This is a genomic window from Brevibacillus laterosporus DSM 25 (assembly GCF_002706795.1).
Lineage (GTDB): Bacteria > Bacillota > Bacilli > Brevibacillales > Brevibacillaceae > Brevibacillus_B > Brevibacillus_B laterosporus.
This window is the reverse complement of the sequence record NZ_CP017705.1, coordinates 815,343-873,013: the sequence shown is the minus strand read 5'-3', so window position 1 is coordinate 873,013 and position 57,671 is coordinate 815,343. Positions and strand designations below refer to the sequence as shown.

40 protein-coding genes and 4 pseudogenes (1 of these 44 only partly in view) are annotated in these 57,671 nt (G+C 39.6%); 35 read left to right on the top strand and 9 right to left on the bottom strand.

Features of this window, described 5'->3' with window-relative positions; translation table 11 throughout:
• The first annotated feature begins 117 nt into the window (after positions 1-117).
• Positions 118-939 (top strand): alpha/beta hydrolase, encoded by an 822-nt coding sequence (locus BrL25_RS04195; RefSeq protein ID WP_026315178.1) that lies wholly within the window; start codon positions 118-120, stop codon positions 937-939.
• A 79-nt stretch (positions 940-1,018) separates the two neighbouring features.
• Here the strand turns inward: BrL25_RS04195 and BrL25_RS24635 are convergent, their stop codons facing one another.
• The 3 genes and pseudogenes from BrL25_RS24635 to BrL25_RS04180 form a co-directional block, all read right to left on the bottom strand.
• On the bottom strand, positions 1,019-1,177 hold the full coding sequence (locus BrL25_RS24635) for a hypothetical protein (RefSeq protein ID WP_155803036.1): 159 nt from the start codon (positions 1,175-1,177) through the stop codon (positions 1,019-1,021).
• Between the two features lie 10 nt (positions 1,178-1,187).
• Positions 1,188-2,035: pseudogene (locus BrL25_RS26370) on the bottom strand (HesA/MoeB/ThiF family protein).
• A 108-nt stretch (positions 2,036-2,143) separates the two neighbouring features.
• Entirely contained in the window at positions 2,144-2,854 is a 711-nt protein-coding gene (locus BrL25_RS04180) for a DJ-1/PfpI family protein (protein ID WP_018671884.1), read from the bottom strand.
• A 342-nt stretch (positions 2,855-3,196) separates the two neighbouring features.
• Here BrL25_RS04180 and BrL25_RS04175 point away from each other — a divergent pair, with 342 nt between their 5' ends.
• The 26 genes and pseudogenes from BrL25_RS04175 to BrL25_RS04045 all read left to right on the top strand — a co-directional run bounded on the left by BrL25_RS04175 (position 3,197) and on the right by BrL25_RS04045 (position 39,633).
• Positions 3,197-3,787 (top strand): TetR/AcrR family transcriptional regulator, encoded by a 591-nt coding sequence (locus BrL25_RS04175; RefSeq protein ID WP_018671883.1) that lies wholly within the window; start codon positions 3,197-3,199, stop codon positions 3,785-3,787.
• A gap of 21 nt (positions 3,788-3,808) precedes the next feature.
• The gene (locus BrL25_RS04170; RefSeq protein ID WP_018671882.1) at positions 3,809-4,429 is read left to right on the top strand and encodes an HXXEE domain-containing protein; all 621 of its coding nucleotides are present in this window, start codon (positions 3,809-3,811) and stop codon (positions 4,427-4,429) included.
• Between the two features lie 217 nt (positions 4,430-4,646).
• The gene (locus BrL25_RS04165; RefSeq protein ID WP_018671881.1) at positions 4,647-7,907 is read left to right on the top strand and encodes a DUF3427 domain-containing protein; all 3,261 of its coding nucleotides are present in this window, start codon (positions 4,647-4,649) and stop codon (positions 7,905-7,907) included.
• Positions 7,908-7,922: 15 nt separating this feature from the next.
• A complete protein-coding gene (locus BrL25_RS04160; RefSeq protein WP_018671880.1) occupies positions 7,923-8,330 on the top strand; it encodes a (deoxy)nucleoside triphosphate pyrophosphohydrolase in 408 nt (135 codons plus the stop codon).
• 275 nt (positions 8,331-8,605) lie between these two features.
• Positions 8,606-16,465: an amino acid adenylation domain-containing protein gene (locus tag BrL25_RS04155; RefSeq protein ID WP_018671879.1), complete on the top strand. Its 7,860-nt coding sequence runs from the start codon at positions 8,606-8,608 to the stop codon at positions 16,463-16,465.
• A 75-nt stretch (positions 16,466-16,540) separates the two neighbouring features.
• The gene (locus BrL25_RS04150; protein ID WP_018671878.1) at positions 16,541-19,813 is read left to right on the top strand and encodes a non-ribosomal peptide synthetase; all 3,273 of its coding nucleotides are present in this window, start codon (positions 16,541-16,543) and stop codon (positions 19,811-19,813) included.
• 6 nt (positions 19,814-19,819) lie between these two features.
• Positions 19,820-20,380 (top strand): GNAT family N-acetyltransferase, encoded by a 561-nt coding sequence (locus tag BrL25_RS04145; RefSeq protein ID WP_018671877.1) that lies wholly within the window; start codon positions 19,820-19,822, stop codon positions 20,378-20,380.
• Between the two features lie 99 nt (positions 20,381-20,479).
• Entirely contained in the window at positions 20,480-21,040 is a 561-nt protein-coding gene (locus BrL25_RS04140) for a glycerol-3-phosphate responsive antiterminator (RefSeq protein WP_018671876.1), read from the top strand.
• Between the two features lie 182 nt (positions 21,041-21,222).
• On the top strand, positions 21,223-21,933 hold the full coding sequence (locus tag BrL25_RS04135) for an MIP/aquaporin family protein (protein ID WP_018671875.1): 711 nt from the start codon (positions 21,223-21,225) through the stop codon (positions 21,931-21,933).
• Positions 21,934-21,979: 46 nt separating this feature from the next.
• A complete protein-coding gene (gene glpK, locus BrL25_RS04130) occupies positions 21,980-23,488 on the top strand; it encodes a glycerol kinase GlpK (RefSeq protein ID WP_018671874.1) in 1,509 nt (502 codons plus the stop codon).
• A 175-nt stretch (positions 23,489-23,663) separates the two neighbouring features.
• Positions 23,664-25,328, top strand: a complete 1,665-nt coding sequence (locus BrL25_RS04125; RefSeq protein ID WP_018671873.1) for a glycerol-3-phosphate dehydrogenase/oxidase — start codon at positions 23,664-23,666, stop codon at positions 25,326-25,328.
• A gap of 168 nt (positions 25,329-25,496) precedes the next feature.
• Positions 25,497-26,565: pseudogene (locus tag BrL25_RS04120) on the top strand (IS3 family transposase).
• Positions 26,566-26,606: 41 nt separating this feature from the next.
• Positions 26,607-26,972 (top strand): annotated as a pseudogene (locus BrL25_RS25475) (transposase); the annotation flags it as partial.
• Positions 26,973-27,085: 113 nt separating this feature from the next.
• Entirely contained in the window at positions 27,086-28,039 is a 954-nt protein-coding gene (locus tag BrL25_RS04110) for an ETX/MTX2 family pore-forming toxin (RefSeq protein WP_099327226.1), read from the top strand.
• Positions 28,040-28,355: 316 nt separating this feature from the next.
• On the top strand, positions 28,356-28,586 hold the full coding sequence (locus tag BrL25_RS04105; RefSeq protein WP_018674049.1) for an RsiV family protein: 231 nt from the start codon (positions 28,356-28,358) through the stop codon (positions 28,584-28,586).
• 360 nt (positions 28,587-28,946) lie between these two features.
• The gene (locus BrL25_RS04100; RefSeq protein ID WP_099327225.1) at positions 28,947-29,825 is read left to right on the top strand and encodes a hypothetical protein; all 879 of its coding nucleotides are present in this window, start codon (positions 28,947-28,949) and stop codon (positions 29,823-29,825) included.
• Positions 29,826-30,491: 666 nt separating this feature from the next.
• On the top strand, positions 30,492-30,872 hold the full coding sequence (locus BrL25_RS04095; protein WP_018674047.1) for a GntR family transcriptional regulator: 381 nt from the start codon (positions 30,492-30,494) through the stop codon (positions 30,870-30,872).
• Complete coding sequence (locus BrL25_RS04090) at positions 30,869-31,567, top strand: ABC transporter ATP-binding protein (protein ID WP_018674046.1); 699 nt, start codon at positions 30,869-30,871, stop codon at positions 31,565-31,567. The genes BrL25_RS04095 and BrL25_RS04090 overlap by 4 nt, the downstream gene beginning before the upstream one ends.
• Positions 31,564-32,232 (top strand): hypothetical protein, encoded by a 669-nt coding sequence (locus BrL25_RS04085; protein WP_018674045.1) that lies wholly within the window; start codon positions 31,564-31,566, stop codon positions 32,230-32,232. Before BrL25_RS04090 ends, BrL25_RS04085 begins: the two co-directional genes overlap by 4 nt.
• 290 nt (positions 32,233-32,522) lie before the next feature.
• Positions 32,523-33,266 (top strand): CPBP family intramembrane glutamic endopeptidase, encoded by a 744-nt coding sequence (locus tag BrL25_RS04080; RefSeq protein ID WP_018674044.1) that lies wholly within the window; start codon positions 32,523-32,525, stop codon positions 33,264-33,266.
• 551 nt (positions 33,267-33,817) lie between these two features.
• Positions 33,818-34,507: a class I SAM-dependent methyltransferase gene (locus tag BrL25_RS04075; protein ID WP_018674043.1), complete on the top strand. Its 690-nt coding sequence runs from the start codon at positions 33,818-33,820 to the stop codon at positions 34,505-34,507.
• Positions 34,508-34,996: 489 nt separating this feature from the next.
• Positions 34,997-36,562, top strand: a complete 1,566-nt coding sequence (locus BrL25_RS04065) for an ABC transporter substrate-binding protein (RefSeq protein ID WP_018674042.1) — start codon at positions 34,997-34,999, stop codon at positions 36,560-36,562.
• A 1-nt stretch (position 36,563) separates the two neighbouring features.
• Positions 36,564-37,499 carry an ABC transporter permease gene (locus BrL25_RS04060; protein WP_018674041.1) on the top strand — a complete coding sequence of 312 codons (936 nt, stop codon included), beginning with the start codon at positions 36,564-36,566 and terminating at the stop codon, positions 37,497-37,499.
• Positions 37,499-38,284 (top strand): ABC transporter permease, encoded by a 786-nt coding sequence (locus BrL25_RS04055; RefSeq protein WP_018674040.1) that lies wholly within the window; start codon positions 37,499-37,501, stop codon positions 38,282-38,284. Before BrL25_RS04060 ends, BrL25_RS04055 begins: the two co-directional genes overlap by 1 nt.
• Positions 38,277-38,993, top strand: a complete 717-nt coding sequence (locus BrL25_RS04050; RefSeq protein ID WP_018674039.1) for an ATP-binding cassette domain-containing protein — start codon at positions 38,277-38,279, stop codon at positions 38,991-38,993. Before BrL25_RS04055 ends, BrL25_RS04050 begins: the two co-directional genes overlap by 8 nt.
• Positions 38,977-39,633, top strand: coding sequence for an ABC transporter ATP-binding protein (locus BrL25_RS04045; RefSeq protein ID WP_018674038.1), 657 nt, complete (start codon positions 38,977-38,979; stop codon positions 39,631-39,633). Before BrL25_RS04050 ends, BrL25_RS04045 begins: the two co-directional genes overlap by 17 nt.
• A 434-nt stretch (positions 39,634-40,067) precedes the next feature.
• Here the strand turns inward: BrL25_RS04045 and BrL25_RS04040 are convergent, their stop codons facing one another.
• Genes BrL25_RS04040 through BrL25_RS04030 form a run of 3 tightly spaced genes read right to left on the bottom strand, consistent with a single transcriptional unit; the run spans position 40,068 to position 43,989 of the window.
• A complete protein-coding gene (locus tag BrL25_RS04040; protein ID WP_018674037.1) occupies positions 40,068-42,281 on the bottom strand; it encodes an AAA family ATPase in 2,214 nt (737 codons plus the stop codon).
• Between the two features lie 39 nt (positions 42,282-42,320).
• Positions 42,321-43,508 carry an MFS transporter gene (locus BrL25_RS04035; protein WP_018674036.1) on the bottom strand — a complete coding sequence of 396 codons (1,188 nt, stop codon included), beginning with the start codon at positions 43,506-43,508 and terminating at the stop codon, positions 42,321-42,323.
• Between the two features lies 1 nt (position 43,509).
• The gene (locus BrL25_RS04030; RefSeq protein WP_018674035.1) at positions 43,510-43,989 is read right to left on the bottom strand and encodes a DUF6530 family protein; all 480 of its coding nucleotides are present in this window, start codon (positions 43,987-43,989) and stop codon (positions 43,510-43,512) included.
• Positions 43,990-44,135: 146 nt separating this feature from the next.
• Here BrL25_RS04030 and BrL25_RS04025 point away from each other — a divergent pair.
• Positions 44,136-44,637 (top strand): annotated as a pseudogene (locus tag BrL25_RS04025) (helix-turn-helix transcriptional regulator); the annotation flags it as partial.
• 41 nt (positions 44,638-44,678) lie between these two features.
• Complete coding sequence (locus BrL25_RS04020) at positions 44,679-45,032, top strand: GIY-YIG nuclease family protein (protein WP_018674033.1); 354 nt, start codon at positions 44,679-44,681, stop codon at positions 45,030-45,032.
• Positions 45,033-45,371: 339 nt separating this feature from the next.
• On the opposite strand, the gene BrL25_RS04015 is transcribed toward BrL25_RS04020, so the two are convergent.
• Together BrL25_RS04015 and BrL25_RS04010 are read right to left on the bottom strand one after the other, a co-directional pair.
• Complete coding sequence (locus tag BrL25_RS04015; RefSeq protein ID WP_018674032.1) at positions 45,372-47,978, bottom strand: binary toxin-like calcium binding domain-containing protein; 2,607 nt, start codon at positions 47,976-47,978, stop codon at positions 45,372-45,374.
• Positions 47,979-47,991: 13 nt separating this feature from the next.
• On the bottom strand, positions 47,992-49,323 hold the full coding sequence (locus tag BrL25_RS04010) for an ADP-ribosyltransferase (RefSeq protein WP_018674031.1): 1,332 nt from the start codon (positions 49,321-49,323) through the stop codon (positions 47,992-47,994).
• Positions 49,324-49,812: 489 nt separating this feature from the next.
• On the opposite strand from BrL25_RS04010, the gene BrL25_RS04005 reads away from it, so the two are divergent.
• Positions 49,813-50,757, top strand: coding sequence for a metallophosphoesterase (locus tag BrL25_RS04005; protein ID WP_018674030.1), 945 nt, complete (start codon positions 49,813-49,815; stop codon positions 50,755-50,757).
• Positions 50,758-50,812: 55 nt separating this feature from the next.
• Positions 50,813-51,706 (top strand): PhzF family phenazine biosynthesis isomerase, encoded by an 894-nt coding sequence (locus tag BrL25_RS04000; protein ID WP_018674029.1) that lies wholly within the window; start codon positions 50,813-50,815, stop codon positions 51,704-51,706.
• Positions 51,707-51,836: 130 nt separating this feature from the next.
• Here BrL25_RS04000 and pdxR read toward each other — a convergent pair whose 3' ends face one another.
• Positions 51,837-53,279, bottom strand: a complete 1,443-nt coding sequence (pdxR, locus tag BrL25_RS03995; RefSeq protein WP_018674028.1) for a MocR-like pyridoxine biosynthesis transcription factor PdxR — start codon at positions 53,277-53,279, stop codon at positions 51,837-51,839.
• 174 nt (positions 53,280-53,453) lie between these two features.
• Between pdxR and BrL25_RS03990 the strand changes: the two genes are divergently transcribed.
• From BrL25_RS03990 to qoxC, 4 genes are all read left to right on the top strand, one after another.
• Positions 53,454-54,485, top strand: coding sequence for an aldo/keto reductase (locus tag BrL25_RS03990; protein ID WP_018674027.1), 1,032 nt, complete (start codon positions 53,454-53,456; stop codon positions 54,483-54,485).
• Between the two features lie 303 nt (positions 54,486-54,788).
• A complete protein-coding gene (gene qoxA / locus BrL25_RS03985; RefSeq protein WP_018674026.1) occupies positions 54,789-55,655 on the top strand; it encodes a cytochrome aa3 quinol oxidase subunit II in 867 nt (288 codons plus the stop codon).
• Positions 55,656-55,708: 53 nt separating this feature from the next.
• Positions 55,709-57,658 carry a cytochrome aa3 quinol oxidase subunit I gene (gene qoxB / locus BrL25_RS03980; protein ID WP_018674025.1) on the top strand — a complete coding sequence of 650 codons (1,950 nt, stop codon included), beginning with the start codon at positions 55,709-55,711 and terminating at the stop codon, positions 57,656-57,658.
• Positions 57,655-57,671, top strand: partial view of a cytochrome aa3 quinol oxidase subunit III gene (qoxC, locus tag BrL25_RS03975; RefSeq protein WP_018674024.1) — the beginning only. The gene runs 586 nt beyond the window's last position; the window shows 17 of its 603 coding nt (coding positions 1-17); it begins with the start codon at positions 57,655-57,657; the stop codon falls past the right edge of the window. The genes qoxB and qoxC overlap by 4 nt, the downstream gene beginning before the upstream one ends.

Sequence of the window (57,671 nt, the reverse complement as noted above, 5' to 3'; positions counted from 1 at the left end):
TCATTTGAGTAGATACAACAGATAGCTCAAGACGAAATGTTTCACCAAGATGCTTTTTCTCCTGCGTGAAGTATATGATCGGCTTGTAGGTAGCTGTGAGGAGAGGTGAATTTGGCGATGAAACATGAAGAAGAACGTTCAGCCTTCGCCATTCCGGGGGCAGAGCAGTGGACGGTAACAAGTAATCGTGGTGCTATATACCGAATTATGGTGTACAAGCCAGATGTACCTGCACCCGAAACGGGTTTTCCGGTTATTTATATGTTGGATGCCAATTCAGCGTTTGGCTCGATGGCGGAGACAGTTCGCTTGCGGACGCGTGGGCCACATATGCTGGAACCAGCTGTGGTAGTTGGTATTGGTTATGATACAAACCAGCCTTTTGAAACGAATCGACGGTTCTATGATTATACCGTGTTTGCAGATAAAACTGAGCTCCCTGATCGCAAAGATGGCTCTGAATGGCCAACAACTGGTGGGGCAGACTTATTTTTGACATTTATTGAAGAAGAATTGAAGCCGTTGATTGAACAGGAGATTTCAATTGACCGTAATCGCCAAACGTTATTTGGCCATTCATTGGGCGGGCTGTTTACATTATATACGATGTTTACAAAACGTCAGGCTTTTCAGGTTTATGCAGCAGGAAGTCCATCGATTTGGTGGAAAAATCAATTTCTGTTTCCATTAGCAGAACGTTTTGCTAAGGAGGCGCAGGATTCAACATCAGAACCTTTACAAACTAGTCTTCTGATAGGGATAGGTAGTGAGGAAAAGGCAGAAATGATCGTGGATGCTAAAGAAATGCATGATCGTTTATCTTCTAGTAATATTCCTGGCTTACAAGTACAATATCGTTGCTTTGATGAAGAGAATCATCTATCAGTTATTCTACCTTTTATAGGACTTGTCATTCAATCTGCTTTGGCATGGAAATAATATCATAGTGTAAAAGGTACATACGACAAAACGCATCCCCTGTTCCAAAAGACAGTTGCATGCGTTTTCGTTATCGTTTTTACGAAGAAACGAAGGTTGGTGTTAAGGATTTTGTTATTTCTAAACTAGCATTGTACTCTGGAGCCAATACAAGGATGGAGGCAGCAGAGGCTAAGACAAAATCCTTTACAAGTAGGGAGAGAGAGATAATAAGTACGAATACGATTAAACCGGTCATCGAAATAATCCTACAGCTCTGAGTAATTCCATGACCCATTCTGTGGATTCATGACGGTTACCATTTCATTGTGTGCCAAATCTATAGGGATAAGCTGAGGGCTTAAAATAGGTAGTAGAGATGAACGTCTGACAATTAGTTTAAAAGCCTCAAAGCTTGCTAGGATTCCTACAATATTTGCTACTGGTGATAGCACTGCCCATGGACTTTCCTTTTTTACGTAGTTTTGCGCCCACTGTTCATCTGCACCTTATGAAATGGAATATAGGGCTCGTCCATCTTTCATTGAATGGATCTTCTGTTTTACATTATCTGTTAATTGTTGTTGGTAGGATGGATAGCCTAGAGCAATTTCGTATGGTACAGAATCAGGAGTAAGAGACATTACGCCCCCTCGGAAGGGAGGAGTCACTGCAATCCAGATAGAAGGGATGCCTAATGTAGCCGCGCCCGATGAATAATGACACGCGCTACCAAATCATCAGTAGCATCTACTATCACATCTGTGTTGCTTAGAAGATCAATAGCATTTTGTTCTGTTACAAAATCTTGGGTGACACGAATATTTATGGAAGGATTAATGTCTTGTAACAGTTCAGCCGCTGTTTCAGCTTTGTTTGACCCAATTCGGCTAACAAAGCTGAGCATTTGGCGGTTAATATTAGAGACCTCGAATTCGTCAGGATCTACTCCTGTAATGTGTCCGAGTCCCATACGAGCGCATAAAATGACCTCATAACCGCCGCCGCCTAGACCAAAGATGATGACTTTAGCATTCCGAAGTCGTTCCTGTTCCTCTCGGGAGTATACGCCGATGTTTTTTTTGACCATTTCCCAGTAATACTGATTTTCGTCCATTGTTTGACCACCTTTTGAATGAGTAAACGTTGCTTCATCAGTTTCAATCATTCTTACGATGACGCAAAGAACAATTGAGATGATCTTTTACATGGAATGACTAGCCTTTTACTCTACGACAATGTCATACTCCATCAGTTTTGCTGTATGCTCGGCTGTTTCTTTTCCTAGCAATCGTTTGACTAGATGGAATGACATGTTAATACCAGCGGAAATACCACCTGATGTTACGATTTTTCCTTCATCGACAAATTTTACGTCCCTCTTAACCTTTAGTTTGGGATAATCTTTTTCAAGTCGGTCGTAGGAATTCCAATGTGTGGTCACTGTTTTACCATTTAGCAATTCTGCTTCCGCGAGAATTAATGCGCCTGTGCATACAGAAGCCATAATATCAACAGTTTTCATTCGTTCTTGTACCCATTTGATCATCTTTTTGTTGTACATTTCCGTACGACTACCAGGTCCTCCTGGAACGATGAGAATGTCAAAGGCAGGAGCATTTTCAAAACTGTAATCAGGTTGAACCTTCAATCCGTTTCGTGCCGTTATCATTTTTCCGTCCTCCGAAACGGTTCTTACATGAAAAGGGCTAATTGGCGTATCCTGTCCTGTAACAGCAAAGACCTCGAAGGGACCTGCAAAATCCAATACTTCCACATCGTTAAAAAGCAAAATCCCTACAGTCCACTCTTTTTTTACTTCTTTTGTCTGTAAAGACTTGTTGGAATCGGCTACTGCTGTTTGGCCCCATGCACTTGTACCAAAAGTGCAAAGGACCATTGCAAGCATAAGGATGTAACTACATAATTGTTTCAATTTATACAGCTCCTTTTTATTGGGAATTATTTCTTTTCGTCAAAAATAATATCCAAATCTATAAATTTAAACATGACTAATAAGGGCTAGAAAATTGTGGAAATTACAATTTGCCTATTTATACAAAAAACACATGCCTTGTCATCATTGACAGGTGCATGTGTTTTGAGAAAGAAAATTACTTGTTACCATTTGGTGATGTTACACGTAGTTCAAACATTTTTTTATTCAAGCTGATATTAAACAATGGAAAAAACGCATTGATTTGCTGAAAGAACGGTGCTATTATCGAATTAAACAATGATTAAAACGTTGTTTAAAAGTGTAAGCGGGAGGTAGGCTATGACACATTCTGAAAAAAATCAGGCAACCAAAGAAAAAATTCTTGAGACAACCTTGGAGTTGATTAAGAAAGAAGGCTTTGAGCGTGTGACCATCAGGAAAATCGCAACGAAGTCAGAAACGAATATCGCGCTTATTAATTACTATTTTGGATCGAAAGAAAGGCTGATAAGTGAGGCCGTTAAAGTTTTACTAAACAGCTTTCAGGATACCTTTACTATTTTGGACGATCTTAGCTTATCACCAAGGGACCGTTTACAATCCTTCCTCATTCATTATGTTCAGGTTATATTGCAGTACCCAGAGCTTGTATCAAGAATTATCGCGATGGGGACTGCACCGTTTGCATCACAGCAAGAATATGGTGAATTTCTACAAACGATGGGCTTCCAAAAGGTCCGGGCTGCAATACAGGAAATCACGCAAGAAAGCGACCCGGATAAATTAATGATGATGATTACGCAGCTATTTGGTGCCATCTTTTTGCCTGCGTTAATGAAGCCAATACTTGAATCAGGGGCAGGGGTAAGAGTTGCACCAATCGAAGAGCAAGTGAATTTCCTATTTGGTCACTATTTTTCTTCCAAATAAGAGGATAGGGGAGAAGTGGACATGGACTTTTTACGGAAATATTGGCAGGATTTAGGTGTAGTTGTTGCTTTTATAGTCGGGATCTATTTGTTTGTGGGTTGGCAGGATATCACTGAAATACGTGCTATTTTATGGCTTAGTTTTGTTGCTATTCTTTTCCATCAATTTGAAGAATATCATTGGCCTGGATACTTCGGGGGATTGTTTAATGTGCTTATTTTTAAAAGTGAGTATCCGCAAAGGTATCCATTAAATCCTCAATCCGCTATGATTATAAATCTTGTCATCGCCTATGTTTTTTATCTGCTCCCTGTCCTATTTCCAGATGTGATCTGGCTTGGTCTTGCCCCTATTCTCATGGGCTTCTTTCAATTTATCTGGCACGGAATTTTTGCCAATATAAAAGGAAAAACACTGTATAATCCTGGCTTGTTCGCCGTTATATTTTTTCATATTCCTGTTGGCGGATGGTATATCTCTCACATTGTTACTCATGGCTTAGCGACTACGACGGATTGGGTAGTTGGAACGATCTATTTTATCGTGGCTGTGTATGTTCTTATCATTAAGGGCAATATGTGGTTGAAGGATAAAAAGTCACGGTATAGCTTTTCTAAGCAGCAGATGGGGCCTTATTTATGAGGGGATGTAGGTAGGTGTAGCTTGGGTTTTACAGGATTTGAATGGACTTGAAGAATTCATGGACATAGATTCTTGGAATATAAGTAAAAATGATGATCAGCACTGGCATGTAAGGTCGGTGCTTTTTGTTTTTCATGGAATATCTTATCTATCACGTTTAATTATTGTAAACTGATTAGGAGGGAAAGCAAATCACAAAAAAAGAGGTTCATAGAAAATGACGGAGAAAAATGGTTTTTACGAAGAACTATATTTACAGAAAACGACCTATCCTAATAATCATAGAATTTATCCGATTGCACCGAACGAGTATGTAAACGCACTTACTAACCACCTATCCAAAAAAGTAGGGGATACCCTTACCAAGTTAGCAGAAAAAGAGCAATATGAAGAGATGATTCAGTTAGTTATGAATTTAGAAAAAAAGTTACATGAGGAAAATCTAAGTGACAGCGCATGTCATGCAAAAGATTTACAGGTTAATGCCATACATAACAGATTTCCATACGATCTAGCTAGACCTCTATCTAGTATTCATTATCATTACGGAGATGATGAGAAGCATATTCCTCTCATTTACCCAGAGCTATTCTTTAGTATTCCTCATCTTGTAACCAACCAAAATAACAGAGGGCAGAATTTCTTTAATATACTACGAACTGAGCTTATAACTGCTGATAGTGTATCCTTTATGGTTAGCTTTATTCGGTGGTCAGGGCTACAGTTATTGCTAAGCTCTCTTGATGAATTGAGGAGACAAGGTAAGAAGATTAACATTTTAACCTCTACGTATATGAATGTTACTGAACCAAAAGCGTTACGCAGATTGCTAGAGCTTAAAAATGTGCAGGTGAAAATTTTTGATTCAGGCAATACATCATTTCACACAAAAGCGTATTTGTTTACCCGTAATTCACAGTTAAATAGTGTCATTATTGGATCATCTAACTTATCTCATTCAGCCATCCAAAAAGGGTATGAATGGAATGTTAAACTTCCGGACGCTCCACATATTCCAATTTATAAAAATGCATCCCAGTTATTCTTAGAACTGTGGAATGACCAACGAGCTATTGATATCACTTCAGAGATTATTGACGAGTACGAACTAAAACGAAATCAAAGAAAAATAGAAAGAATAGATTCATTTAAACCCTTAGAGATAAGGCAAAAGGTTGTTGCTGAAACTCAACCTACTTATTTGGAAAAAAACAATGAAAATGCGCTTACCCCTAACTCCATGCAAACATCAGCTCTGGATGCATTAAAAGAAACAAGAGAGAGAGGAAATAAAAAAGGCATCATCATTGCGGCTACCGGTACGGGAAAAACCTATTTGTCTGCCTTCGATGCTGTGCAGATGGGTGTTAAGACGGTATTATTTCTTGCACATCGTGATGAATTACTTGAAAATGCCAAGAAAACATTCGCGGCTGTCTTAGGCTCAGAGGAGCAGATTGGTAAGGTTACAGGTGACGTAAAAGAGTGGGATAAACCATATCTATTTTCAACTGTTCAGATTCTACACCGAGAGGATTCCCTTAAAAGGTTTGATCCAGCTTATTTTGACTATATTGTCGTAGATGAGTTTCACCATGCCGAGGCGGAGACATACCGTAAAATTCTTGACTACTTCACACCAACTTTCTTACTAGGTGTCACAGCCACTCCTGAACGTATGGATGGGAGAGATGTACTAGCTTTATGCGATAATAATGTGGTGTATGAAATTAGATTACACCAAGCATTGGAGGCTGGATTATTAGCTCCTTTTCATTATTTTGGGTTGGGCGATACGGTAGATTATGATAAAGTTGTTCATCAAAATGGTGTATTTGATGAAGGGGCTTTAATAAAGGCTTTAAAAACCAATGAACGTGTTGATTACATCCTTGAGATGATTGAGAAGTTTGGCTATGATGGACGGAAGAGAAGAGCTCTTGGATTCTGTGCCACGGTTGAACATGCTAGGTATATGGCTGATGAATTTATGAATCGAGGATATTCTGCTAAATGTTTAACGGGAAAGGACGATCCGGTTGTACGAAGAAAAATGATCGAAAGCCTAGAAAACCCTGACGATCCGTTAGAATTCATTTTCACTGTAAATATATTTAACGAAGGAATTGATATACCTTCTTTGAATTTGGTGTTATTTTTAAGACCAACAGAGTCTGCTACGGTTTTTATTCAGCAGTTAGGTCGCGGGTTACGTAAATCAGAGGAAAAAGAGTTTGTAACCATCTTAGATTTCATTGGTAATAATCAACGTTCTTTTATCGTTCCATTAGCTTTGTCTGGACAAACGAATCACAAAGCATTTGATCGAGATGCCTTACGAGTAATTGTAGAAACAGATTTTGCTCAGCTACCAGATGGGTGTTTTGCTGAGTTGGAAGAGATATCAAGGCAAAAGATTTTAGATAAAATTAATCTTATTCGGATGGACGACCATCAAATGCTAACTGGATTATATAAAGAGTTTCAACAAGAACTGGGGTATTCTCCAGAAATTGAAGATTTCTTATATTCGGCTGTTGCTCCAAGTTTGCATTATTTTATCAAGAAATATGGTTCTTGGGTGGAAACGAAGAAAAAGATGAAGGATATGAATTCCTTTGATCAAGAGATTCTATCTCACCCCATGGTGATAGAAATGGTACAACGATTAGAACAGGCACTTCCTATCAAATGGCCATATGAGTTTGCTGTGCTATCATTAATAACTACCCTACATAAAGTAACTTCAACAGATGTGATTGCGTTTCTTACAGACAAATTTGGTATTAATATGAAAGAAGAGTACCATGAGACCTATATTCTACGAGCTATGGAGCGTCTAGCAAGATCTTATAAAAAACAAAATTGGGCTTTTGGTAACTTTATAAACAATGAATTTATTTTTGCAGAAGATGTGAAGACTATTTGGATGGATGAAAAATGGAAGACCTATCTGAAAGCAAGAGTAGAATATGGGATAACGGAATTTAGAAGAACCTATAATGCTAGTACTTTTCTGAATGGAGAACAAAAGGTTCAACTGTATCAAAATTACACAAGAAACGACCTGATTTATCTCTTTCAGGCTAAAGCAAAAGAGGGCTCATGGCGTGAAGGGATTAGTCGTGTAGACAATCACTATTTATTCTTTGTTACTTTAAAAAAGGACGCCAAAAATACAGCAGAGCACCTGCAATACCATGATTATTTTATTGACAAAAATCATTTCCACTGGCAAAGTGCTAACCAAACTTCTCACAATTCTGATAGAGGGCAGGATTATATCAATCATGGTGAAAGAGACATTCACATTCATTTGTTTGTGCGTAAGTTTACGGAAATGCATGGGAAAACTCTTCCATTTACTTATCTAGGAGAATTAGATTATGTAAGCAGTGTCGGCGATAAGCCTATGAATATCACATGGAAATTACACAACGCTTTACCAGATGATTTGTATCTTGATCTGGTTCGTTAAGCTAAGGAGGATTTTATGAAACAGGTAGATGTAGTGGGAGCAGTGATTATAAATGATCATCAAAAAATCTTGAGTGCTCTACGTTCCCAGCAGATGTCATTGCCGGGGATGTGGGAATTCCCTGGAGGTAAGATTGAAAAAGGTGAGAAGCCTCAAGAATCACTGATCCGTGAGATCGAAGAAGAATTGGGATGCCAGATAGAAGTGGGGGAGCTAATAAGTGATTCTGTGTACGAATATCCCACTGTAAAGGTAAGACTGATTACATACTTTGCCAAGGTAGTGAGTGGTGGACCGGTGGCTAGTGAGCATGAAGAGTTAAGGTGGATAAGTGCCGATGAGCTACATTCACTAGAATGGGCACCAGCAGATTTGCCAACACTAGATAAACTTTCGAAGGAGCAAGTTCTACAGTTTCGCTAACCTATTTTATGGATGCGAATCGTTCTTTTTACCAGATCAACAAAACCTTACAAATTTAAACAAGACCCGAGTAACGGATATGCTATGTGTCCGTAGCTCGGGTTTTTACGTTCAATTATATCTTGTAACGATATAATCCAATATTTAGAAAATATCTAATCCCCCACCCTCCACTGTAAAAAATATTTTCATGGAACATTTTTTACTAATTTTGTTATAATTCTACTGGGAATAAATGTTTATTGATGAATAAACCAAAAAGAGGGAGAAACCTGATGCAAAAAACCTATGCGCTATCGAATCCCCAAAAGAGAATTTGGTATACAGAGATGATGCATCCTGACACGGCGGTAAATATCATGGCTGGTTTTATAAAAATAACAGGGCAGTCTGATTATCCAAAGCTATGTCAGGCGATAAACGCAGCCATTTATGCCCATGATGCCCTTCGAATCCGTTTAACAGATGAAGGGCAAGTAGAACCAAGGCAATATCTACTAGATTATCAGGAGCGACAGTTTCCTGTCATAGATTACAGCAAAAAGGTAGCGCATCCTAAGCTTGAGGACGTATCAATAGCACAGGAGTATGAACAAAAATCAATTATAAATAAAGCAGTAGAATGGGCCGAGAGCCAGACGAAGATACCTATGGAGTTGTTTCATTCTGACTTGTACGATATTTCCATCCATTTGATTGATGACGAGCAAATGTGGGTGTATTGCCGATTTCATCATTTGATTGCCGATGGTGTGTCAATTGATATGTTCTGCAATCAGTTTATGGATAACTATGTTCGCTTACTTGCAGGAGAGTCGATCGAGTTGGAAGTACAGCCCTCCTATCTCTCTTATTTGGATAGTGAAATGGAATACGAGGCTTCCGTCCGTTTCCAGAAGGATAAAAGCTATTGGCAGGAGGTTTTTTCCAGTCTTCCTGAGGTAAATGGAATCAAACAAGTGCCTACTTACCAGTCGAGTACCTTGGCAGCGAGAGAATCTGTTCCTATCTCAGAGAGACTTCAAGCATTGGTTCACACCTTTTGTAAAGAGTATCAGGTTAGCGTGAATGCCCTGTTCCTAGCTACTCTTTCGATTTATTTGCAGAAGCTTACCTTTTCTGAAGATATTACGATTGGTACGCTTTATGGCAATCGGACTAATCGCACGGATGCGAGCATGTTTGGTATGTTTGTAAGCACGCAGCCGTTTCGTACACAGGTGAATACACAGCTAGATTTTGTCTCCTATGTCCGCCAAATCACTCAGAAACAGGTCTCCATCCTACGACATCAGAAATATCCCTATAATTTACTGATGCAAGAATTACGCACGAAGCATCGGGGGATGGATGAGCTTTTTACGATTGTACTAGAGTATCAGCCTATGCAGTGGGGAGAAAAGGGACAGCTTACATATAGCATGGAATGGCTCTTTAGTGGTCATGTCGGCTACCCGTTGTATGTACATGTAAAAGAGAATATAGACAACGGACAAATGATGCTTACGTTGGATTATCAGATTGAAATGTTTGATAAGTCAGAAATAACAAGGGTGGCAGAGCAGCTTCTGCTCCTGCTACAGGATGGTGTGGAGAAATCTAGCAAAAAGGTTGATGAACTACAACTACTATCTGGGCAGGAAAGACAGCTACTCTTGTCCTTTAATGAAACCCAAAACGATTTCCCATTGGACAAGACCGTGCACCAAATGTTTGAAGAACAGGTTGAAAAGACGCCTGAGCATATAGCGGTCATTTTTGAGAACAAACATCTCACCTATCGCGAGCTAAATGAACAGGCCAACCGTCTGGCAAGAAGGCTTAGACAAAAAGGAGTGCAACCCGATCAGCCTGTTGCCATAATTACGGAACGATCCTTAGAAATGCTCATAGGCATTTTTGCCATTATGAAAGCAGGTGGGGCATACCTACCCATTGATCCTGAATTTCCTAACGAACGAATGGAGTATATGGTACAGGATAGTGGTGCGTTTTTATTGCTTGTGCATCCTTCTTTTGCTGGACATTTCTCATTTGAGGGGGAGGAGATCATCATCCAATCCGATCTCTATGCCGATGAGGATGGGACGAATCTGAAGCCACTGGCACAAGCTCATCATCTTGCATATGTCATCTATACATCCGGCTCGACGGGAAATCCAAAAGGGGTCATGATCGAACACCGATCTGTTATCAGTCGCAATTATTGGTCTCAGAGAAAGTACCCACTTACGGAGCAGGATACGATCTTGCAAAAAACGCCATACACATTTGATGTATCTGTTTATGAATTATTTGGGTGGTCATTTGTAGGGGCCAAGGTATGTTTTTTACAGCCCGGAGCAGAAAAAGACCCAGGTATGATTGTTCAGACAATCCAACAGCATCACATATCCATCATCCATTTTGTCCCATCTATGCTTCATATTTTTCTTACCTATCTTGCGGAAACAGGGATAGCAGAGCAGGTAAAAAATCTCCGGCTTATATTTGCTAGTGGGGAAGCGCTTAAAGTCCAGCATGTTGCCAAGTTCCATGACATTCTACAACCGTATGGCATTTCCCTCCATAATTTATATGGACCCACAGAAACAACCATTCAAGTGACCTATTATGACTGCGATACAGCTACCGTACCATTTGTCCCGATAGGTCGACCAGTCGACAATGTTCAAATTTATATCGTTGGTCCGCATGGTGAACAACAGCCTGTGGGAGTGACAGGTGAACTATGTGTGTCTGGTGTTGGTTTAGCAAGAGGATATCTTAATCTACCAGAGATGACAGCAGGTCGTTTTGTCCCGAATCCCTTTACAGATAAAGGGGAGCTGATGTACAAGACGGGGGATTATGCGAGATGGTTACCAAATGGACAATTGGAGTATCTAGGACGCATGGATCATCAAGTGAAAATTCGGGGATATCGCATCGAGTCGGAAGAAATAGAAACACAACTGGTCAAAATAGCTGGTGTGAAAGATGCAGTAGTAGTGGCTGTCGAGAATGAGCAGGGGGATCAAGAGCTGTGTGCGTATATTGTTACGGAGCGAGAGAATAGCATTGGGGCGTTGAGAGAGAAATTAGCTAACGCATTACCGACGTATATGATTCCCACCTATTTTATTCCCGTCCAAAGCATGCCGCTGACACAAAATGGTAAGGTTGATCGTAAAAGTTTGCCATTACCTACACGAGATGCCGACACACTCGGCACAGACGAGGTTTATATTGAGCCAAAAAATGAAAGGGAATGGCTATTGGCAAAGATATGGGAAGCTGTGCTACGAGTGGAGAGAGTAGGAGCTCGGGATAATTTCTTTTACCTAGGCGGTGACTCTATTAAGGCCATACAAGTGATGTCTCGTCTCCGGGCCAAGGGCATGTCCTTAGAAATGAAGCGCCTGTTCCAGTTCCCCATTCTATCGGATGCGGCAAGAGGAATTACTTTGCTGGAACAAAAAATAGAATCTCGACTGCATAAAGCTACGGCTCCACTACTCACGATTCCGATGGAGGAGCTTCCTTTCTTACAAAGCCAAGTAGAAGAAGATATTCCGATGGGGGACATTGAACAGGTCTACCCCCTAACGCCATCTCAAGAATGGATGTATGTTCACAGCTCCTTGAATCAGCCCGCTTCCTTTTTTATTCAACTGGAGTTGACAGTAAAAGGGCAGGTAGACGTTGATTTGCTAGCAGCTAGCCTACAGCGTGTAGTGGAGCGTCACGATGCTCTTCGCACAGTTTATCGCTATACTCAAAGGGAAGAGATTGTTCAATGTGTTCTGAAAAATCGGTATATTCCGGTGCTACGAGCTGATATATCTCACTTAGATGAGCAGGATCAACGCCGCTATTTACAAAACCAACGACTGACTGATCGTGAACGCGGTTTTGATCTTACGCAAGATGTGATGCGTTTAGCTGTGGTTACATTAGCTACCAGCTGCTATCACATCATGGTAAGTACCCATCATATTCAAATTGATGGATGGAGCTTGCAGATTATGCTGCAAGAATGGATGGAGCAGTACCGTGCTATGATTCACAAAACCTCGGTGGAAGTAGAGGATGCTGTACCGTTTTTTACCTATATGAAGTGGATTGAGCAGCAGGATCAGGAAGAATCGCTTCGTTTCTGGAGGCAGTATCTCCAAGGATACGAAGAGTCTACCGCTCTGCCGAAAATGCTTGGTGTTGGATTGCAGAAGGAAGAGATGGGGATACAGCCAGAGATTGACTATAGACAGGAGAGTATGGGGGACGAGCAAGCAGAGACGATCTTGTATATCGAGAAACATCTCACATCACAGCTACAACGAATCGCTAAGGAATATCACTCAACTACAGGAGCTATGCTTCAAACGGCATGGGGTATCCTTTTAGGCAAATATAATGGCAAACGAGACGCTGTATTTGGAAGAACGGTTTCTGGAAGACCGTCTGAGGTTGAAGGTGTAGAAAGGATCATGGGCTTGTTCATCAATACCAATCCATTACGGGTAAGCTGGGATGATCAGAGTACGTTTTTGGAGCTGTTGAAAAGAGTCAGTAAGCAGGCTGTAGAAGCCAAGCCCTATGAATATTGTTCCTTCTCAGAAATCCAAGCGCTAAGTCCAGTCAAGCAGGGGCTAATTGACCATCTGTTTATTTATCAAAACTATCCATTGGATGTGGAGGGGCTTGCTCAAACTACCCAGTCCTTGGGATACACAATGGATTTGTATGCTTATTTTGAGCAGACTCACTATGACTTTACAGTAAAGGTGACACCAGAGGATTCCTTACAGTTCCACTTTATTTACAATAGAAAACGCTATGATGAGAAGTACGTAAAATGTCTGATGAAGCATTTTATTACGCTGTTACATGAAATTGTCGAGAACTCAAATCAACTGATAGATCAGCTAGAATTGACCTCGACAAAAGACAAACGTGTAATACTGGAACGCTTTAATGATTCAAAGATGAAGTTCCCAAAAGACAAAATATTTACGCAGTTGTTCGAAGAGCAGGTGATCGCTACACCTAATAAGAGTGCGATCGTGTGGGGAGATCAAACGATATGCTACCGGGATGTGAATAAGAGAGCGAACCAACTGGCAAGAACGCTGCGAGAAAAAGGTGTACTGGCAGAGAGTATTGTAGGTATTCTCATGGATCGTTCTATCGAAATGTTCATTAGCGTACTTGCGGTATTAAAAGCAGGTGGAGCCTATGTACCAATCGATCCCCATTATCCCAGCGAGCGTATTTACTACTTGCTTACGGATAGCGATTCGATGATGTTACTTACAACGAGAGCGACAGAGGCTCATCTTCAGATAAATAAAGGAGAATATACGAAAGAAATCCTGTATGTCGAGGATGAATTGAATTACCACCCAGATGGCTCTAATTTGGTTGGTGTTACGAAACCCGAAAACATGGCATACCTAATTTACACATCAGGATCAACGGGAAAGCCTAAAGGAGTAATGATTGAACACCGAGGCTATGTGAATGCGGCCTATGCCTGGATGCAGGAGTACGAGCTGAAGCAAACCCCTTGTCGGTTATTGCAAATGGCTAGCTTTTCATTTGACGTATTTGCTGGGGATATGGCAAAAGCGCTCCTTACAGGTGGTCAGCTCATCATTTGTCCAGAAGACATTCGGATTCATCCCCCCGCTCTATATGAATTCATGCGTAAGCATCAAATTAGCATGGTTGATACGACTCCAGCTTTATTTGTACCCATTATGCAGTATGTTGCAGAGGAGGGCTTGGAGCTACCCGATCTGAAGCTAATTCTGCTTGGAGCCGATACCGTATCGATCAAAGATTTCACTTATTTATTACAGAAGTTTGGACAAGCAATACGTATTTTAAATACCTACGGGGTAACGGAGGCTAGCATTGAGTCTAGCTATTTTGAAGAGGAAGCTGGTTGGTTGAATGGGCAAAGCCGTGTCCCAATTGGAAAGCCATTACCCAATACGAGCTACTATATCGTCAATCAACAGAATCAGTTGTTACCTGTAGGAATTCCGGGGGAATTGTGCATAGGAGGGGCTGGTGTAGCGCGTGGCTATTACAAGCAGGAGGAATTGACTCTGCAAAAATTCATCCCAAACCCGTATGTATCAGGTGAACGGATGTATAAAACGGGAGATGTAGCTAGGTGGCTACCAGATGGAAATGTAGAGTTTTTAGGTCGTATGGATCATCAGGTAAAGGTGCGTGGATATCGTATCGAAACAGGGGAGATAGAGGCCAAAATCAGGGAGCTTGGATATGTTAAGGAAGCCGTGGTTTCGGTGTGGACGAGCTCTCTAGGCGAACATGAACTATGCACTCATCTCGTATCGGAGGAAGCTTTATCCTTTGCCAAGGTAAAGGATGATCTAGCAATCTTTTTACCAGGATATATGATCCCCACTCATATGTACCAGATCGATCAGATTCCGCTTACACCCAATGGAAAGGTTGACCGAAAAACATTATCCATCTCTGAAAGGAATGCGGTTAGAAATCAAGAGTATGTGGCACCGCGCAATCAGCTGGAAGCTCGATTGGCAATGATGTGGCAGGACTTATTAGGAATCAGTCCGGTTAGTATCTACGATGATTTTTTTGAATTGGGTGGACATTCTTTAAAAGTGATGATGTTTGTTGCTAAGGTCCATAAAGAATGGCATGTTCAACTGCCAATTGAAAAAGTCTTCCAATATCCCACCATAGCATCGTTGGCAAAACTGCTTCCAGAAATGGAGAAAAGCGTGCACAAGGGTATCCAGCCTGCACAGGAGTGCGAATACTATCCGCTTTCTTCTGCACAAAAACGACTTTTCCTGCTTCATCAATTAGACGGAGCTACCGTGAGTTACAATATTTTGGCTGTGATAATGCTGGAGGGAGCTGTAGATCGAGAACGCATGGAAATAGCTTTTCAACACTTGATTCAAAGGCATGCTACATTGCGAACGTCCTTTGAAATGGTGCACGGGGAACCGATGCAACGCGTACATGATAAGGCAGATTTTACGATTCAATATGAAGATATGAGGAACAACCATGTAGCTGAGGAAGATATCCACGCATTAATTCAAGCATGTATTCAGCCTTTTGATCTGGAGACACCGCCTTTACTTCGAGTTGGTCTCATTGAGCTTGCGGCAGACCGTCATCTTTTACTAGTAGACATTCATCACATTATTTCAGATGCCGTCTCCATGGCTACCTTTACGGATGAATTTGTACGGCTTTATCAAGGGGAAGAGCTACCTGCACTACGCCTGCAATATAAGGATTATGCCGTATGGCAGCAATCCTGGAAACAAACCGCCCCCTATTTGAAACAAGAAGAATATTGGCTGCAACAGTTAGCTGGAGAGCTTCCTGTTCTGCAACTCCCACTTGATTACCAGCGTCCGGAGGCTCTCACGTTTGCAGGAGATCAGTTATCGATTACTCTTGATCAGGAAACAACCCACCTCGTGCATCAAATAGCAGAGGAAACAGGAACAACCCCCTTTATGATCTTACTTTCAACGTTCGGTCTGCTACTGGCTCAATATAGTGGTCAGGACGAAATCATGATTGGGTCACCAATTGCAGGCAGGAGAGATAATGATATTCAACGGATCGTCGGTATGTTTGTGAATACATTGGTACTTCGAATGCATCCAGAGGGTAGTAAATCGTTTGCAGCTTATTTAGATGAGGTTAAATTGACTTCGTTAAAGGCTTTTGAGAACCAAGACTATCAATTTGAGGAGCTAATCGAAAAGGTGAAGGCTGAGCGAGTTCCTAATCGCAACCCTCTTTTTGATGTAGTATTTGTACTCCAAAATACAGATTGGCAAACAAGCCAAGTAAATGGACTTACGTTAATACCCTATCCGTACACGCATCAAACTGCAAAATTCGACCTTACTTTGCAGGCAATGGAGCAAGGAGACAGGTTCCATTTCACATGGGAGTATCGCACAGCGTTATTTAAACGAGACACCATTGAGCAGATGGGACAGAATTATGTGGAGCTTCTCCGGATGGTTACAGCGAACAAGGATATGCTCATAAACGAGATTCCCTTTTTGCGAACGAAAAAAATGGAGAGTGCCATAACGGAAGACTTCACGTTTACATTTTAACAGGTAAGGGTTTTTCTCTGGTAAAAAAGGGAGGGGCATTCTCTCCCTACACGATCTGATAAGGAGAGAAAAAGGATGCGTGACACATTGAGTCAATCAAGTACAATGACGACTGGAAAGTGGCAAGAGGAACAGCAATACTGGTTAGGCAAATTACAAGGAAATGTAGTCGCGAGTGGATTCCCGGAGGATTTTACCAGAACACGCAAAGAGAGCACTAGGTCTGTATATAAAGCGGTTTTCCCTGCCGAGCTGTCTGAAAAAGTAATAGCAACCAGCAATGGATCGGCGTTTGGTATGTACGTTTTGCTAGTTACGGGTGTGAAGCTGTTGCTTAGCCATTATACAGGGAGTGAGGATATTCTAGTCGGTATGCCCCCTTTTCAAATGAAAAGGAGTAAGGACACAGCCAACCATCTTCTTGCTCTGCGAACATTTGGAACGAAGAATGATAGCTTTGCCGAATGGGCGGGAAAAATCAAACAAACCGTCATGGAGGCAGATCAGCATCCCAATCTGTCTTTTGCAGAAGCTGTACGGATGCTACACCCAGAGATAAACGATCCATCACAGGTTAATATGCAGACGGTTGTTCTGCTCGATAGCGTACATGACGTGGGAGATATCGATCACATAGAGAGTAAAACATTCTTCCTATTTCGAGCTGTGGGAAATAGCCTGGAAATAGAGCTGCATTACGATTCAGAATGTTATCAGGAGGAGACGATACAGCGCATTGTTCAACATACTCTGCGACTACTACAGCAAGCTTTGTCCAACCCGAAACAACCTAGTCGGGAGATCGAGTTCTTGTCTGAACAGGAAAAAAATCAGCTCATATTCGGCTTTAATCAGACACAGTCCGGTTATCCGCAGGACAAAACAATTGTACAACTATTCGAGGAGCAGGCAAAGAAGCATTCGGATCGAGAAGCCTTGGTATGTGATGATCAACGTATGACGTATGAAGAATTGAATAGACGTGCTAATCAAGTAGCAAGATCACTTACAGAGCGTGGAATTGAACCTAACGATATCGTAGGGATCATGGTTGAGCGTTCCTTGGAGATGATTGTGGGGATACTTGGCATTGTAAAAGCAGGTGCAGCCTACCTTCCCATCGATCCGATTTATCCACAGGATCGAATCCATTATATGCTAGAAGATAGCGGGGCGAAGCTTCTGCTTACCGATAGACCTGAAGGAAAGGTTTCCACCTATTGGGGAACAATCATTCATTTACATGATGAAAACCTGGAGAAGTATGCTAGTGAAAATCTGTCTGTCGAGATTTCACCGCAATCCTTAGCGTACATCATCTATACTTCAGGGACGACTGGACATCCCAAGGGTGTCATGATTGAACACAGACATGTCGTGCGTTTATTCTTTCCAGACACCCCCTTGTTTTCGTTTACCCATCAAGATGTTTGGACGCTGTTTCATTCCTTTAGCTTCGATTTTTCCGTATGGGAAATTTTCGGAGCCCTGCTGTTTGGCGGAAAGCTGGTAGTGGTTCCTAAGCTAGTGGCACAAGATACCAAAGTCTTCTTACAATTACTACAGAGTGAGCAAGTAACGGTACTCAATCAAACACCTACCGCATTTTATCAGATCATAAATGAAGAGGTAAAATCCGCTGATCAAAATCTGAATATGAGGTACGTCATTTTTGGCGGTGAAGCCTTAACACCAAGACAGCTACAGCCATGGAAAGCAAAATATCCTCAGACCAAACTGATCAATATGTATGGCATAACCGAAATCACGGTCCATGCTACCTTCCGTGAGCTGATAGAAGAGGATTTTCATCAGCACGCAAGCAACATAGGAAAGCCGATTCCGACGCTGTCTATCTATGTTTTGGATCAGGAGAGAAAGCTGTCACCAATCGGGGTCCCAGGCGAGATGTATGTATCGGGAGCAGGCGTAGCGAGGGGCTATCTAAACAGACAGGAGCTAACGCAGGAACGCTTTATCGACAACCCTTATATCGCTGGAGAACGTATGTATAAGACAGGGGACTTGGCTAGATGGCTGGCAGACGGCACCCTCGAATATATGGGACGACTAGACCACCAAGTGAAAATTAGAGGTCATCGCATTGAATTGGGTGAGATTGAAGAGCAGTTGCTGTTACGTAGATTTGTGCAGGAAGCAGTAGTTATAGCTAGACAAAACAAGGATGGAATCAATGAGCTATGCGCCTATTTGGTGACTACAGAAGACATAGGAAACATAGATGTAAGAAAAGCCCTTTCTGTTTCTTTGCCTGACTATATGCTCCCTACGTATGTGATACAGATAGAGAAAATGCCGCTAACCCCTAATGGGAAAATTGATCGAAAAGCCCTGCCAAAGCCAGAGAACAGCCTGCGCTCAAAGCAAGAGTATGTGGCGCCCAGAACATCCCTTGAGGCCAGTCTAGTGAGCATCTGGGAGGATGTTCTGGAAATAAAACCGATCGGAATTAAGGACAATTTCTTCGAGCTGGGTGGATACTCACTAAAAATGCTGAAGATGATTAATCTAGTGGCCCAAGAATTAAACGTAGAGATTCCATTAAAATTACTGTATGAAAACCCAACGATAGAATATATGGCAGAACGGGCCTTTGCTTTTTATATGGAGGAGAGTAACAACCATATGACGCTATTAAACCGAGCTGTCGATATCAAAGTGATTTGTTTTCCTCCGATAAATGGTTTTATCTTTATCTACAAACGAATTGCGGAATTATTAGATCAGGAAGCTACGTTTTATGGATTTGAATATTTGGAAGAGGAAAATCGCATAGAGCTATATACTCAACAGATTTTAGATGCAGAGCCAGAAGGACCCTACATTTTTCTAGGTTATTCAGCTGGGGGAAATCTAGCATTCGAAGTGGCAAAAGCAATGGAAGAGAAGGGACACACTGTATCTGACATCATTATGTTTGACACCTACATGAAAACAGAGCAGATGAAAATGACTCCAGAGGAGCTAGAAGATGAGATTGAGCGCTTCTTGCAACTAGAAAATATCAGAGAAATCTTAGACTTTAGCCATGGTGATGAGGTTGTGAAAGAGCAGGTTCTGAAGAAAACCAGAGCGTATGTTGCTTACTTCCTTCAGTTAGCTCATGTGGGTCAAGTACATGCTTCCATTCACTTTGTACAAGCAGAGCCAGATGAGGCCAATATTGCGCAGCCCGCCGATTTGCAAATGTGGGGTAAATTTACAAAAGGAACCTATAGAGAATATCAAGGTGCAGGCATGCATTACAGCATGTTTAATGGTCATTTTTTACAAAGGAATGCCAAAATGGTTCAACGTATTTTACAGCAGATTAAAAAGGAAGGATAGATAACTATGGCTCAGATCGTACCTGTGTTGAAACAAAGCAAATCGGATCGCATCATTTCATTTCGTTCACCGACAGCAAAGGACGCTTCGATCATTCGGAAGCATTACGAGCGAGTATTTCACGATAATTCCTTCATGCTCACTTCTGGAGAAGAATTTATCGCAAATGATGAGCAAGTCGCAGCCGGTATTGATACCTTTTGGAATGATCCCAATAAAGTGGCATTTATCGCGGAATACGAGAATGAATTAATCGGAATTATGACCGTTACGCCAAGAGAAACAAAGAGAGTACAGCATGTAGGTATGATCGCGTTAACAATTAAAGAAGAGTGGCGCGGTCAAAGAATGGGAAGTCTCTTTTTTGAAGTCATGCTAGAGTGGGCAGAGGCACATCCTGTCATTGAGAAGCTATCAGGCGAGGCATTTGCTCATAATGAAAGGTCCCTTCGCTTACTAAAGAGCTTTGGGTTTGTAGAAGAGGGAAGGAAGATCGGAGAGGTCAAATATCCTGACGGTACATATGTAGACACTATTTTTATCTCTAAATCGGTAAAGGGCAACTAGAGAGAAAGGTCTTCTGGGAATACAAAGACTAGTTGCATCCTCGAAAAATCCTGCTACAATGATGCATGATAGTTTTTGATACAGGATGTGAAGTGTTGCATGGATTTTTTACAGCAGAAAGTATTACCAGCAGTCAGACAGATGAAGGATTTCGAGGCATTGCTTAAAAGTCGTTTTGAATATTTAGTCTTGTTGGATAGCCATGTAGGGCAATTAAAGCATATTGTCCAAATGTCGAAAAAGCATAATAAAAAAATGCTTGTGCATGCTGATCTTATTAATGGCTTACGAAATGATGAATATGCAACCGAATTTTTATGTCAAGAAATTCGACCAGCAGGTGTAATTTCCACGCGGAAAAGTGCCGTACTAACCGCAAAGAAAAATAAAGTCTTAGCGATTCAACGATTATTTCTGCTGGACACTACGGCGCTTGAAACCAGTTACCGTCTTTTAGAACAAACGCAGCCAGATTATATCGAGGTATTACCAGGAATTATGCCGCATATTATTGCCGAAGTATATGATCGTGTGAAGATTCCTGTGCTTGCAGGTGGTTTAATCAGAACTGTGGAGGATGCCGAGTGTGCCTTTAGTGGTGGGGCTGTTGCGGTAACAACATCACGGAAAGAGATTTGGCATCATTATGAGAATAAATAAAATCTTTCTCATTCCCTGATAATTCATTGTTGACAGAATTATCTTTTGTTTGTTTAAATGGGATATAAAGTTAATCAGGTGATGGAGAATCGGAGACCCACAGAGGCTTCCCTATGGTATTATAGGGATTGTTTCCTGTGGGTTTTTTGTTGTCAGTCAAAGCATAAAGGGGGATACATAAGATGTCACCATTTGTAGGAGAATTGGTTGGTACCATGCTTTTAATTATTTTGGGGGGCGGCGTAGTAGGAGGGGTTGTTCTTCATAAATCAAAAGCGCAAAATTCAGGGTGGATTGTCATTACGATTGGCTGGGGGTTGGCCGTTACCATGGGAGCTTATGCTGTGGGCGGGATAAGTGGCGCTCATCTAAATCCAGCCCTTACGATTGCGTTAGCTACCATCGATAGGTTTGCTTGGGCTGACGTACCGTTGTATATCGTGGCACAGATGTTGGGAGCTTTTTTGGGCGCTGTAATTGTTTGGCTACACTATCTGCCTCACTGGAAACAAACAGAGGATAAAGGGGCGAAATTGGCTGTTTTTGCAACTGATCCTGCCATTCCAAATACGCTAGGTAATCTTTTAAGTGAAATTATTGGTACTTTTATTCTGGTTTTTGGTATTCTTGCGATTGGAGCGAATAAATTTGTAGATGGATTAAATCCGTTTGTGGTAGGACTTTTAATCATTAGCATTGGGGTATCCCTAGGTGGCACGACAGGGTATGCGATTAATCCAGCGAGAGATTTAGGACCACGTCTCGCCCACTTTCTGCTCCCGATTGCTGGAAAAGGAACTTCCAACTGGGGTTATGCTTGGATTCCGGTTGTTGGACCAATTGCGGGAGGAGTTTTGGCAGCGCTTTTTTATAAAATCGTATTTCTTGCTTAGACTAGAGAGAAAATACTGAATAACAGGGAAAAGGGATGAGTGATATATGGAGAAAAAATATATTTTGTCATTAGATCAAGGCACATCCAGTACTCGTGCCATTCTTTTTAATAAGCAAGGGCAGATTGTTGCCATGGCACAGCGGGAATTTCCACAGTATTTTCCACAGCCAGGATGGGTAGAGCATAATGGATTTGAAATATGGGGTTCTATTTTAGCTGTGATTGCAGAGGTTCTGTCCACATCCAATATTAGCCCAAAGGAAGTAGCGGCGATTGGCATCACGAATCAGCGTGAAACCACGATCGTTTGGGATAAACACACAGGCAAACCAGTATATAATGCGATTGTTTGGCAATCCCGTCAAACATCCGAGATATGTGATGAGCTAAAGGCCCAGGGCTATTCCGATCTAGTGCAGGAAAAAACCGGATTAGTGATCGATGCTTACTTCTCTGGTACCAAATTAAAATGGATTTTGGATCATGTAGAAGGTGCACGTGAGAAGGCGGAGAAGGGTGACCTGCTGTTTGGAACCATTGATACATGGTTGATCTGGCGTTTATCAGGTGGGGAGAGTCATGTAACGGATTATTCGAACGCTTCACGAACTCTTCTATATAATATCTATGAGCAAAAATGGGATGCTGAGTTATTAGCCATGCTGGATATTCCTAAATGTATGCTACCTGAGGTTCGACCATCATCAGAGGTGTATGCGCTTACAGCATCGTATCATTTCTTTGGCGAACAGGTACCTATTGCTGGTGCGGCAGGAGATCAGCAAGCGGCTTTATTTGGGCAGGCATGCTACGAGACAGGGATGGCAAAAAATACCTATGGAACAGGCTGCTTCATGCTGATGAACACGGGAGAAAAGGCAGTTAAATCGGAAAGTGGATTACTAACGACGCTCGCATGGGGCATCGATGGTAAAGTGGAATATGCGTTAGAGGGTAGTATTTTTGTTGCTGGTTCAGCTATCCAATGGCTACGTGATGGGCTTCGAATGTTAAAATCGGCGGCTGAAAGTGAACAATATGCACAACGAGTGGAATCGACTGAAGGTGTATATATGGTTCCAGCCTTTGTTGGACTCGGTACGCCATATTGGAAGAGTGACGTGCGAGGAGCTATATTTGGATTGACACGTGGGACAGAAAAAGAGCATTTTATCCGTGCCATTCTTGAGTCGCTTGCGTACCAGACAAAAGACGTCCTTTCTGCAATGGAAGTGGATTCAGGAATTGTTTTAAAAGCCTTGCGTGTAGACGGTGGTGCAGTAAGAAATAATTTCCTGATGCAGTTCCAAAGCGATATTCTTGGTGTTTCAGTTGAGCGTCCTACCAATAGTGAAACGACAGCATTAGGGGCAGCTTATCTAGCTGGTCTAGCTGTTGGATTCTGGGAAAGTCGAGAGGAGATTGCCTCTGTTTGGCAGATTGATAAGCGCTTTGAGGTACAGATGGGGGCAGAGGAAAGAAGTAAATTATATAGTGGATGGAAAAAAGCAGTAGAAGCAACAATGGGCTTCCAAGTACCGACTGTCGGTTGAAGCTACCAGTAAACTACGCTATACTTTTGTTATCAAATAGACAAGTTAATATTGGTCGGAGAATGGGAGTAGACCACAGCAGATCCTTATGATTGAGAAGGATCTTGTTGTGGTCTTTTTTTATTCACCTGACGAAGAATTGTGCTCGTTATTATGTACAGGAGAGTGAGTGAGGATGACAAAGCCATTTTCAAGCTTATATCGCGGACAATTATTGCGTGATATGGAGATACAGGAATATGATCTGCTGGTGATCGGAGGCGGAATCACTGGGGCGGGAATAGCACTGGATGCACAAGTACGTGGGATAAATACGGCTTTGATTGACATGCAGGATTTTGCTGCCGGGACCTCTAGTCGTTCGACAAAACTAGTGCATGGAGGTTTGCGCTATTTAAAACAGCTGGAATTTAAGCTGGTTGCGGAGGTAGGACGGGAACGGGCCATCGTATATGAAAATGCTCCCCATGTCACTACGCCAGAGTGGATGCTTCTTCCCATGATAGAAGGAGGAACGTATGGTAAATTTGCTACTTCGATAGGCTTACGAGTGTATGACGCATTAGCCGGGGTTAAGAAAAATGAGCGTCGTATCATGCTGAACAAGGAGCAAACCCTAGCAAAAGAGCCGTTATTGGCCAAGGAAAAGCTAAAAGGTGGCGGTTATTACGTAGAATATCGGACAGATGATGCTCGTCTAACGATGGAAGTGATGAAGGAAGCGGTGCGACGGGGAGCAACTGCTATCAATTATGTGAAAGCAGAGGATTTGTTGTATGAGCATGGCAAGGTAGTAGGGGTCGTAGCTATTGACCAAATCAGTGGGGAAAAAATTACGATCCGTGCCAAGAAAATCATTAATGCGGCAGGTCCATGGGTTGATACCATTCGAGAAATCGATGGCTCTAACAAAGGCAAGAGACTACATGTCACCAAAGGTGTTCATATCGTGATTGACAAAAAAAGATTTCCGTTAAAACAATCTATTTATTTTGATACACCGGATGGACGCATGGTGTTTGCGATTCCACGAGATAATAAGACGTACGTAGGAACAACGGATACGAACTATCAGGGGGACATTGCTAACCCCAAAATAACTGTAGAGGATCGAGACTACATTCTTCGTGCGACTAATTTTATGTTCCCATCGCTTGAATTGACAGGAGAGGACGTAGAATCAAGCTGGGCAGGCTTACGTCCGTTAATACACGAGGATGGCAAATCCCCATCTGAGCTTTCGCGTAAGGACGAGATTTTTATGTCCGAATCAAATCTTTTAACAATTGCAGGCGGGAAGCTGACTGGGTACCGCAAAATGGCTGAGAGAATTGTTGATCTACTAGTCGAGCAATTCAAAACAGAAGGTCAAGGGAATTATCCACGTTGTACAACTGATCAAATCCGTTTATCTGGCGGTGATGTAGGTGGTGCCGACAAGTTTGAGTTATTTAAGAAGGACAAGATAAAGGAAGGCATCTCGATCGGCCTATCCGAACAGGAAGCAGAGCAGTTAGTTGCTCGCTATGGCTCAAATGTATCTCGCATTTTCTCACGAATAAGTGAACATGAGGCAGAAAGAGCGGAATCCGGATTGCCTACACATGTTTTTGGACCCCTTATGTATGCGATAGAAGAAGAGATGGCAACGACTCCAGAGGATTTCTTTATTCGTCGCACAGGAGACCTCTATTTTAATATACAGGGGGTTCGAGATTGGAAGGAGCCCGTTATCGCCTATATGGCCCAAAAGCTGGGGTGGAGCAGAGAAGAAGTGAGTAATCATCAGAAACGTCTAGATCAGTTCATACATGATGCCGTTATTCCGATCAGAGAATGATAGAAAGCTCTGTTGTAAGCAAAGAGCTTGGGCAGCAAACGATTCCTTCTTTTGTTATCTAAGGGATTCAGGGTATTTCGAATTACAAAAGGACACCTGGAGTTAGTATAGTTTCATGGACACCTCTTAGTTAAGTTCTTACAATGAACTTATAGGAGATGAGTACGGATGAAACAAAATAGTACAAACAAGAAATACAAGGAAGATTTTAAAAGAACAATTGTAGACCTTTATCATTCTGGTCACAAGGTAAAGAGTTTATCTAGCGAATATGGCATATCAGAAGTAACCATTTATAAATGGGTGAAAGAATTTACTCCTTTCGGAGAAGGAGAAAAAGCCATTACACCAAAAGAAGTTGCTGCTATGCAGAAAGAAATGCTCCGATTGAAGCAAGAAAATGAAATTCTAAAAAAGGCTATGGCCATATTCGCGAAAAAATAGACGCAGCTGAGTTAAACCAATTCATTGAGACGAATAAAGAAAAGCATCCTATCCAGATTATGTGTGAGGTACTAAATATACCAAGGAGCACTTACTACCAGTCCTATAAGAAAGAAGCTTCCCCTCGTGAAAATGAAAACCAGCAGATTACGAAAAGAATCATGCAAATTCACCTGGAAAGTAAGGGACGTTATGGTGCTCCAAAAATTCATTTTCTGCTAAGAAGTGAAGGTATTTCTATTAGTTTGAAGAGAACTCAGCGACTTATGAAAAAGGCAGACATTCGATCAATTACAAGGAAGAAATTCCGCCCGCAATCAAGTAAAGATAGAGTAATAGAAGGACCTAATATACTAGATCAAGACTTTACAACAACCTCTATTAACGAGAAATGGGTAGCAGATATTACCTATATCCATACTCTTCGAGATGGATGGTGCTATTTGGCATCCGTTCTTGATCTACATTCAAAGAAAATTGTTGGATACTCTTTTTCTCAGAATATGACAGTAAGGTTAGCACAAGTCAAGATTTCGCATAGCGTGTTGAGGAATACCACATAATTCACTCATGTAGCAAAAAGGGGTGCCCCTATGATAATGCCTGCATGGAGTCATTTCATGCCATACTGAAAAAAGAAGAAGTAAACCATGTGACGTACATAGATTATAAGTCAGCAAAGCTTGCGCTTTTTACATATCTAGAAGGCTGGTACAATCGCAAACGGATACATGGAGGTTTAGGATACAAAACACCACAAGCAGTAGAAGATTTGCTGAGAAACGCATCCTAGCACTTAACTTTTTTGTGTTCAAGATATTGACTCAGATCCAATGGTTAAGTCAAAAGGTTGCGAGCACATCTTTAATGAAATTATGTAGTCGTTTAGAGGCATACACTGGGATATTAATGAGTCCGGAAGGACTAAATAAGCGATTTAATAGACAAGCCCTACAATTTCTTCAACGAATTTTTTCACACCTTCTATTCAAAAGCTATACGCTGCCGATACAATACTTCATGGTTACGCGACTTTGTTTCATAGAATCCGCATACTAGACTCCACTACTTTTCAGCTTCCGGATATCTTTGCTTCTGCTTATAAAGGATCTGGGGGAAGGTAGCCATACAGCCGGTGTTAAAATTCAGTTAGAATATGACCTTCTTAGTGGACAGTTCCTACACGTTGAAGCAGGACCAGAAAATGGAGAATTTATGAACATATCTGATTACATAATGAAAATAGTGGAATTTAATTATATGATTTTATTTGTGAATATATTCACAAATAAAATATTAACGGGAGGATTTTTATGAAAAAATTTGCAAGTTTATTTCTTGTAGGTGTGTTCCTTTTTTCGAGTACGCAATTTGTTCATGCGTCATCCACAGATGTTCAAGAAAGATTACGGGACTTGGCAAGAGAAGATGAAGCCGGAACCTTTAATGAAGCATGGAATGCTAACTTCAAACCCAGTGATGAACCACAATTCTCTAATAGTCCAACTCAAGGTATTGTTATCTTAGCACCACCTAAAAATGTTATTGGCGAAAGAAGAATTTCACAGTATAAAGTAAATAATGCATGGGCTACATTAGAAGGAAGTCCAACCGAAGTATCGGGGACACCTTTATATGCGGGAAGAAACGTATTAGATAACTCAAAAGGAACAATGGATCAAGAGCTGTTAACACCCGAGTTTACCTATACCTATACGGAAAGCACTTCAAATACAACAACTCATGGATTAAAATTAGGAGTCAAAACCACTGCTACCATGAAATTCCCGATTGCTCAGGGTAGCATGGAAGCTTCTACTGAATATAACTTTCAAAATTCTTCCACTGATACTAAAACTAAACAAGTATCATATAAAAGCCCATCACAAAAAATTAAAGTACCAGCAGGTAAAACCTTTAGAGTTTTAGCATACCTAAATACTGGATCTATTTCAGGTGAAGCTAACCTTTACGCAAATGTTGGGGGTATAGCTTGGAGGGTTTCACCAGGTTATCCCAATGGCGGAGGAGTAAATATAGGTGCTGTACTTACCAAATGCCAACAAAAAGGATGGGGAGATTTCAGAAACTTTCAACCTAGTGGAAGAGATGTAATCGTTAAAGGCCAAGGTACTTTCAAATCTGATTATGGAACGGACTTCATTTTAAAAATTGAAGACATCACAGATTCAAAGTCACGAAACAATAACGGGAGTGGAACTGTCGTTCAAGAGATTAAAGTTCCACTAATTAGAACTGAAATATAGTAAGTCACTTTTTGATTATCCGTCTACTAGGGGTAGCACCACATCGCTATCAAGCTAACAAAAGAAAATACCCCCTAAAATGAAAAAATACGCTATTCTTTCTGTAGAATCATAGGAAAGGATGGCGTTTTTGTATGTCAATTTCTGTCTCTGATGAATTACAACTATTTGCTCAAGAAATTTAAAGCTTCTTATCCCCAAATACGTTACAAGATCTTGCTAAAGATGTTGTTTTTGTGCAACGAACTAGTAAGTACCAAGAGGAGATTTATGTATTCGAGATTTAGGATACTTTTCTCTAAAAGATTTAGACCAGATGGATCAACAAGGGGAAATCATACAATTGTCCGATCTATTTGCACAAGGTGTAAATTTCAAGGAGATTATTAACAAGGAGATTCAAAAACACATCAAGAAGAATGAGAATGCCGAATTCTTCACCTTTACCTCTATCTCAGATACGCAAGGATTTCTGGTCAAGGATGGAAACCTTGTAATTAAGTTCGTCCAGTACGAAATTGGCCCACGTTCTCCTTTTGTTAACTAAAGAAATATATGCTTGTAGGGGGCGTCTACTCTGTAGATACAGCAGAGTGTTATTGCTACCTTTTCAAAACGTAATCTTATTGACTAGAATAGACTTTCTATTGCTGTATGAGGAGGAATAGAGGAACTCAGTATATCTTTTTCACGGTAATTTTTCGGTACATACTATTAAAAATGATAAAAATAATATACATCCTTATATTATTTTTATCATTATTATTTTATTTTACCTTACAAAATTGTAAGGTTTTTTTATATTGACTTAAAAAATAAATTGTAACTATAATAGTTACCTAAGGAGGTAATTAGATGAAAATTTACTAGATATAGCAAAAAAATTATGAATGGAGAATATACAACTATGAAAAAATTAGTATTAACAGGCGTATTAAGTGTTGGAACTTTATTGGGGGCGAATCTTCCAGGATTAGAGATTATAACAGTTAATGCAGCTAACCCTTCTAGTCTTTCTATTGCAGAGAGTAATTCACAACAAACCGAAGACTTTATAATTGGTTCGATCATAGAATCAGATAGCGATTACGGTTATGTTGTTGTTGAGTACATAAACAACGAAGGAAAAAAGGAGAAAGTTGAGGTCATCCTTTCGGTAGGTCACTCCTATAAAGTAGGAGATAAAGTTAAAGTAAGCAATAAGGGAAAATGGGAACATACAAGAATCGCAGGAAATAATGTAGTGTTGGCTTCAGAAGACTCTATTTCTAAAGTTATTGAGAATGAAACTGAAGACTTTATAATCGGTTCGGTTAAAGAATCAGATAGTAATTATGGTTATGTTGTAGTTGAGTACAAAAACAATGAAGGAAAAAAGGAGAAAGTTGAGGTCATCCTTTCGGTAGGTCACTCCTATAAAGTAGGAGATAAAGTTAAAGTAAGCAATAAGGGAAAATGGGAACATACAAGAATTGCAGGAAAAAATGTAGTGTTGGCTTCAGAAGACTCTATTTCTAAAGTTATTGAGAATGAAGCTGAAGACTTTATAATCGGTTCGGTTAAAGAATCAGATAGTAATTATGGTTATGTTGTAGTTGAGTACAAAAACAACGAAGGAAAAAAGGAGAAAGTTGAGGTCATCCTTTCGGTAGGTCACTCCTATAAAGTAGGAGATAAAGTTAAAGTAAGCAATAAGGGAAAATGGGAACATACAAGAATTGCAGGAAATAATGTAGTGTTGGCTTCAGAAGACTCTATTTCTAAAGTTATTGAGAATGAAAAATAAAAAAAATTAAATTACAAGAATTCACTAGGAGTGCCAATAACGTTACTAGGATATTTCTGACGGAATATAATAGTTACTGTGATACCGCTTCTTATATATACGATTATATACAAAGAAAAGCATCTTATTGAGATGCTTTTCTTTTCTAATTAACGGGATAGGGTACCCACAGGAAGAGTAAAGAAGTGTGCACGCCTACCTTTACTATATAATCAGAAACGGGTTTAATCACGATCAGGGGCGTAATAGGCCCCTGCAAGGGGGAAAGAATTGGGAGTGAACATAACTCGCCCGAATCGTCTAGTAAGGCGGTAGTTTTAAATTTCGTGAATATCCGTTTCTATGGTCAATCCCTTGGGGAACTGGCTGATTGGGTAAGGATTGCGAGTGGACAGGAGCCGCAGAATAAGTAATATTTCTTTGATGAAAAAGGAATAAATAATGATAATAAAAGAACAAACGTCCGAATTTAGGTTCGGACGTTTGTTTACGTAATGCTTATATTCGGAATCAAACCTAGGGTTAACCTTTAAATAAGGAACTTTGTTGATTACACTAATTCACTACATATATCATTTTCTATTTATAGTTTTTAAAATAACCATTTACACACAATTAGTATTAGTGTATTATGCATCTAGTACACTGATACTGAGGAGGAAAGAAATGAAAACTGAGTTTTCTCCTAATATCCCGATTTATATTCAGGTAATGGAGTGTATCAAAAAGGAAATTGTAACAGGACGTTTAGCCCCGGGTGATAAAATTCCTGCCGTACGTGAATTAGCGGCTGAATTACAAGTAAATCCAAATACAATTCAACGTACATTTCAGGAGTTAGAACGAGAAGGTATTGCTGAGACACGCAGAGGAACAGGGAGATTTGTAACAACTAATGAAGAAAAAATTACAGAGCTACGTAAAGAAATGGCAAAAGAGTTGCTAGGTAATTTTATAAATGGAATGAACAACTTAGGATTTACGGAAGAAGAAATTCTCTCAATACTCCGGTCCTCTTTGGAAAAGAAAAGGAAGGGAAACGAATGAAAGAGTTATTAAAAATTGAAAATCTATGGAAAAGATATGATTTAAAAACAGTGATTCAAGATGTAAGCTTAACAATATCAGAAGGAAAAATTATCGGTCTTGTTGGTAATAATAGCAGTGGAAAAACGACATTATTAAAAATGATTTCTGGTTTACGCTTCCCTTCTAAAGGAAGTATTACCATTGAAGGTAAGAAGGTGGGCTTAGTAACGAAAGAAATCGTTTCATTTATGCCTGATAGTTCTGTTTTTGAAAAGTGGATGACAGTAAAAGATGCTATGTTTTTCTATCGAGATTTTTATACTGATTTTAATTTACAACAAGCAATGGATTTAATAGCCGAGTTTAAAATACCGCTAGAAGAGAACATAAGCACCTTATCAAAAGGAACAACAGGAATATTACAGCTTATATTAACTTTCTCAAGGAAAGCAAAGTTATATGTATTAGACGAACCATTAGGTGGAATTGATCTTATTTCTAGAAAGCATGTATTAGATTTAATTCTTAACTTTTATCGTGAAAATAGTACCATTCTTATTTCAACTCATTTAATAGCGGAAATTGAAAATATATTTGATGAGGTGATCTTTTTGAAAGACGGCAATATTGTATTGCATGAAAATGTAGAAGAAATTCGTTTTCACCATGGAAAAGCAGTACATGAGTTATTTAAGGAGGTTTTTGAGAAGTGAATCCATTTTTTCGCTATTTATTTAAGTGTAATAGAAAAAAGATTGCCGTTCTTTATTTTGGATTTATTAGTATTTCTTTACTTCTGTCATTTTTAAAAATAAAAGATACAACATTACTATGTATAGGTGGATTTTCTATTCTTTTAATAGCACTGTCGTCTTTCAATAAAACGATTAAAAATTCTATGATTCGCTATACAGATATCTCAGCTCAAAGAAATATATATGCAAATTTATTTTTCTTCACATCTATGTTTATTTTTTTGTTAGTAATAGGTCTAATTTTTTTAAATTATGACTATGGAATCTTCCAACATGTACTCGCTGTTTTTTTATGGGGAACCGATTTCATGAGTATATTAGTCACTTGTTATTTCATCATAGTAATTACAAAACTGATTCCTATAAAGTCAACAATGAGTAAAATGATTTTATTCATCATTTTCTTTGCTATATTTGTAACAATCCAAATATTAGTATTGGATGTTTTAAGTAATGTAATTACTATAAAGAGTACTGGGTTTATAGATGAAAATGGCTTTATTGATGCATCATTGTATCCTAGTGAAGGATTCACTATTTCAGGTTTATGTTTTAATTGCTTGTTCATAATTGTCCTAGCAGCTATTACAGGTCGTATCATCGATAAAAAATTAGAAATATAAAGCTTTCACTTTAAAAGTAGAATGTATTTAGGAGGAAAAATGATAACATCTAATCCAATGCCAAAAAAAGACAATTTTCATAGAGGGGTGTTTTTGCCCATCCCCCGAAAAGGGGGAATAAGAACCTTATAAGGCTCACTTCGTTCAGTCAGGGTAACTCCTAACAACCCTAGATTGTATTTTTACAGTATTCTTTATGTTCCCAAAATTGCAATAGTCATACTGACAGTTGAAAAAATGTGGACATTCATACATTATAATGCGTGCAAAAAAATTTAAGGAGTAAGAATATGAATAATTTTTTAAAATGGGAGCCCAAAGAATCTGATATTCCCTTTTATAATGGCACACCAGTTGAATTGACACAAAAAAATTGGTTGTTGACGTTTGGAGCATTAATCTGCGGTTTTTTATTTTTAACAACAATCAGCCTAACAAAATGGTTGGCAGTTATTTTATTTCCGCTGGTTTTATTTTGTGGATGGAGAACGGCAGCAGGACGCCAAGCATATGCTCTTTTTAGAAAGATAACTTTGAGAGATTTAGGAATGGTACTAGTTTTTCTACCTGTATCTGTAATTGGTTCCGGACTTTTAGCAGTTGTCGTAAATCTATTCTTTCCAGTGAGTGATAATCCGATGATTACGGCAAGTGCTGATGTAGCTAGAACAGCAGCTTCATCAGCAGTCTCAGAATTATTGATTAATAACGGCGTTCACAATTTATTGCAGTTGTTTGGGGAAGAACTTCTTGCGATTTTACCATTTATTGCTGTAATGCAATTTTTCTATAAAAAAGCAAAATTTAGTCGTAAGAAGGCCATGCTCGTTGCCTTGCTAGTATCATCTATTTTATTTGGATTATTACATCTCTCAACGTATGAGTGGAATTTAGTTCAAGTAATTGTTGTTATTGGGTTCGTACGTATTATTCATACTCTTGCGTATATTGTAACGCGAAATTTGTGGGTATCGTTTATTGTCCACTTCTTGCACGATATGATTGGATTCTTATTGGTATTTTTGGTTGTATAATATGCATTGAACCAGTAAAAGGCTATAGTGATTATTGTTGATAGTTTGAAAAATAAGTCACTAATTATGACACTCTTAAGGGGGTGTCTTTTTTTGTGCCTAAAATATGCGAATTCGCATATTTTAGGCACAAAAAAAGCTACTACTGGAGGATGACGGCCAGTAGTAGCTCTAATCCAAGATATTGACTCTAATCTAGACAGGAACTAATAAACGTAATTCAACGGTATATCTGAAAATAATGATTGACAAGTGGGTGCCTCTTTTGATAACATACAAACCACCAAAACGTAATGATTACGATTATCAGTTAGAAATAAAAAACTAATAGAAATGGCTTCATCACTGTAATTGAATTTTTATTTTATCTATTCATTCTGCTAAAGAATAGGAGTTTCATTTATATTTTACTAATGAATAAAATTGTGTGTGAAAATTTTTTAAAAGTGCCATATTTTTTGCGATTTTTAGAAAGAACACTAACATACAAAATATTCATATCAGTCAAAGAAGTTCGTTTAATTTGAGATGTAAATAGGAGGGTGTTAAATTTGGTACAGGAATACGATAATTGGTGGCAAAAAGGGAATACTGGCGATCAGGAGATGGAAGACAGTCACCAAGAAGGATGGAAAAAGGTAATTGAGCTTATTGACATCGATGATGTGAAAAACCGAGATGTTTTGGATTTCGGTTGCAATCAGGGTGGATTTTTAAGGACATTGTATGATACCACGCCCTTTTATAGCGCTTGCGGGATTGATTTAGCTAAAAAAGCGATTGGGGTTGCAAAAGAACGTGTCGATGGGTATCCGATCGAATATTTTCAAACGGGAGATGCTGCTTCATTAGAAAGAAAGTTTCATACGGTGATCAGCACCTCAGTACTATATCTGATTGAAAATATAGATGAACATTTCCGCATGATTTCGAGTGTATTAAATGATGGCGGAGTCTATTATGCTTCTTTTGCTGATCAATCGAAAAATCCTAGCTTCGATTATATGAAAGAAAAGATAGATCAATTTGGAGCAACAAAAATGCAGAACAAGACGCTTTCTGAGGTAGTGGATAGTCTGATCCAAAATGGATTTTCAGTCGAGCTGCTTAAAGAATACACTGAACCTGTATATAGTGTGACGACCAATTATAAAGAATTCTATCTATCGGTTGATGATTATATTTTATCTTGTGAAAATTCTTATCTAATCAAAGCAAGGAAAACAGGAAGTAACGCTTAAAATGATTACGGCACATTGCCAGAAAGCGGTAAAAAAGATCATGTGAAATAAAGGTAGTTAAAATCATAAAGGATACAAGCTCTAGCTTGAGAAAACACGATCGATTATGCGGTACGACTCTATGGTATGTATTTCGTGTACTGCTGAAGATCAATGAATGACCGATTTCCTGAGATCTTACGGCTGTTTGAGCGCTGGCTGCTTGTTCTCAAGTTCGAAGTGTTGCTTTGAATGAATCAACCGATTTCATCCTTGTAGAAAAGCGGTATGGGAAATGGCCGTCCGCCTTGCAAAGCAAAGCTGTGCATCTTGACAGTGCGAGGGTATGAAGTGGCACCATTTGCTTGCTCATCCCCTCGAGTTTTGCTGCGGACAACGACTTTTCCCTGCCCAAGTTTGGTTTGCTGTAAAAAACACACAAAGGGGTACACTTGTTCTTCAGACGATGTTGTCCTTTGAGTAGGAAATGTGAAAGGAATAATGATAACAATGAAAAAAATGTTCGGGATTGTAATTTCTATGCTGGCTGCCATTTCTCTTGTGGGCTGCTCTTCTAATAATCAGGATGCATCAAAAAAAGATGAGAAGGCGACAGTAAATATCGCTATTTCAAACGAGTCAAATGCTCAGCAACTAGATGCCACTTCTTATGATGCAGATATAGCTCTATATGGAGCAGTTTATGAGCCTTTAGTCGAATATGGCGAAAAAGGAGCCTACAAGCCTGGTCTAGCTGAGTCTTGGGAAATATCAGAGGACGGGAAAAAATATGTATTTCATCTAAAAAAGGATGTCAAATTTTCTGACGGCAGCGATGTAAATGCGGAGGCTGTGAAATTTACTATTGATCGAGCAAAAGCAAAGAATGAGACAAGTGATTTACAGACTCTGACAAATTTGAAAAAAATAGAAGTGATCGATGATGCGACAGTTGCAATGCATTTTTCAAAAATTTCCAATCAAGTATTAGCTGAGCTGTGTCAGACTCGTCCATTAAGAATCATGAGTCCGCATTCTGTTGAGGGTGAAAAAGTTGATGGAGCATTCAAAGAGGCAATTGGTACTGGGGCCTTTACTGTGAAGGAAATCTCTGCCGAGCAAGTGCTGATGGAGCCAAATCCATACTATAATCATGGAAATCCAGTGAATTATCAGGTGAATTTCAAGACGATCGAAGATGGAAACTCACGTACTTTAGCGCTTAAAAGCGGCGAGGTCGACGTTGTCGGAGGAACATTAGGCAGTATCACGGATAGTGACATCAATTCATTGAAAAAGGATAAATCTTATAATGTACATAAATTTGAAGGAACGATGTCGCATTTTCTAGCCTTCAATCCTGATAATCAAGTATTGACTTCCACTATCCGTAAAGGGATCGAATTGGCCGTCAACAAGTCTACATTATCGGATAAAAAGCTGGTTGGCTTATTCCAGGAGAACGTTAAATATGTTTCTACGGATAATCAAGAGAACATTCCGTATGATCTTAACAAAGCTAGAAGTATGTTTGAATCAGAGGGCTACGTAGAAAATGCAGAGGGTTATTATGAAAAAGCAAACAATGTGCTTGCCTTTGATCTAGTTATCCAAACAACAGAATTTCCCGAATGGAAAGAACAGGCGGAAATTATTGAAAGCGATTTGAAAAAAGCTGGGGTAAAAGTAAATATCAATATCTTTGATAGTGAAAGCTACTATGATGTTTTATGGAACACGAAAAAGTATGACATGATTTTTTATCGTACCTATACTGATGCACTGCTACCTTATAATTTCTTGAACTCACTTTATCATAATACTGCTGAGGGACATGGAGTTCTTGCAAATGACGCCAAATTGACGAATCTACTAGATGATTTTGCAGTTACAATCCAAGAAAAAAAACAGCAACAGATATTCGGCAATATTTTTAAACGTATTTCTGAAGAAACACTTGCTATTCCAATCGATTACAAAGATGAAAAATTTGTTACTTCAAGCAAAATTTCAGAATTCCATTATTCTGGCTTATCCGATGCACCAATCGATTTTAAAAAACTTGTGGTGAAATAAGATGAATAAAGGGTTTTTTTTCTGGAAAACTCTACGTTTAGTCGTGAGTCTGCTGCTTTTTTCCTTTTTGCTGTACGAGCTTCTCTCCTTTTCGACAGGCGATCCAGCATTAGGTGTTCTCCGAAAGCTGGGGGTCCAACACGTATCCCAAGAAGCAATTGAAGAAATGAGAACAAGGCTAGGGATCGACGGGAACTTTTTGGATCAGTACTTTCGCTGGCTGCTTAATAGTTTAAAGGGGGATTTTGGAGATTCCTTTATGACAAATACACCGGTTTTGCAGATCATTGCAGAAAAAGCTGCGGTCACTTTGAAATTGATCGGAATCTCCCTTGTTATTTGTATTGTTTTTTCTCTAAGTTTGGGAGGCATGATCGGGAATTTTCCTGCTTTGAAATGGCTGAGACAGCTTCTTTCTGTAATTTTGTCGTTTCCTATTTATTGGATCGCTATATTGGCTATCTTTATTTTTGGAGTCCAGCTAAAATGGTTCCCTTTTGTAGGCAGTAGTTCTGGCAGGCATCTCATCTTACCGATATTCGTTATCTGCTTTTCTGAGGGATGTTATCTATCCAAAATGGTAAGTGATTTAATTGTATCTTCAGCAACCAGCGAGCAGCAGATTATTGCCAAGTTTAGGGGGATCAAGTGGTATTATCGGTTTTATTATCAATTGAAGGAATTGTTCGTACCACTGATTTCTCTTTACGGCAATAGCCTAATAAATCTTTTCGGAGGGACGGTTATCGTCGAGATCATATTCAGTATTTCTGGCTTAGGAAAGCTTTTGATGGATGCCATCTCCACGAGAGATTATCCAGTTATTCAAGGAATCACCTTGATCATTGCTTGCGTTATCTTTTTATTGAATTATTTCGTCGATTTATTGATCCAAAAAATTGATATGAGAATACAACTCGATCAAGGGGGAGAATGATGAAGAAGTATATCGTTGTTTTTTTCGCTTGTTGCGTTGTTCTTGCCCTTATCTTCATTCAATTAAAAGACCCTTATGCTATCGAGAAGAGCAATAGTTTGCAAGGGATGAGCTGGAGCCATTGGTTTGGGACAGATTATTTGGGAAGAGATTTATTTAGTCGAACTTTTTATGGCAGCTTCTATTCTTTGCTGCTGGCCATTTGTTCTTTGTTCGGAGTCGTTTTGGTCAGCTTGATACTAGGTGGGATATCAGGTCTTGTTGGTGGGCTGGTCGATTCCAGTATAACGACCTTTGCGGATATTATGATCAGTATCCCATCATTGATTTTGACGCTGGTTTTTACAGGATTCTTTTCAAATTCGATTTTTACTGTAATGGCTGCGCTAATCATAAGTTGGTCAGGCAAGTACATCCGCTATATCCGAAACTTAATTCTGAATATCCGCAAAGAAGAATTCATCCGTTTGGCTCCTTTGAGGGGATCGTATGGAAAGCATACATTGTTTTACCATATCATTCCTAATATTTTTGCAGAATTACTTTCCTTATTTCTAACCGATATCGGCAAAATCATTTTGAGTATCTCTGGACTGTCTTTCTTAGGCATAGGTGTACAGCCGCCAACACCAGAACTAGGAACGATCCTTTTTGATGGAAAAGCCTACTTCTTCGTAGCGCCATGGATATTTATTTTTCCAGGAATCATTTTGAGTGCGATCGTGCTCATAACTCAATTCATCAGCAGCAAAATCAGGAAACGGTGGGGAATAGCCTATGATTGATCTATCCAATTGTTCTGTCTATTTCAAAGGACAAGCACTGCTAAAATCGATCTCACTGTCGGTTTCTAAAGGCGATTTCTTTTGCCTGATCGGTGAAAGCGGGGGTGGGAAAACCTTACTGGGCAAAACGATATTGGGCTTTTTGCCGAAAGAATTTCGTGTCAGCGGCTCCATTCAAAGTGATCGGGAAAAGATGGAGATAATCCTACAGAATCCAATTGGGAGCATGCAAAGCAATGTTCCCGTGGAAACTCAATTTCATCATCTCTTAAAATCCAGAGGTATGAAAAATAGAGAAGAGCGTGAAAAGGAAATGCTTCAAGTTCTAAGCTGGGTAGGTTTTTCCGATCGTTCTAGTTTGCTTGCCAAACGTCCTTTTCAGTTGAGCGGAGGAATGTGCCAGAAAGTGGCACTGGCAATGGCTCTCGTTTCTGATCCGGAGATCATCATTGCTGATGAAGCCACCAGTGCTTTGGATGAACAAAGCCAGGAAACGATTCTAAATCTTCTGCGGGGAATTTACGAGAAAAAGCAAATAACCATCTTTTTTATTACCCACGACTTAACGATCGTGAAGAAATATAGTACGCACGTGGGTATCATAAAAGATGGACGATTGATCGAAGCTGGACCAACAAATCAAGTCCTCAGTAAGCCGAAAGAAAAGTATACAAAGGAGTTAATCGAGATCTTTGAAGGAAAATACTAGTTTATTAAAAATCTCTCAACTGACCAAAACATATGGAAACCAATTGATTTTCAAAAATTTGGATCTTCTCGTTGACACTGGCGAGTGGGTAGGAATAGTGGGTGAAAATGGTGCAGGGAAATCTACTTTAGTTAGGATTATAACGGGATTAGAGAAATATTCCCATGGACAAATTTATTTAGAGGGACGCACTATGACAACTTTTTCTAAGAAGGAGTGGGTCCAGCAGATTCAGTTAGTGACCCAATATACACGGAGAGCTTTGGATCCGACAAAAACAATAAAACAACTATTATTTGAACCGTTAAAGCAGTTCCAGCTTGCCCGCAAAGAGGAATATCTGCCAAAAGTCGAATCGGTGCTTTCTCGTTGCAACTTGTCCGTTGATATACTTGCTAAGAGATCGTTGGAAATAAGCGGAGGCCAATACCAAAGAATCTGTATCGCTTTAGCTTTGCTCGTACAGCCTAAGCTCTTGATTTGTGATGAAGTAACGTCTAGTTTAGACAAGATCAATGAATTGTGGATCATTAAATTATTAAAAGAACAGGAAAATATGGCAGTTCTCTTTATATCACATAATAAGAAGCTTTTAAAAGAAGTTTGTGATCATTCTATTCAGCTAGAAGACTATAAATAAATTAGGGAGAATTTAACTAATCCTGTGTTTTTCAAACCGCTTCTCATCGTGAGTAACTAAGATAACTTATTTCAATGATTTGAACTAAAGGGGCGTGGTTACAAAAAAATAAGCCTTCCTTAAAAAGGGGAAGGCTTATTTGGTTTGGACAGCTGAAAATCCCTTGGAATTATCTTTTCAGGATAATGTATGAAACATTAATGAGTATAGATTGTCAGGATGGAATTCTACCAACATTTGGAATTTGTACGAAAGGAAAGAGAGTTGTAAATTACCTCGGGAGGTGGGAGATCTAAACAAAATTATGAGGTCTTAAAGGAATAGATGGCTTTCCTATACCCTCGTTGAGATCAAGGATTATAGTCTAACACTTTATTATCTCAAGAAGCTTCCTGCGCTTATTCTTGTCCATGGCTAATGAATATTCATGAAAATTACAAATACCGAGCGATAATCCGAACTAACTTTGCAGGGAACTCATGTAAATTTGTAATATCCAAAAATCTTTCATTCCCATAGATTTTACTAATCACATCCTTGTCTTGACCTATTGCGGCTGCAAGAAAAGTAATTCCTTTCCGTTCATATTCCTGTATTGTCTGTTGCATATCTTTAACAGCATAACTTCCGGTATAGTCATCCATTGCTTTAGGTTGTCCGTCACTTATGCTAATCAACAGTTTTGTCTTTTGGGGGGAAACGACTAACCGTTCCGCCATAATTCTAAGAGCCATTCCATCGCGATTATTACTTCTGGCATGAATCTTCATTAACCTGAAGCGATCAGTGGCATCCATTTTATCAGAGTCGGCATATGCAAAGATGGACATTTGCTCCATCTTGGAAACATCCGCAGTATCGCCGTAGATCAAAACGGGAATATTACAAAGCTGACAATATTCATATACCGCAATTACTGCTCGTTTTGCTGCCTCTAATCTCCCGTAAGCTGACATAGATGCGGATTCATCAACCCTTAGACCAACCACAAGAGAAGGGGATTCAGTTGGAGGACGTTTCTTGGCAAAATACTTGTAATCCCTATAAGCAACGCTGTCTGCTTGAAATTTGCTGCCATAGTAACGATTCCTCGCAAAGTCGGAAGACACCTCATGTTCTAAGTACGGAAGTGTCTTTCTGGCAATCTCTTGTACGATAGGCATGAGTCCCTTACTTAGACGGATATATTCCTGTTGGTTTTCCAGATCGTAGTCTGGACGGTGAACAATGAGTTTTACTTTTTTATGAATTGAATCGGAAATAACCTCTCTTGCGTCTTGATTCAGCTTTTTACGGAAATCGAGTTCCTTTTGTCTCGCATCCTCTGACATTGATTCAGAATTTGCCTGATGATATTTGGGAGAGTCATTTTCCCCAAAACCTGAACTTTCCATTTGGGTAGAATCATCAGAGACACGGGAAGAGCTTTCGTCACTATCGGCAGATTTTTTCAATGTGATTCCCTTTTCCTCTACATTGTTATCTTTGTCAAAAACAGTGTCGTCAATATCTCCCCATGTCCTGATCTCTATGGCATCGTCAGATTTTTGTTTTTTTTTTAGTTCAATCTGGGCTTCTTCTAAGCTGGCAATCAAACCATGATTGTTAAGTGCTTCTTCCAAAAGTTTAATTTCTTCCGAATCGGTTGTTATCTTGTAGATGACCTTATGATAAAGGGATTCTGTTGCGGAAGCTCCTCCGGCAATTGCATCTGCCCAGTAGAAAAATGAACGCATTCCAGCCACGCCCTTAATCGCATTGGCCCGAGCTGTTTTGTCCAAAGTCATAACGATATCTGCTAAAATACCCAACATCTTTTCATCTTGAAAGCCGGTTTTGGCCACCACACGTTCTATCATGATTTCTTTGGTCGGCAGGTCCATCTTTTCCGTATGCTGAACCCTGTCGCGCAGCGCTTCGTTTAACGGTCTGGTTCCCGCATAACTACGGTTTGTTGTGATAACCGTTATGAAGTCTGGGTGCCTGCGTATGATTTCGGTGGGAAGATTGATGCTGCCATCCAGCTCCAAGGCAGAGTTTAATGCCATTAATACAGCAGCATCACGAATAACGTTTGGTTCTTGGATTTCCAGAAGATAACCTTTTTGATAGGCTCTGACGATCTCCGAAGGGTAAAATCGGTACTCAACCGCTTCGCCATCGGTGTTTTCCGCTACAAGCTTCAGTAATTGCTTCATCTTTAAGGCAGCCTGTTCCTGTGTAATCCCCAGTGCGTCCATCAAAATTTCAGTTACGCTTTGAAACCCATCGCTTTCATATAATGCTTTCAATACGGTTTTTTCCGCAGGTTCCATTTTCTCTAAACGTTCAGAAGAAATCACCGGCAAAATAGCGCCAATAATGTCCGATTTATCCATATCGGCAAAACAAGTCACTTTCGTATACGGTAGCCCGAAATTAGCCGATAATGCTTTTGCTAGTTGTGTTTTACCAGAACCGGCGTCACCTTCCAACAAAATATTGGCGATTTTCATTTCCCCGCGATTCCAGTTGCGCTTTATTTCTTTACTAATGCGCCGTTCTTCTTCGCTGACCTTATGAGTTAATGGTTTTTTCCAAATAAGCTTTTTTTCTGAATCAGTCAGCTGTCTTCCAGGTGACAAATAATATTCTCTATATTCAGTCATCACATTTTTCCTCCAATCCGTCATAATGCTGTGCGTTTCTCATCTTGCTCCTTTTCTAACCATAAGAGGGAACAGAAAAGACGCACCGATAATAATCAAAACTCCGCTTACCACATATACCGACAACAGGGAAACCGTATTCTTCAGATAGCCGGATATAAACATGCCAATCACCATCATCCCCATAAAAACAGGCATGATCGCTCCAGATACCCGGCCAATAAATGCCCCTTCTGTATTACGTACAATAAGCGTCTGGATTCCGCCCTGAATACAAGGGAAAAAGAAACCACTGATCACCAACAGAATAATTGTCAGCCAAATCATTGTAGAAGCGCCTATTCCAATCGTACAAACGGCAGTTACAAGCAAGCCTAACATGAGCAACAGCTGTGGATTCACCTTTTTGGATATCCCTATCATGACAGCTCCGCCTGCCAACATGGCTGCCCCATTGGTCATAACCAACCACTGCAGAAATTGTTTGTCCTGTCCCAAATTCTCGATGACAAGGAAAATCTGAAGCGGTTGAGTCAGTCCTGACGCCAATCCGACAGCTGAAAAAGTCAAGCAGAGTGTTCGTAAGGATTGATTGGACCCGATATAGCGCAGCCCGGCCTTCAACTCCTTTATGAAGCCGCCTGCATCGCCAGACTTCGGTTCCTCCGCGTCACGGGGAAGCGTCGCTAATACAAGGGAAGACCCTAGGAACAGAACGACCGTCAGAATCAGGGAGGCATTAATTCCAAACTGTATGAAAATAAACGTGCCGATGACCGGACCTAAAACCATAAAGACAGCGACAAGAGTTTGGGACATTGCCATCACGCCCTGCAGTTGTTCAACTTGCACATGCCGCTTGTACAGTTTCATGGCCGAGGGCTGAGAAAATTGAGACAGGCTGGCGGAAATAAATGTTCCGATGAGAAGTGCAATCCATCCACCGTTCATGAGTACAAGCAGTACGGCCCCAACGGACAAGGCAGACAGCAGATCGCTCCAAACCATTGTACGTTTCGGCCGCCATCGGTCGGCAAAGGTCCCTCCAATAAGGCCGAATAGAAAGATCGGAGCGAATTCCGCAACCGAAATCAGTGATACATAAACCGGATTATTATTCGTCAATTCGCTAACAAAAAGAAGGACGGCATAATTCCGGATCCAAATACCCAACTGCAGCAGCACTCGGGAGAGGATAATCGTTCGAACATAACGATTAGAAAACATTTCAATACCCCATATCCTTTAAAATTTTTGATAACATGCGCAGACGTTCGCTGATCATCTCATCGTCGTCGCTCAGAGCTTGGCTGAACAGCTTAATATCTTCATTAATTTTCTCATTGTTCGTACATATCGCCACGGTCATTGCATCCCCTTGCAGGGCAACTCGGTCGATGATGGGCTCCTGCGGGTCATAAAAATGCTCATATCTGTATGCTTCACGAAAATGTGCCAAAGACCGACAAATCAGAATGGACAAATCAAGAACGCGATGGAGAGGTAGTTCCTCCGATTGTCTTGACCATTTTTCTCCCGTGTATCTCCATACCTTGGCAGAAATATCAACCTTTCCTCTATCGTTCCACTGGGCTAATCCCAGAGAAAGACCTTTGGCATCTGTGTTCCTGGCAAATCGACCGTCAACCCGCTCATAGTTTTCTGACACGACAACAGGCTTATGTTTCAAGGTAGTAGGTATTTTCATTTTTCTTCCCCTCTTTCAATTTACTAATTTACTGACTGATATTATCTTGGATTTCATCGTTAGTCAACCCGTTTTTTTGTATACTTGACAAACAATAAACGAATATGTTTATTATATAGCAAACAAATAGTGGAGTTGTTTGTATATTGAATATCTCAGAGATGTTCTGCAATGCGTCGCTGGAAGAAGCTGAAATCTGGGTACACACAGGATGAGGACCATTACATCTGTCTGCTTTGCGGGAAACAAATTGAGAAAGGGATCATTTATCCGGAAGACGGGATCTTCTACGAAGCCGGACGCTATATTCGGGTCCATATCGAGAGCTCCCATCAATCCGTGTTTGAGCATTTGATTAACCTTAACAAAAAAATGACGGGACTCTCCGATCATCAAAGCAGCCTCCTTCAGCTTTTTTATCAGAGAAGAAGCGACAAGGAAGTGCAACAGGAATTGGGCATTGGCAGTGCTTCGACCATCCGGAATCACCGCTCTATGCTGAAAGAGAAGGAACGCCAGGTCAAGGTCTTTTTGGTTATGATGGAACTGTTGAAGGAAAAGGAAAAACATGCACCCGCCTTTGTCAGTGTGCATAAGACGGCAACGATGATGGACGATAGCTTCAACGTAACCCAAATTGAAAGCGAAACGAAACTGGGTCGTAGCCAGTGAAAAGTGAGGGAGAAACCATGAATAGAGAAGAACTGAAACAAGTGTATAAAGAATCGAAAACCCAGGCAGGGGTGTATCAGATCAAAAACACCGAAAACCAAAAAGTCTGGATTAGCAGCACCCGCAACCTCAAGACGATTAACGGAAAGCTGTTCAGTCTCAGAATGGGTTCGCATATAAACAAGCAACTTCAACGGGAATGGAATGAGTACGGAGAAGAGGCATTCGTCTCCGAAGTGTTGGAGGTTTTGAAAAAGAAGGAGGACGGATACTTTGATGAAAAGGATGCGCTGGAGAAACTGGAACAAAAATGGCTTGACCAGCTTCAGCCGTACGGAGAGCGCGGATATAACCAGGAAAAAAGAAAATAACAATAGTCAAATAAAAAGCGTATTCACAGGCCTTCTTACCCCAAAAAACAAGGACTGTATAGGATAAGGGGATACTCGTCTAAAACTCTGTCAATCTCCTTTGCTACTATTTTGCCCTTTCCTACGATAGAGCCGTTCCTTGATGCCGTGCATTGTATGAAATTCATATGAGCATGTTCACTCTACTAAACATTTTCAATGATTTATTGAATTTACAAGTATAAGAAAATAGGTTGTGATACAAAAAAGTACCGCTACTAACTGCGGTACTTAAGATAATAGATTAATATACGTCAAACATATATCTTTTCGATTGTGTTATTTTATTGCAATTTCTTTTTAATCTACAGCAAAAATTCTAACAACTGCTGTGCGAGTGCTTCCCCATAAATCATCTTTACATGATAATGTATATAAGAATGAACGATCTGATTTTACATTTTTAAAATCTAGGTTGATTCGATTTGCGTTTTTACCAGATCCCGAATCTAATACTGTCTTCGTTTGTTCCCCAATCACTTTATAAGTAAAGGAGAAAGTTCCAGGAGTTTGTGTAATCAAAGGACTATCTATAAAATACGTTGCATCATGATATTTTACCGCCAATGGATCATCAAAGAAATCAAAATCTCCTTCTATAATATCAAATTGGGGAACTGGATCTTTATATTCAATTTCTTCTGCTCCCACTTCGACAAAGGAAACATCATCCCAATAAATATTGGTTTGTCCGTCACCTCTAATAGAAATAGTATTTATTTCGTTTCCTTCCAGATTGGGGACTAGGATGTTTATTCTTTGGTAACCTAAGTGATCTAAGGTTATATTATCTGTTACAATTGACTCTTGTTGTCCGTCTATTTCTATATCAACTGAAACCTTTGAATCAGCCTTCATATATAGGCTTACGTAGTAATCTATATTTTTTTTCAATTTATTCTTTGATTCTGTTGACAGCTCAGTAAAGGCACCTTTATTAGCTGAACGGTATTGTTTTTTACCCGTATTTCCTCCGTTGACAACATAAGTATAGTACCAATTTCCTATTTTTGTGTTGTCAGATTCTCCTCCATCATATAAAGTGCTAGTTTTTATTGTGAAATTCATTTTGGGTTCTAATTTTACATCATATAAATTCTTAACATCTTTGAAGCTACCAGTACTATCATTTAACTGTTTTCTAATTTGTTTAGCTGTATATTCGTCAACATAACTTTGTACAGATGCTTCAAAAATAGGTTGGTCATTATAAAATAATAAACCATCTTTTTCCTCAATTTCATCTGGATAAGCTAACTTTAGAGCTTCTTTTACAGATAAATTTGGAGTTTTATCCTCTGGATTTGTATAATCTTTCGCTGCAACTCTCTTTTCTGACATTTGATTTCCATTATCTACAATAATAGAGGCCGTTTTAGCAGAAATTTCATCTGTTATACCATTCCAATCTCCAGCTATTGTAATATTACCATTGGTATCCTTTACGGCGTATTTTCCTTCTACTTGATCTGTTTCAAGTAGGATTGGTTTTTTATTAGATAAATAAGTATTTAGTTGCTCTTTATTTAATGGAATTGGGCGAGAGTTAAAATCATCCATTGTGTTAATTGCGATTCCGTTTTTTCCTTTCTCTGGATAGCTTTGGTCCGGTAAAATAGTTAAAGCTGTTGTGTTTTCTTTTGCTTTAATCGTTCCAATTGTTGTTCCATCAAGAATAAAACTCGTTGTTGGTTTCGTTTCATAAATTGCTCCTGTCCCAACGTTATTATAGCGAACATTTGCGTTTAAATAAGCAGATTCCGCTCCATTTATATGTGTGCCATCATTCGTCGCAGAACCCCATTCATTGGCTACAGTTTCACTATGTTGATAGTTAACAGAAACTCCAAAACTAGGTCCTAAGCCTGACCATCCAGCATTGACGTTAACGCCTTCAGTATTGGTATAAGACCAATTGGTAGATTGACTGCTTTCAACGCTATGGGAAAGGTCTTCATTTTTGGATAAAATCACCTTTTCTAAACTAACATTTACTGATGGAAAGGCGGCAACCAGAGGATTAAAAGTTTCTTTTGCATTCGATAAGGGCATATCTCTTGCAGCTTTTTCATAATCACTATAGGGATCTCCAACTGTGTGTGCTTCTAGTGGATTAGAAGTAAATTTTTTATACCCTTTACTTGCTAACGAATCATCCCATTTGACTGCTACTTTGTTTTGAATGGTATACCCGTTTTCTTCCCAAGCATCAGGGATAGAATCTCCATCTGTATCCGTATCTTCATCAATATCTCTTTTCGTTTTTTGCGTAAAAAGATTTGCTTTCGATGCTTTCTTTAAGAATTCTTGCGTTTCTTTCTTATTAAACTCAGGGTTTCTCAGTTCATCTTGTTGAACTTGTAGAGAGTGATTTTGACTATCTATCTTGAATAACTTAAGCTCTTTAAAAGTTTTATTATCTATATGTAATGCATTGTCTGGTTGGTACTCAATTTTTATTTGTACCAACTGTCCTTTTTCTAAATGAACAATTTGTTTACTGTTACCTTTATGAGAAATAACCTTCCCATCCAATTCTATGATGGCATTTTCATCATCTGACAATTTAAATGTGAAATCTCCTGTTGCTTTACTCTGAATCAATCCAATCCAGCGAATAGAATGATATTCTTGATGCTTTTTATCTAATAGTGTATTTGCTGTTTGTTGGTCATAAATAAGAGTATTATCACGTGTCGGTGCAAATATTGTAAGATCATTAAAATCTTTTCCTTTAAAGTAATAACCAAGTAGTCCTTCTCGATCGATTTGGTTGTCTTTGCTTACCTGAGTTGTTGTAGCAATCTGATTTGTTTTGCTGTCCGCGTAAACAGCATTTACATTCCCATTCAAAGACATAGAAGCTAATAACGTGCATATTACAACACTAGATAACCCTTTTTTCATATATTTCATCTCCTTATTTTGTTAATAATGTTGCATCGACTACATATCGCTTAACACCTTTAATGACTACTTCTGTTATTTTATCAATATGATATTTACTATCTTTATCAAGTAGGATTTCTTTTTCACTTGCAAATCCCCCAAGAGCACTTAAATATGCCCCTGTGCTTCCTTTCAGAACTTGTAATCTTAAAATGATTTTTCTCGAACCAAAGGCAGAAAGACGTTCACTTGACAAACTAGTACTCATATATCCCTTATCTTCTTTCATTGTATTTAAAAATTTTTCTTCCATTTCTTTTAAAGAAGGTAAAGGATCACTAATTTGATAACCAAATTCCGCCATTCCACACCATCTATACACAGTAATATTTTCTGGTATTGGCTGCTTTTCTAATGCTTCAGAAATATTTTTTATTTGTGTATCTAGTTTTTCATTTCCACTTCCACCTTGATTTCGTAAATAATCATTTATTTGTTTATAATCTTGTCTAGCATACCCATCTAAAGCTTCCCTTTGAGGATCTGTTAAATTTTTAGCCCATCCTTCATAATTTTTCATACCCCAACGATGAGCCTCAGCATTAATATCATTTTTAAAATCGAGGCTCTTTTTTAGCGTTCCTTGAATTTGTAAACATTCATAACCTTTTTTTACTACTTTTGATATATTATCCACATGGAGTACATAGCCATTATCAATTAGCATTTTATACTCATTATTATTTAAAATTACACCTGCTTTTGTTGGAATAGTAGATCCTTTACCACTTGGCACTGTAACTTGTAAAATGATTCTTTCTTTACTAGAAACATTTTGTGCAGTTAAGTGAGTGTCAAGATAACTATCAAACTTAATATCTCTTCCTAAAAATTGTTCTTTAAACTGGGCTTGTGCATCAGTATTAATAGTATTACCTTCTGTTAAAGGTTTGTTAAATCCAATCGTTGAGGGCTCCACATTTTTATAGGTGACAATAGAACTTGATAGATTGGCTTTATCAAACATTTTATCAATCTCTTTTAAATCTTTTATTTCATCTTCAAATGAACCTGCCATAGAAAAAGTAATTTCTTTATAATTTTTTTTTATATCATTTTTATTATCTAAAAAATTATTCATCCTTGTTTTTTCAGTAACAGTTAGTTTCCACTCTTTTTCTTTTACTTTCCCCCATTCTTTGGCTTTTTCCTTATCCTCTTTAAAATCCTCTACATTGTTAGTAGTTTTTACTAAATAATCAACCTTCTCACTACCGTAAGCGTACGTAACGTTGCTTGATATAGGCATGGCTAACAATAAAGCAGACATGCAAATAAGATTCTTATAAAAATTCTTTTTCAACTCATTCCCTCCTTTTACATTTGTGAAAATAATCACAAGAATAATGTCAAAACAGGAACTTACATTCAGAAACTATTGGATAACAGCAACCTTTTTTCGAAATACGGAATATTCATCCCTCCAATTCCTGTAATAGAATACTCTTTCATGTTATCTTATATTTATCTATTAGAATCGTTGGTTTTTGAACGTTTTTCAAATTGTTTTTTATTATTGTTAATTTTCCTGTTTATTTAGTACCATAAACGACCGTTTATGGTACTCGTTTGGATTTATTGTCATGCTCACTTTTAGTGTATTCATAGAAAATCAATGAGAACGCACCACCATTTACCTTTTAGTTTGCTTATCTTGATGGCGATGGGGTAGGAGCCCATTTAGAAATCAAGGATTTAATTATTTTATATATAATAATCAGAGTTCTACTTTCAAACAGACTCAATCCGTGTAACATAAGCCTGGTAGAGTAATAGAGAAAGGGGTGGGAATATGCTTGGAGAAATCCTTTCGCTAACCATCGTCAAATATAGTCTCTCTACACTACTCGTGCTAATCATCGTATGTGTAGCTGGGGTGATATACGCTGTATACGTGGAACCTAAGTCCTTGGTGGCAACTCGTCATCAGTTGGAAGTATCAGGATTACTAGATAAGCAGCAAGACCTTACAATCGTCCAATTTAGCGATACACACGTTGGTCCCCACTTTTCGCTTGCACAATTAAAAGAGGTTGTTACCCTCATCAATGAACAGAAGCCGGATCTTATTATGTTTACGGGTGATTTGCTCGATCGGGTTAGAAGCTTTAAAGAAAGCAAGGACGAATTGATAGCCATCCTAGCAGAACTGAACGCTCCTCTTGGAAAATTCGCAGTGTATGGGAACCATGATCGTGGTGGTGGCGGTAGTGAATATTACCAACAGGTGATGGAGCAAGCTAACTTTGATTTACTTGTCAATGATGTAAGAACGATTTCGCTAGCAAATAAAAAATCGATTACCATCGCTGGCCTAGATGACTTTTTACTTGGCAAACCAAAGGTAGAAGAGACATTAGAACCTCTCCAGCAAGGAAATCAACTTACTAGACGGAAGGAACAGAATCAATCCAATCAATGGAACAATGTTACTTCACCTCATTCAGATACTTTTGTCATTTGTCTTGTTCATGAACCTGATGTTGCTGATCGGATTGTCAGTTATCCTGTTGATCTACAATTATCCGGGCACAGCCATGGTGGGCAGGTGCAGGTTCCTCTGCTTGGGCCTGTGGTAACCCCTTCTTTAGCTCGAAAATATAGAGAGGGCCTGTACGAAATTCACAACGAGAATAACACGATGCAGTTGTACGTGAATCGTGGGATTGGGACGACTAGGTTACCGATTCGGTTAGGAAGCACACCAGAAATTGCTATTTTTACATTGAAAATATAGCCGTGATAGAATCAAAGGATATATGTTTCTTACTGATTCCTTAGGAGCTGTTACAATGAAGACGATACAAGTTTATCACTATGATGCCTTTAGCAATCAACCTGATAAAGGAAATCCAGCAGGTGTAGTCTTTACAGGTAGTGAGCTAACGGAAAAGGAAATGCAAGAGTTAGCACAAAAAGTAGGGTTTAATGAAACGGCTTTTGTACTTGATTCAGATGTAGCTGACCTTAGAATTCGTTATTTTACACCAGGACACGAAAATAATCTCTGTGGTCATGCTACAATTGCAACTATTTATGCGCTTACGTCTACAGGAGAATTAAAGGATAAAAATCATCTAACAATCGAAACAGGAGCAGGTATATTACCTATAAAAATAGACAAAGGCTCTGATGATGAGCTGTATATTACGATGAAGCAGGCAGCTCCGCAGTTTGAGGACTTTACAGGCTCTCAGGAGGAGCTAGCAGACTCAATTGGTCTTACAAGTGACGATATAGAATCTGAATTGCCCATCCAATACGGAAGTACAGGGATTTGGACCTTGCTAGTACCTATAAAAAAACTGAGTGCCTTCAAAAAAATGAAGCCTGACAATAAACGTTTTCCAAGCGTGTTACAAGAAATGCCGAAAGCATCTGTTCATCCTTTTTGTCTGGAAACCTATGATTCTCAAGCGCAAATGCATGGACGCCATTTCTCATCGCCATTTTCGGGTACAATGGAAGATCCTGTGACAGGTACGGCCTCAGGCGTAATGGGAGCCTATTATGCGCAAAATATAAGCGAAGATTTTGATACCCAACTACGTCTCATGATCGAACAAGGTCAGGAAATCCAAAAGGACGGTAGAGTAGAAGTAGCCATTAGTAAAAATCATGAAACGTATGATGTTGAGATTACAGGCACGGCTGTTTATGTGAAAGCATTCGAAATTTCTATGTAATCTAGAGCAGTCGGGGAGGATTAACCTTCTACCCCAACTGCTTTTTTGTATGTCTAAAATTGTAAGGGAAAGAGTAGATACCTTACAAAGTAACAACCTATTTTAAAATAAGCCGATAGTATGTATCAGATTATGTATCTTTTTTTACATTACGCAGAGCAGTTGAAAAACGCGAAATGGCTTCATGAATCTGGTCATCCATCACTCGACCAAACGTAAATCGAACATATCCCTTCTGTGTACCGAAGACACTTCCTGGAACATAAACAACCCCTTGTCTAATTGCTTCCTTGACTAATTTTTGTTCGTTAACAATCTCCTTTATCCTACACCAAATATGAATCCCACCCTCAGGTGCTAGAAACTCTACCTGGTCCTCAAGCTGATCATATAAGGAAAACGTCATTTTATCCTTGTTAATCGCGAGTGAATTTCGAAGCTTGCGTAAATGGGTAGGGAATTCCTCAGACGATAAAAACTTGGTTGCGATCCATTCAGGTATAATGCTATGTCCAAAATCGATTTGTTGTTTGGCATCTGCTAAACGGTCAATAACGGTTTGGGGACCAAATATCCACCCGATGCGCAGACCAGATGCAACAATTTTGCTTAAGGAACTCACATAGAGAACCGTACCATTTTCATCTAACGATTTTAATGTTGCAACTTGTGTGTTATCAAAAGCTGTTAGACTATATGGATCATCCTCAATAATAGGTATACCCAAGTCAGAGGAGATTTCTAAAACACGCTTTCTACGTTCTAAGCTTAAATAGGACCCATTTGGATTTTGAAAGTTAGGGTTAAGAAAGACCATCTTTATACGATGCTGTTTATGTAACTCTACAATATCATCTGGATTAACCCCGTCATCATCAACAGGCAATAGGAAGGTTCTTAGTCCTGCTGACTTAAATAACGGCAATGAATAGCAATAGGAGGGGTCTTCAATTGCAACTGCATCGCCTGGTTGCAATAAGCACTGGACAATCAGGTATAGAGCTTGCTGTGCCCCAGAAGTAATCAAAATAGATGAAGGTGTCGCAGAGATATTTCTTGATTCCTTTAAGTGTAAAGCGATGGTTTCACGCAATTTCAGGTTACCCTGAGGATGATCATAGCCTACGTGATACATGAAAGTTTCATTGGACATGATGTTTTGAAAATAGGGGGAAGCAGATAAATCAGGTGACAGCTCCCCGCTTGCTAGATCGATCAAATCAAGACCAAAGGTTTCTTTTCGAATAGAGCGCATCATTGTCGTATTGGGAAGAAATGACCCTGTTTCAATCAGTTTCTCCCAGTTTGGAATGCGTTTGCGAGATGCTCCCCAGATATCCCGGCTTACAATCGTTCCTTTCCCCCGTAGGCTCTCTATAATACCGGAAGCACGCAATTCTTCATAGGCAGCTACAATTGTTGAACGGTTTACATCTAATTCCTTGGAAAGTAAGCGTTCGGAAGGAAGGATTGTACCTGAAGGATATTCTCCATTCGTAATACGTTGTTCAAGATATTGTGAAATTTGCTTATATATTGGTATTTGACTTTTACGATTGGGTTGCCATTCCATACAAGATTTCACTTCCTTTCAAGTCTTTAGGCGTGGTGGATGGTCATAATATGATGGGACTGGACGGTTCATTTCAGATGATACATTTTTATAATGTAAAAATAGTTCTTTATGTTACTAAAACATATTATACCTATTCTTACAATTATCAGGAGCGTGAGAGGAGAGAAGATTATGAAGTATCGAAAGTTTCCGGGTACAGATTCTCTAGTATCTGAAATTGGCTTTGGAGTATGGACAGTAGCAACCAAATGGTGGGGGATAACGGATCGAAGTGTGGGGGAAAAGCTTTTGAAGTCTGCCTACCAAGATTACGGAATCACCTTTTTTGATACAGCTGATGTCTATGGTGATGGCTATGGAGAAGAAATCATTGCAAAGACGTTAGGAGGAGTACGCGACAACATATTTATAGCCACTAAATTTGGATATGATATCTACAAAAATAGGGGGGAGAGAAAAGGACACACAGAGCTTCCTCAAAACTGGTCTAAGAAGCATATTATGATGGCCTGTGAACAAAGCTTGAAACGACTTGGTACAGATTATATTGATTATTATCAGCTTCACAATCCTCGGATGGAGGCAATCCAAAACGATGAAATTTTGGAAACTCTTGAGCAACTAAAATCTCAGGGGAAAATTCGTCATTATGGAGCAGCGATGGGGCCCGATCTGGGGTGGAAAAACGAATCCTTAGAGGCATGGCAAAGAGGATATGAAGCGGTTCAAGTCATCAACAATATAGTTGAGCAGGAGCCGGCTAGGGACCTATTGCAGGTAGCAGCAGAAGACGCACAAACATTAATCGTAAGAATCCCTCATGCGTCAGGGCTGTTGGATGGCACGTACGATCCCAATCTGCATTTCAGTAGATCAGACCACAGAGCTCATCGTCCCGTAGAATGGATGAGGGCAGGCAATGAGGTGGTGAATGAATTAAAGGAGAAAGGGATTTTTGACAGTGAAAATCGTACATTGGGACAATTGGCGATCCAATTCTCTCTCTACCATTCCTCTGTTCTCTCTGTTATTCCAAACATTACGAGTGAGGATCAGCTAAGAGAGTTTGCACTAGCTTCTGAGACGGCTCCCCTTTCCAAGGAAGAATATGAGCAATTGGAGCTACTTTGGGTAAATGGATATAACGAGCGTTTACGACAACCCTTATCCGATTCAAGTAGTAAACCAGCTCCTAAGCAGTAAGATACTACCTTTATTTATCTAGCAAAATGATCAAATGGTTATTACGAAAACCAGGCCCCAAAGGTTGACGAGAGCTTTACTATGTCGATCTTTAGGGCTTCTTTGCGTTGTGTATTTAGGTGATGGAGCTGGAAGTTAATTTTGTGACTATTTCTTGTCAATATTGTTGCAAAACATTGAACATGGATGAGAGAAATGCTATCCGACTGGATGGCGACTTTTTGAGGATCATTCATTAGGATAGGAATGTGGATCGGTGGTTATCAATTTTAAAAATCAACAGGAAAGGGGTACTTGATAAAAATGAAATGGGCTCTATATGCTTTTATTTTAGCTACTATTTCATTGCTTACAGGCTGTGGTGACAGGTTACTGGTCTTGGACCCAAAAGGACCTCAAGCCCAGACACAAGCAGACGTGATTATGATCTCCATTTGGACGATGTCGTTCATTGTCGTTGTTGTTATTGCACTTTTCGTATTTATGGTCACAAAATATCGTGCCTCTAAACAAAGAGAAGAATATGAACCTCCTTATATGGAAGGAAATTTGGTTGTTGAAATGGTTTGTGTAGGGATTCCAGTACTAATCGTCATTATTCTTTCAGTGATCTCTGTGAAAAGTAACTATATTGTGGAGTCAAGACCACAGGGATATGAGGATAAAAAACCGTTAGTTATTTATGCTTCAAGCTCCAACTGGAAGTGGCATTTTAGTTATCCGGAAGAAAATATTGAAACAGTCAACTACCTGCGTATACCAATAAACCGACCTATTGAATTTAAGCTGTATTCCTATGGACCAATCACTAGTTTCTGGGTTCCACAATTAGGGGGACAAAAATATGCCATGGCCGACATGGTTACTACCCTACACCTAGCCGCTGATGTACCAGGTGATTACATGGGACGAAATGCAAATTTTAGTGGAAAAGGGTTCGCTGAAAATACATTCAACGTCGAGGCAATGACTGAAACGAAATATGATAAATGGGTAGAAGAGGTTAAAACAACGGCTGAACCTCTTACGGAACAAAAATTCAATACATTACTAGAGCCGGGTCATGTTGGACAATCCACGTTTACTGGAACACATTTAGAATTTAGACCAGCTCCAGAAGGGGCAAATGGTGGACACCACCACCATCATGGTGCATCCCGAGATGAATAGTTTCTTCGTTTTTTTAGACAAGACAATACATTTCAAAAAGGAGCCACAATAGTATGGATTACTTTACGAAATTTGCCGTTCCTCATCCCAGCCCTGCGATTTATGCATCGATGGTTGCCATTGTTCTGACTATGCTCGGGATTATCGGAGGATTGACCTATTATAAAAAATGGGGGTATCTCTGGCGCGAATGGGTAACGACGGTGGATCATAAACGGATCGGGATTATGTATCTCATATCAGCATTACTGATGCTATTTCGTGGTGGTGCTGATGCGATCATGATGCGTGCCCAAACGGCCGTTCCAGAAAATACGTTGCTAGATGCTCAGCATTATAATGAAATATTCACAACTCATGGGACTGTGATGCTCATCTTTATGGCAATGCCATTCATTTACGCTTTAATGAACTTTGTTGTCCCCTTGCAAATCGGGGCTCGTGATGTAGCGTTCCCACGTTTAAATGCATTGAGCTTCTGGTTATTCTTCATGGGGGCGATGCTGTTTAACATATCGTTTGTAATTGGAGGTTCTCCTGATGCAGGTTGGTCTGCTTATTTCCCACTGGCAGGTAATAAATTTAGTCCATCGGTAGGTACCAACTATTATGCGCTAGCTCTCCAAATTTCGGGTCTTGGTACATTGATATCCGGTATTAACTTTATCGCTACGATCCTTAAAATGAGAGCACCTGGTATAACACTTATGAAAATGCCTATGTTTACATGGTCTGCTTTCGTTACGAATGTAATTGTAGTTTTTGCGTTTCCTGTATTAACAGTGGCACTTATCATGATGACAATGGATCGACTATTCGGAACACATTTCTTCGCTTCGACGAATGGCGGTATGGATATGCTTTGGGCGAATTTGTTTTGGGTGTGGGGTCATCCTGAAGTGTATATCCTAGTACTTCCAGCATTCGGTGTTTATAGTGAGATTATTTCAACCTTTGCTCGTCGTAATCTGTATGGTTATAAATCAATGGTTGCTTCTATGGTGATCATTTCGCTTCTTTCCTTCTTAGTTTGGACACACCATTTCTTCACAATGGGACAGGGAGCACTAACGAACAGCATTTTCTCTATTACAACAATGGCGATTGCTGTTCCTACAGGGATTAAAATATTTAACTGGCTGTTCACTCTCTGGAAAGGAAAAATTGTTTTTACAGTCCCGATGCTTTATTCATTAGGATTCATTCCGATTTTCTTAATTGGTGGGGTAACTGGGGTTATGCTTGGAATGTCAGCAGCTGACTACCAATATCATAATACGATGTTTTTAGTCGCTCACTTCCACTATGTCATTATACCTGGTGTCGTATTTGCTATGATTGCCGGTCTCACTTACTGGTGGCCAAAAATGTTCGGTTTTATGCTAAATGAAAGAATCGGGAAGTGGGCATTCTGGTTTATCGCCATTAGCTTTAACGTGGCATTCTTTCCGATGTTTCTCTCTGGTTTAGATGGACAGGCCCGACGTATGTACACCTATTCTGAATCAACTGGCTTTGGACCTTTGAACTTTATTTCATTCATTGGAGCACTTGGATTGCTAGTGGGCTTCGTGCTACTTGTTTATAACATATACTGGAGTATTCGTTATGCTCCAAGAAAGATAAAGGCCGATCCATGGGATGCACGCTCTCTTGAATGGGCAACTCATAATCCAGTACCAGCATATAACTTTGCTATTACACCACAAGCTCAGTCTATTGAAGCATTCTGGGATGCTAAGAAAAAAGGTTATACCTTATTCCAAGGTCCCTATAAAAAAATTCATATGCCAAATAACAGCGGTGCTCCGTTTATTTTGAGCGTTATCTTTTTCATTTGGGGCTTTGCCTTTGTATTTGCAATGTGGAATGTTGTAATCCTTGCAACCATCGGAATCTTTATGTGCTTGACTCACCGATCGTTTGAGCAGGACGATGGTCATTACATCTCGGTTAAAGAAATAGAAGAGACAGAAGAAAGTTTGCGAGGTGCAATGAAATGAAAATAGATCACTC

Excerpts from the sequence above, each read along its gene's own strand:
- BrL25_RS04100 (WP_099327225.1), top strand. The coding sequence starts at position 28,947 with ATGAAAAAATTAGTATTAACAGGCGTATTAAGTGTTGGAACTTTATTG.
- BrL25_RS04000 (WP_018674029.1), top strand. The coding sequence starts at position 50,813 with ATGAAGACGATACAAGTTTATCACTATGATGCCTTTAGCAATCAACCT.
- BrL25_RS04060 (WP_018674041.1), top strand. The coding sequence starts at position 36,564 with ATGAATAAAGGGTTTTTTTTCTGGAAAACTCTACGTTTAGTCGTGAGT.
- BrL25_RS04175 (WP_018671883.1), top strand. The coding sequence starts at position 3,197 with ATGACACATTCTGAAAAAAATCAGGCAACCAAAGAAAAAATTCTTGAG.
- BrL25_RS04080 (WP_018674044.1), top strand. The coding sequence starts at position 32,523 with ATGAATAATTTTTTAAAATGGGAGCCCAAAGAATCTGATATTCCCTTT.
- BrL25_RS04105 (WP_018674049.1), top strand. The coding sequence starts at position 28,356 with ATGGATCAACAAGGGGAAATCATACAATTGTCCGATCTATTTGCACAA.
- BrL25_RS04155 (WP_018671879.1), top strand. The coding sequence starts at position 8,606 with ATGCAAAAAACCTATGCGCTATCGAATCCCCAAAAGAGAATTTGGTAT.
- BrL25_RS24635 (WP_155803036.1), bottom strand. The coding sequence starts at position 1,177 with ATGACCGGTTTAATCGTATTCGTACTTATTATCTCTCTCTCCCTACTT.
- BrL25_RS04170 (WP_018671882.1), top strand. The coding sequence starts at position 3,809 with ATGGACTTTTTACGGAAATATTGGCAGGATTTAGGTGTAGTTGTTGCT.
- BrL25_RS04195 (WP_026315178.1), top strand. The coding sequence starts at position 118 with ATGAAACATGAAGAAGAACGTTCAGCCTTCGCCATTCCGGGGGCAGAG.
- BrL25_RS04125 (WP_018671873.1), top strand. The coding sequence starts at position 23,664 with ATGACAAAGCCATTTTCAAGCTTATATCGCGGACAATTATTGCGTGAT.
- BrL25_RS04035 (WP_018674036.1), bottom strand. The coding sequence starts at position 43,508 with ATGTTTTCTAATCGTTATGTTCGAACGATTATCCTCTCCCGAGTGCTG.
- BrL25_RS04165 (WP_018671881.1), top strand. The coding sequence starts at position 4,647 with ATGACGGAGAAAAATGGTTTTTACGAAGAACTATATTTACAGAAAACG.
- qoxB (WP_018674025.1), top strand. The coding sequence starts at position 55,709 with ATGGATTACTTTACGAAATTTGCCGTTCCTCATCCCAGCCCTGCGATT.
- BrL25_RS04065 (WP_018674042.1), top strand. The coding sequence starts at position 34,997 with ATGAAAAAAATGTTCGGGATTGTAATTTCTATGCTGGCTGCCATTTCT.
- BrL25_RS04020 (WP_018674033.1), top strand. The coding sequence starts at position 44,679 with ATGAATAGAGAAGAACTGAAACAAGTGTATAAAGAATCGAAAACCCAG.
- BrL25_RS04015 (WP_018674032.1), bottom strand. The coding sequence starts at position 47,978 with ATGAAAAAAGGGTTATCTAGTGTTGTAATATGCACGTTATTAGCTTCT.
- BrL25_RS04135 (WP_018671875.1), top strand. The coding sequence starts at position 21,223 with ATGTCACCATTTGTAGGAGAATTGGTTGGTACCATGCTTTTAATTATT.
- pdxR (WP_018674028.1), bottom strand. The coding sequence starts at position 53,279 with ATGGAATGGCAACCCAATCGTAAAAGTCAAATACCAATATATAAGCAA.
- BrL25_RS04110 (WP_099327226.1), top strand. The coding sequence starts at position 27,086 with ATGAAAAAATTTGCAAGTTTATTTCTTGTAGGTGTGTTCCTTTTTTCG.
- qoxA (WP_018674026.1), top strand. The coding sequence starts at position 54,789 with ATGAAATGGGCTCTATATGCTTTTATTTTAGCTACTATTTCATTGCTT.
- BrL25_RS04095 (WP_018674047.1), top strand. The coding sequence starts at position 30,492 with ATGAAAACTGAGTTTTCTCCTAATATCCCGATTTATATTCAGGTAATG.
- BrL25_RS04005 (WP_018674030.1), top strand. The coding sequence starts at position 49,813 with ATGCTTGGAGAAATCCTTTCGCTAACCATCGTCAAATATAGTCTCTCT.
- BrL25_RS04030 (WP_018674035.1), bottom strand. The coding sequence starts at position 43,989 with ATGAAAATACCTACTACCTTGAAACATAAGCCTGTTGTCGTGTCAGAA.
- BrL25_RS04055 (WP_018674040.1), top strand. The coding sequence starts at position 37,499 with ATGAAGAAGTATATCGTTGTTTTTTTCGCTTGTTGCGTTGTTCTTGCC.
- BrL25_RS04090 (WP_018674046.1), top strand. The coding sequence starts at position 30,869 with ATGAAAGAGTTATTAAAAATTGAAAATCTATGGAAAAGATATGATTTA.
- glpK (WP_018671874.1), top strand. The coding sequence starts at position 21,980 with ATGGAGAAAAAATATATTTTGTCATTAGATCAAGGCACATCCAGTACT.
- BrL25_RS04040 (WP_018674037.1), bottom strand. The coding sequence starts at position 42,281 with ATGACTGAATATAGAGAATATTATTTGTCACCTGGAAGACAGCTGACT.
- BrL25_RS04145 (WP_018671877.1), top strand. The coding sequence starts at position 19,820 with ATGGCTCAGATCGTACCTGTGTTGAAACAAAGCAAATCGGATCGCATC.
- BrL25_RS04140 (WP_018671876.1), top strand. The coding sequence starts at position 20,480 with ATGGATTTTTTACAGCAGAAAGTATTACCAGCAGTCAGACAGATGAAG.
- BrL25_RS04160 (WP_018671880.1), top strand. The coding sequence starts at position 7,923 with ATGAAACAGGTAGATGTAGTGGGAGCAGTGATTATAAATGATCATCAA.
- BrL25_RS04150 (WP_018671878.1), top strand. The coding sequence starts at position 16,541 with ATGCGTGACACATTGAGTCAATCAAGTACAATGACGACTGGAAAGTGG.
- BrL25_RS04050 (WP_018674039.1), top strand. The coding sequence starts at position 38,277 with ATGATTGATCTATCCAATTGTTCTGTCTATTTCAAAGGACAAGCACTG.
- BrL25_RS03990 (WP_018674027.1), top strand. The coding sequence starts at position 53,454 with ATGAAGTATCGAAAGTTTCCGGGTACAGATTCTCTAGTATCTGAAATT.